The sequence below is a fragment of the Pantoea sp. X-Soil-OKNW-713 genome, assembly GCF_059730685.1.
Genome location: NZ_AP035995.1, coordinates 2,864,697 through 2,922,367, shown reverse-complemented (window position 1 = coordinate 2,922,367; position 57,671 = coordinate 2,864,697). Strand labels below are relative to the sequence as shown.

The following is a 57,671-nucleotide window of genomic DNA, read 5'->3' as shown; positions in this document are numbered from 1 at the left end:
CACCACCACGCGTTTGATCCCCATATTACCCAGCACCATTGGGATCATCATCAGCCCCGCGTGGAACGGGCTGAAGCCGAGGCCCACCTGCAAGAAAATCGGCGTCATAAACGGCAGCATGCCGCTGCCGATGCGACCGGTAAAACTGCCGAGCAAACCGATGGAGTAGATGCGGTTATCAAATAATTTCAGGCTAAACAGGGCATCGTCGTTGTTACGACCGTGCATCAAATAAAACAGCAGGGAAAAGACGCCAACCAGGATTAGCAGACCGAGCAGCAGCGCAGAGCCATCGGTGCTTCGCTGTCCATCAAGCGCCAGCGTCAGGGTCGCCATGCCTACGGCCAGTAAACCGAAGCCGAGAAAGTCGAAGCGTCGGGTTTGCATGGTGTAGTTGGGCATGATCGCGAGGGTGGCAATGGCACCAATGATGCCGACCGGGATGTTGATCAGGAAGATCCAGTGCCAACTGGCGTACTGCACCAGAATACCGCCCAGCGCCGGACCGAGCAGGGGACCGACCTGGCCGGGTAGGGTAACAAAAGTCATCGCCGACATATATTGCTCGCGCGGGACGATTTTCATCACCGTTAAGCGCCCGACAGGTACCATCATCGCGCCGCCGACCCCCTGAATAACACGCGCCAGCACCAGTTGATCCAGCGTGCCGGAGAAGGCGCAGAACACTGAACCAATGCTGAATAATACGATGGCGGTGAAGAAGATATTCCGCACACCAAAACGGTCAGCCAGCCAGCCACTTAGCGGTAGGGTGACGGCCACCGTCAGCACATAGGAGACAATCACCGAATGCATATGCAGTGGACTGACGCTGAGGTCGCGCGCCATCGACGGAATGGCGGTGTTGACGATGGTGGTATCCAGCGACTGCATAAAAAAGCCAAAAGCGACAATCCACAATTGCCAGCGCACCGTCGCGTTCTGAGTGGTCATGGTCTCTTCATCCCGTTAATTCTCCTGAATATTGATCAGCGCCGGGCGCTTCCTGCGTCGCAGCTTATCCATCATCAGATACACCACCGGTGTGGTGTAGAGCGTCAGCAGCTGGCTCATGACCAGGCCTCCAGCGATGGTGATGCCGAGCGGTTGCCGCAGTTCTGCGCCATCGCCGCTGGTCAGTACCAACGGCAGTGCGCCAAACAGCGCGGCCAGCGTGGTCATCAGAATCGGGCGAAAACGCAGCTGGCACGCCTGAAATATCGCCTCACGCGCCGTCAGGTTGCCGTTTCGTTCCGCCTCCAGCGCAAAGTCGACCATCATAATCGCGTTCTTTTTCACGATGCCAATCAGCAGCAAAATGCCGATCAGCGCAATCAGGCTGAACGGGGTGTTAAACAGCTCCAGCGCCAGCAGCGCACCGACTCCGGCGGAGGGCAGGGTAGAGAGAATAGTCAGCGGATGGACATAGCTCTCATACAAAATCCCCAACACGATATACACCGCCGCAATTGCCGCCAGAATCAGGTACAGCTGGCTGGATTGCGACTGCTGGAACACCTGCGCCGTACCGGCAAAGCTGCCACGCACGCTGCTGGGAACACCCAGTGCCGTCATGGTGCGGTCAATCGCATCGGACGCCTGCGACAAGGATACGCCTTCCGGCAGGTTAAAAGAGATAGTCGAAGCGGCAGATAAGCCCTGATGGTTAACGGACAACGGCGCATTGGCCGGTTGCCAGCGGGCAAACCAACTCAGCGGGATAGCTTTTCCGTCGCTGTTGATGACAAACATTTGCTCCAGGGCGCTGATATCCTGGGTGTAACGTGGTTCCACTTCCATCACCACTTTGTACTGGTTCAGTGGTTGATAGATGGTCGAAATCTGCCGCTGACCAAAGGCGTTATTCAGTAAGGCGTTAGCGGCGGAAACGTCAATCCCCAGCCGCGCCATGCTCTCGCGATCGTAAGTCAGCGCCATCTCGCTGCCGTTATCCTGTTGATCAGAGTTGACGTCGGCCAGCTCCGGCAGGGCGGCAAACGCTTTACGGATCTGCGGCTCCCAGGTGCGCAAATCCGCCAGGTTATCGGACAGCAGGCTGTACTGGTAACTGGCGTTTGACTCGCGTCCACCAATACGGATGTCCTGCACCGCATTGAGATACAGATTAGCGCCCGGCTCCTTTGCCAATTTGGTACGCAGGCGGGCAATCACCTGCTGGGCGGTTTCACTCCGTTCGGAAAGCGGCTTAAGGGAGATAAACATCGAGCCGCTGTTGGTGCGCGAGCCACCGGTGAAACCGGTGACATTATCCACCGCCGGGTCGGCCTTGATGATGTTCATAAAGTCCTGCAATTTCCCCCGCATCGCCTGAAAGGAGATGCTCTGGTCGGCAGAGATAAAGCCGGTCAGTCGTCCGGTATCCTGCTCTGGCATAAAGGTTTTGGGAATCGAGATAAACAGCCAGATGGTCAGCCCGACGGTGGCCAGCAGCACCAGCAAGACCCAGCGCGCATGATCCAGCACCCAACCGAGTGAGCGACCATAGCCATGCTGTACCGCCATCAGCACGCGTCCGGCACCGCGCAGACGCGGCTGTGCGCGGGGAGCATGTGGTTTCAGCAGGTATGCGCACATCATTGGCGTCAGGGTGATGGAGATAAACAGCGAGATCAGGATCGCCACCGAGAGGGTTATCGCGAATTCAGAGAAGAAGCGGCCAATGATACCGCCGAGCATCAGCAGCGGCAGAAATACCGCAATCAGGGACAGGCTCATCGACAGCACGGTAAAACCGACTTCACGTACCCCCTGCAACGCCGCCGGTAAGGGTTTCATCCCGGCTTCGACATGGCGCGCGATATTCTCCAGCACCACGATGGCATCATCCACCACAAAACCGGTGGCGATGGTCAGCGCCATCAACGACAGGTTATTCAGACTGAAGCCGCACAGATACATGGCGGCAAAGGTCCCAATCAACGACACCGGCACTGCGGCAGCGGGGATTAACGTGGCGCGTCCGTCACGCAGGAAGAAAAACACCACCAGAATCACCAGGGCGACGGCGATGATCAGCGACTGCTCCACCTCCTGCAAGGAGGCGCGGATGGTGGGCGAACGATCCTGCGCCACTTGCAGGTCGATGGATGCCGGAATGACATCATGCAGCTCCGGCAGTTCGGCACGAATACGGTCCACGGTGTCGATGACGTTCGCTTCCGGGGATTTGCGGATCACCAGCAGCACCGCCGGTTTGCCATTGGTCATCCCGGCGTTACGCACATCCTGCACCGAATCCTGCACGTTCGCCACATCACGCAGCTGTACTGCCGCGCCGTTGTTGTAATGCACCACCAGCGGCTGATAATCGCTGGCGGTTTGCAGTTCATCGTTGGTACGCAATTGCCAGCGTTGCTGATGGTCATCAATCGCGCCTTGTGGACGGCGCTGGTTGGCGTTAGCAATCGCTGTGCGCACCGCATCCAGTGACACGCCCTGATTGAACAACGCCTGCGGATTCAACTCGACACGCACCGCTGGCAGCGAGCTTCCGCCCACCGTTACATCGCCAACGCCTTCAATCTGCGACAGTTTCTGCGCCAGTTGCGTTGAGGCGTAATCATACAGCTGACCGGGATTATAAATCTCCGAGGTCAGCGTCAGAATCATAATCGGCGCGTCGGAAGGGTTGGCCTTACGGTAAGTCGGACGGCTTGGCATCCCGGTGGGCAACAGGCTCTGCGCGGCGTTGATCGCCGCCTGCACATCGCGCGCGGCACCGTTGATGTCGCGGTCAAAATCAAACACCAGGATAATACGCGTGCTGCCCAGCGAGCTGGTGGAGGTCATCTCGCTGACGCCAGCGATCCGCCCGAGCGAACGTTCCAGCGGCGTCGCAACCGAAGAGGCCATGGTTTCCGGCGCGGCACCCGGCAGCGATGCGGAAATCACGATCACCGGAAAATCAACCTGCGGTAGCGGCGCGACCGGCAGCAGACGGAAGCCGAGAATCCCCGCCAGCGCAATCGCCAGCGTCAGTAGCGTGGTGGCGACGGGGCGGTGGATGAACAGGGCAAAGAACTTCACGGCTGCGTCTCCGGGCGGCGGAAGCGGCGACGCGTGATCTGTGCCAGGCGGTCAAACAACAGGTAGATGACCGGAGTGGTGAACAGCGTCAGGATCTGGCTGAGGATCAGGCCGCCAGCCATAGCAATTCCCAGCGGCCGACGTAACTCCGCCCCCGCGCCGGTACTCAGCATCAATGGCAGCGCACCCAGCAGAGCGGCCAATGTGGTCATCAGGATCGGACGGAAACGCAGCAGACAGGCCTGATAAATCGCCTCTCGCGGGGACATGCCCTGTTCCCGTTCCGCGGCCAGCGCAAAGTCGATCATCATGATGGCGTTTTTCTTCACGATACCGATCAACAAGATGATGCCGATGATCGAAACAATATCCAGTTCGTTGCCGCTGATCATCAGCGCCAGCAGCGCCCCCACCCCGGCGGTAGGCAGCGTTGAAAGGATGGTCACCGGATGGATAAAGCTTTCGTACAGCACCCCCAGCACGATATACATCGCCACCACCGCCGCGATGATCAGCCACACCGTACTGGTGAGCGCCGCTTCAAATGCCAGCGTGCTGCCCTGGAACTGGGTCATCATCTCGGCAGGCATGCCGACCTGATCTTCAGCTGCGCTGACCGCTTTGACGGCGTCGCCAAGTGAATAGCCGTCGGCCACGTTAAAGGAGAACGTTGCTGAGGGAAACTGGTCGAGATGGTTGATACTCAACGCCGCATGACGTTCTTCCACTCTGGCAATGGCACTCAGCGGCACACTGCCGCCATCGGTGCTGGTCAGACGAATGCCGTCCAGACTGGCGAGGCCGGGTGTGGCCTCATTGTTCTGTCCTAACACCACGCGATATTGATTGGCCTGGGTGTAAATGGTTGAGATCAGACGCTGACCGAAGGCGTTGTACAGTGCGTTATCGACATCCGCCATAGTGATACCCAGACGGCTGGCGCTGTCGCGGTCGACACGGATAAAGGCTTCTAACCCTTGATCCTGCCAGTCGTTGCTGACATCGCGCAGTTCGGGCAGGGTGTTGAGCAGGTTTTGCAGCGCCGGCACCCAGGTACTCAGCGAATCAAGCGAGCCGGATTGCAGCGTGAACTGATACGGGGTGCGGCTGGCCTGAGTATCGATGGTGAGATCCTGGACCGGTTGCAGCCACAACGACACGCCCGGCACGCTGGCGATCGCATCCTGCAACCGTTTCTGCACTGCCGGGATACGATCATCGCGCTCGGCTAACGGTTTGAGGTTGATTTGCAGCCGTGCGCTGTTCAGGGCGGCATTAGTGCCGTCCACCCCGACAAATGAAGTCAGACTCTGCACCGCCGGATCTTTCATGATGATCGAGGCGACATCGCGGGTGCGTTGCGCCATGTTGGCATAGGAGACGGACTGTGGCGCCTGCAAGGTGCCCTGAATGATGCCGTTATCCTGTTGCGGAAAGAATCCTTTGGGGATAACGATCCATAGCAAAACGGTAAGTAGCAGGGTGCCCAGCGCGACTGACAACGTCAGCCACGGATGTTTCAGCACCCGCGTCAGCCAGCGGCCATAACCGGCGACTACTCGATCAAACATCGCTTCACTGGCGCGTGAAAAACGGTTCTGTTTGCGTAAGGATTCGGCACTGAGCATGCGTGCGCACATCATCGGCGTCAGCGTCAGCGATACCACGGCGGAGATCAGGATCGCCACCGCCAGGGTGACGGCAAATTCACGGAACAAACGGCCAATCACATCTCCCATAAACAGCAGCGGGATCAGCACCGCAATCAGGGAGAAGGTGAGGGAGATAATGGTGAAGCCGATTTCACCGGCACCTTTCAGCGCCGCGGTAAGCGGTTTTTCCCCTTTCTCCAGATAGCGGGAGATGTTCTCAATCACTACGATGGCGTCATCGACCACAAAGCCCGTGGCGATGGTCAGCGCCATTAACGTCAGGTTGTTGATCGAGAAACCGAGAAAATACATCGCGGCGAAGGTGCCGACCAGTGACAGGGGAACGGCTACCGCCGGAATAATGGTGGCCGGGACATTGCGTAAAAACAGATAGATGATCATCACCACCAGGCCAATTGCCAGCATCAGCTCGTGCTGGGTATCGGCCACTGAGGCACGGATATTGGTGGTGCGATCGGTGAGCATTTTCACTTCAACCGACTTCGGCAGCGCAGCGGTCAGGGATGGCAGCAGCGCCCGAATGTTATCTGCCGTGGCGATAATGTTAGCGCCTGGCTGGCGTTGTACGTTGAGCACGATGGCGGCCTGACGGTTCGCCCAGGCACCGAGCCAGCTATTTTCCGCGCCCTGTTCGATGGTGGCAACATCGCCCAAACGCACCGGTGCACCGTTGTTGTAGCTGATGATCAACTGACGATAATCCTCGGCAGAAGTCATCTGATCGTTGGCAGACAGGGTGATTGAACGGGTGGGGCCGTCGAGGCTTCCTTTCGCCGAATTGACGTTAGCGTTGCTGATGGCGGTACGCACGGTTTCGCTGGTCAGCCCCAATGCTGCCAGCGCCTGCGCGTTCATCTGCACGCGCACGGCGGGACGCTGCCCGCCGGAGAGCGTCACCAGGCCGACACCGCTGACCTGAGAAATCTTCTGCGCCACACGGGTTTCCACCATATCCTGCACCTGGGTGAGCGGCATGCTGGTGGTCGTGACGGCAAGGGTCATGATCGGCGGATCGGCCGGGTTAACTTTACTGTAGACCGGTGGATTGGGCAGATCGCTCGGCAAAAGATTGGTTGCGGAATTGATTGCCGCCTGCACTTCCTGCTCGGCAACATCGAGCGACAGCGTGAGCTGGAATTGCAGCGTTATCACCGATGCGCCACCGGAACTTTGCGAAGCCATCTGCTTCAGCCCCGACATCTGACCAAACTGGCGCTCCAGCGGTGCGGTGATTGACGAGGTCACCACATCCGGGCTGGCGCCGGGGTAAAGGGTAACGACCTGAATGGTCGGGTAATCCACCTCCGGCAGCGCGGAAACCGGCAGGAAGCGATAACCGAGGATACCGGCCAGCAAAATAGCGATCATCAGCAGGGTGGTTGCCACCGGGCGCAGAATAAACAGGCGTGACGGTCCACCGCTGGTGTCGGGAGGCATAACCTGCATTATTGACGTTCTCCGCGTGCTGGCTGCGCAGCGCGAGTGCTGTGGGTGGCGGTGCTCTGCGGCGCGACAATCTCAACGGTTGCGCCTTCGGTCAGACGATCCAGACCGTCGGTCACCACACGTTCACCCGCTTCCAGCCCGGTGCTGATCACCACTTTCTGGCTATCCTGCAAACCGGCGGTAACGCGTTTTTTGCTCACCTTGTTCTCGCTATTCACCACCCAGACAAAATGGCCGTCGTTGCTCATTTGCAACGCAGCGGCAGGGATAACCACCGCATCCTGCAGGGTATCGACTTTCAGGCGTGCATTGACGAACTGGTTGGGAAATAACGCGTCGTCTTCATTGCTGAAACGCGCTTTTAATTTGATGGTACCGGTGGTGACATCAATCTGATTATCAATACTCAGCAGCGAACCTGTGGCAAGCAGGCTGGTGTTGCTCCGATCCCAGGCATCCACCACCAGCGGCTGGCCGCTTTTCTGTGCCTTGAGGATTTGACTGATATTGTTCTCGGCCACGCTGAATACCACATCAATCGGATGCGTTTGCGTGATCACCACCAGACCGGTGGTGTCGCCAGAGGTAATGTAGTTGCCAACATCGACCTGCTTCAGGCCGACGCGCCCGGAGATGGGGGCGGTAATCCGACTGTAGGTCAGGTTCAGTTGCGCGCTGGCGACGTTGCCTTCATCGGCTTTGATGGTGCCGAGGGTTTCACTCACCAACGAGCGTTGGGTATCCAGTTCCTGCTGTGAAACCAGCGCGGTTTTTGCCAGCTTTTCATAACGGGCCAAATCGCGTTTGGCGTTGGCAAGCGTGGCCTGATCTTTAGCCAGTTGTCCTTGTGCCTGGGTGAGCGCCACCTGATAAGGGCGCGGGTCGATCTCGGCCAGCAACGCGCCAGCGTTAACCTGTTGCCCTTCTGTGAAATGCAGCGCCATTAACTGACCATCGACCCGGCTGCGCACCGTGACGGTGTTGGCAGCGGTGACGGTGCCGAGGCCAGTCAGATACTGTGGCACGCTTTGTAAGGTGGCGGTGGCGGCCTGAACCGGGGCCAGTGGTCGACGATTAGCGCCATTCGCACCACCCGCGCCGCGTCCATGATGGCGTTGTCCTTCGGCCTGTGGCTGTTTGTTGGGTTCAGCCGGATGTTGCCACCAGAAATAACCGCCCGCCAGTACAGCGACGATCGCCAGAGTAATCAGGCTTTTTTTCAACAATGGACGTCGGGTGTTCATGAAGTTATGTGCTCTCCAGCGAATTCGTTTTCCCAAAATGCGCCGCCCAACCTGCCGGAGCGCAAACGAAAGAATTGTAGTCGCCAGGCATGGGCGAAAATTGAAGGAAATAAGAATATCGTCCTGTGCACGCTAAGTATTCATATTCTGTACGAATTTTATCAGGATTTTTTCATAAGCCGGTTTTGCCCTTTGCTAAGCTGGAGAGCTGAGCCGTCTCGTTTCAATTAAGGAGAAATAAAATGAGTCAACAATCAACTCGCCAGCTTGGCGACACGGGTATAGCAGTGCCGGTTCTTACTTTTGGTGGGAATGTGTTTGGCTGGACCGTGGATGAGAAAACGTCCTTTTCCTTGCTGGATGCATTGGTGGAGAAGGGATTGTGGTTTATTGACACCGCCGATGTTTATTCGCGCTGGGCGCCTGGCAATCAGGGCGGTGAATCGGAAACCATTATTGGTAAATGGCTGAAAAAACCGGCAAACGCGACAGCATCGTGCTGGCGACCAAAGTGGGTATGGAATTGTCGCCGGATAAAACCGGCCTGAAACCGCAATATATTCGCCAGGCGGTGGAAGACTCACTGCGCCGTTTGCAAACCGATTATATCGACCTGTATCAGGCGCACCGCGATGATCAGGATACGCCGCTGGCTGACACGCTGGCCGCGTTCGATTCATTAATCAAAGAAGGGAAGGTCCGGGCGATAGGTGCATCCAACTACAGCGCCGAACGGTTGCAGGAAGCGCTGGATATCAGCGAGCAGCAGGGGCTGGCACGTTATGAAACGTTACAACCGGAGTACAACCTGTATGATCGCCAGGGCTATGAAAGCGGTCTGGAGCAAGTTGCAGTGGAACATGGCCTGGGCGTGATTAACTACTATTCACTGGCCAGTGGCTTCCTCAGCGGCAAATATCGTACCGCAGCAGATGCCAGCAAAAGTGCGCGTGGACAGGGCGTGGTCGCAAAATATCTTAATCCGCGTGGCTTGCGCATTCTTGATGCGCTGGACACCGTGGCCGATTCCCATGATGCGTCACCCACTCAGGTAGCCCTGGCATGGCAGATTGCTCGCCCGAGCATCACCGCGCCAATTGTCAGCGCGACCTCGTTAGCGCAGATTGATGATTTGGTGCAGGCAACGCAACTCAGGTTAGGTAAACAAGAGATTGAAGAACTGTCGCGCGCCAGTGCCAGTTAATTATCCTTTCATCGCGGTGCGATTTATCGCGCCGCAACAATGGGTTGCTGAAATTAACCGGAACGTAATTTTTTCCAGTCAAAAAATGCCATTCTCGTCAAAAGATATTCATTCATAGATCGCTGTCACAATTGCATTAATTAACTGTCACCTCAGGGAACTCTGAGCACATATTTGCAAAAATCACCCCACCCTCAGCACTATTCTCTGCTCGATCTTTCCAGTAACTCACAAAAGAATAATCATTATGAACAGAAAAGAAGCAGTGCAACGCATCCCGAGCCGTCTGGCCGCGGGAACGATTATGTTCGCTCTGCTGAGCGCATCTGCCGTGGCAGCAGATGCATTCAGCTACGATTCTCCCTATATGTTTGGTGACTGGGGCGGTTACCGAACGCAGCTTGAGAACGATGGCGTCAAATTTGACGTTAACTACACCATGGAAAGCGCCTCTAACCTTGGTGGTGGTTATGACAAAAACACCTCGATGCGCTACAGCGATCAGTGGGCGTTTGGTGTCAATCTCGATCTGGAAAAACTGCTGAACTGGCAGGATGCCGAATTCCAGATGACCATTACCGACCGTAATGGCCAGAACATCTCTGATCAGGTGGGCGATCCGCGTACTGGCACGCTCTCTTCCGTTCAGGAAGTCTACGGTCGCGGTCAGACCTGGCGTTTAACCCAATTCTGGTTACGCCAGGGACTATTTAATGACGTGGTCGATATCAAAGCGGGTCGTGTCACCGTGGGTGAAGACTTCGATAACTTCGACAGCAAATTCCAGAACCTGGCGTTCGGCAGTGGCCAGGCCGGTAACTGGCGTGGCGACCGTTGGTACAACTGGCCGGTTTCACAATGGGGCGGTCGTATCAAAGTTAACATTACGCCGGAAGTGTTCTTCCAGGTGGGCTTCTATAACGACAACCCGAAAAACTACGATACCGGCAATGGCTTCCGCCTTGATATGAACAATTCACTCGGCAACATGGTGCCGGTGGAACTGGGCTGGAAACCGACCTTTGGCCCGAACAAACTGCCGGGTAACTACCGTATCGGTTACTACTATTCGTCAGTTGATGGCGATGTGTATGGCAGCTGGCGTAATGGCGCTTACCAGGATCAGGCGCATGCCTATGGTGGTTATGTCCTGTTGCAACAACAGCTGACGGCGCAGGGCGGCGATGCCAGCCGTGGTCTGGGCGTCACGGTTCAGGCGGTGATGAACGATCACAAAACCTCAAAAACCGACAACTATCAATCCATCAGCTTTACCTGGAAAGGACCGTTTGATGCGCGTCCTGCCGACGAAATTGGTATTGGTGCAGCACGTATCCACGTAAACAGCTCCTATACCACGGCATTACGTCAGCAAAATGCGGCGAATGGTGAAACGGACTACAACAGCCCGACCTATCTGCCGATTCAGGATGGCTCTGAATATAACTATGAAATCTATTACAACGCTCAGTTGACCAAATGGCTGCAACTGCGTCCAAACCTGCAATATGTTGTAGCGCCGGGGGCAGTGAGCGAAGTGAAAGATGCGTTTATCGGCGGTATCGCGGCGAATATCAATTTCTGATTAATCACTTACCAAAGAGGCGTCCTGTGGGACGCCTCCAATTCTGCGCGATAAATCGCGCCGCGACAGAAATTATGTTCGGTTAACCGAACATAATCTCGGCCCAACGGGCCAGGCCCGCGGTGACTGAGCCAAAATCATCGCCACTGGCAATGGGCGTATCCGGTAATGCCTGCTGTAACGCTGCACGCAGCACCGGTGAACGGGCGCTGCCGCCGGTCAGATAGATCACCTCCGGCTTGGTCTCACAGGTCGCCAGTGCCAGATGCACCTGTTCCAGAATGCGTTCCAGCGGTTGATTGATCGCCTCTTCCAACTGTGCCGCGCTGGTTTCCGTCTGCAACTGCGCAGCAATAAATGCCAGCGAAGCGGAGGTAACCGGTTGATCGGAAAGCGCGATCTTGCTATCTTCCGCCGCCCGCACCAGCCGATAGCTCAGTTTCTGTTGCCATACCTTCAGCAGGTATGCGACCTGCTCAGGATCCTGGGCATCACGTACCAGGTCGCGCAGTAGCTTGCCGCAGGCGGCAGAGTAAAACTCGCTTTGTGCCGGAACATCGTTGATCGCCACCGCGTTCCACCACGGCAGGGCGGGGAGGGCGATGCCTTTCTGCGTGCTGCCGCCAAGACCGAGCAGCGGCATCAGGGTTTTGAACGCCAGCATAATATCCAGATCGTTTCCGCCCACGCGGCAACCGCTGTGCCCCAGCAAACTGGCGCGACGATCGGCTTTATTGCGCCATTCCGGCCCCATTAACAGCATCGAGCAGTCGGTAGTACCGCCGCCGATATCGACTACCAGCACCCGTGTCTCTTTGGTCAGTGTGGCTTCGAAATCCAAACCTGCGGCCACCGGTTCAAACTGAAATTCCACATCGCGGAAACCGGCGCGTTTAGCCGCACGCAGTAGAATCCCCTGCGCCTGCTCATTCGCTTCATCTCCGCCCAAACCCTGGAAGTTAATCGGACGACCAATCACCGCCTGATCAATCGGCTGGTCGAGCTGGCTTTCACCCTGCTGGCGGATATGCAGCATCATGGCGCAGACCAAATCCTCAAACAGCGCGATCTGCTGCGGTTTCAGGCCGTTGGCCCCGAGAAAGGATTTGGGCGATTTAACAAACCACACATCTTCCGGCTCAACCATATAGTTTTGCAACGCAGTAAGACCAAACTGGACGCTGCTGGCGGTCACATCGATGTCTTCTTCGCGGTTAAAACGCAACGCGCGTTGCAGCAACGCCTGACCTTCGCTGTCGGGAGTCGGCACCTGATGGTGCCGGTAAAGCCATTCGCTGATAGCTTCGCGGGTGGGCGCGCAAATCATGGAGGGAAGCAGGCGCTGGCCATTTTCCAGCGTCAGCAGCCGTGGTGTGCCCGCATCGCTGACTGCGATGGAACAGTTGGCGGTGCCATAATCGAATCCGATAAACATTATTGTCCCCCATGCCGGAAAAAAGGGGGCGACTTTAGCGCAGCTCGCGCGGGCAGGCAAGGCAGATTACATCTGTATTTCCTGATAAACATGATATTGCCCGCGTCCGGCGTGTTTGGCGCTGTAGCAGGCAACGTCGGCCTGGGACATCACCAGATTGCTGATGCAATTATGCTCGTCAATCTGCGTCATACCGGCGCTGGCACCGACCTGATAGATACTGTCCAGCCACATAAAACGATACTGATTGATCGCCGTCACCAGCCGTTGTACCACCTCGCGCACGTCATCGACCTCGCAGTCCGGCAACAGCAAGCCAAATTCGTCACCGCCGAGGCGGGCGAGGAAATCACTGCTGCGGATATGGTGTTGCATCAGCTCACTAAGCTCGCGCAACAGCGCATCTCCGGCAGCATGGCCCGCGGTATCATTCACCGCTTTAAATTTGTCGAGGTCGATAAATACCAGCACATGCCGATGCTGGTTGACCGCCGCATCACTCAGCAAACGTTTCAACTGTCTTTCAAAATTGAGGCGATTGGGTAAACGCGTCAGCATATCGTGAGAGGCGCTATAACTCAGACGCTTCATCATCTTGCGTGATTCGCTGACGTCCTGAATGACCATCACTGCCCCAATACTCTCGCCAGTCAGCGTCTTCAGTGGGGTGATGCTGTAATGGACTTCGAATACGCCCCCGTCGGCGGTGTGCAACACCAGCTCTTCTTCCAGGTCTGGCGTGGTTTTTTCTGCCGGAGGCTGGCACAACAGCAGATTGTGGATCCGCGCTCCGGCAGGGCCATGCGTGATGTTGAGCAACTCGGAGATTGCCATCCCTGCTGCGGCATCCTGCGTCCAGCCGGTCATCTTTTCTGCCACCGGATTCATAAAGGTGACCTGCATTTCATCGTTGGTGCTGATCACCGCTTCACCGATCGAATCCAGGGTAATCGCCATGCGTTCTTTTTCCTGGAATAAGGCATCGTTCAGTGCGCGCAGGTGGGTAATATCCTGGCTGATACCGAGCATACGTTCGATCTGCCCATCCTGGCTGAGGATACGGTTAGCTTCGGTACGCACATAACGAATCCCCTCCGATAATCCGATGCGGTATTCCATATGAAACGCACTGCGGCGTTCAATCGCCTGCTGCACCGTCAGCGCGACATATTCCTGTTCTGTTGGGTGCACCCGTTGTAACCACAGGTCATAGGTAGGGACTTCATGCGGTGCCAGCGCAAACAACTCATACATGCGTTTGTCCCACATCAGCTCACCGGTCACCAGGTTCCATTCCCACACGCCAATGCCGCCTGCTTCATTGGCGAGGGTAATGCGTTCCATCAGGCGTCGATTCACTTGCTCACTCTGCTTAAGCTCAGAGATATCAACGATTTGTGAAATGAAATACAGCGGTTGTTGTTGGGCATCCCGCACCACTGAGACGGTCAGGCGCGCCCATACCGTTTCGCCATCTTTGCGGAAATAACGCTTTTCCAGGGTGTAAGTCATGATTTCACCCTCCAGCAGCCGCCTGAGTTGCTGTAAATCGTTGTTCAGATCGTCAGGGTGGGTGATTTGCTGAAAAGTGAGCTTACGCAACTCTTCCGCCGGAAAGCCCAGAGTTCGGCACAGCGATTGGTTGACCTGCAACCAATTGCCCTGCGGGGAAACCAGCGCCATGCCAATCGCGGAATACTCCATAGCATTACGGAAGCGGGTTTCGCTCTCAGCGATATGATTTTTTTCACGCTGGAATGCATCCATCACCAGCGCCATAACGTGGCTGGGGATGAGCACCAACAGGAAGGGCAGCCAGGTTCCAGCCTGACCCAGCATACGGTCATCGTGACCGAGATTGACCAGGTTGAATGCCAGCAGCAGCGAGATAAAACTGGAGTTGAGCAGGAACAGTAAAAAGGCTTCGAACTTGGGTAAGCGTATCGCGCACCAAAACAGGATCACCACAATAAAGGTGAAGGGCCACGGCAGATAACGCAGACTGAGGTAGCTGGCAAGCAGGGTAATGGCCAGGGTGAGGACCGTTTCTATACTGCGATGGCGCGCAACCGGATTTTCCTGCTTTCCTAACGGCCACAGCAGCAACACCGGGCCCAGCGCCAGCATACCAATGACTTCGGAAATCACCCAGGTGGAGAAAAACGGCAGCGAGGCGGTGCCACTGACGCTTAACAACCACAGTGCCAGCAAGCCGCCGACAAAAGGCGCGATAATACCGGCAGTGACCACATAACGGCCCCAGTCCAACAGTGAGTCGAGAGGGGCGCGCCGATCGAGCAGCGCACGCAGCATGATACCGCCCATCAGCGCCTGTAACATGTTAAGCAGGGCAAATTTAAGGTTGCTGACCGCCGGGCCAATCACCAGGAGATTGGCTAACGCAGTGCCTGCGATGCAGCCAAACAGTAGCAGCGGCACGCGGTGCGCCGGGGCGCGGAACACCACAATGGTCATTAATGCGGTGGAGAACCACAACGGAGAAATACGCCCGCTGACAATGATCAGTTCCAGACAGAATAACGTCAGCACAAACGCAACTACCCCGAGGTAGAGGGCGTTGAGCCAATGTTTCTTTGAGCCATCTTGCGAGGTTAAAATTTCGAGGGTCATGCACGAATCCAGCAGCGCGCATTCGCAACACGACGAAAAATGCGCCAGTCATTCTCTAACTGGCATGCTAGCACATCTGGAAAAGATGTCTGCCGCGAATTCACTTTTCTACCTTATTCAATGCATTGAATCGCCCTTTATTAACAAGGGGCTGACTGATCACTGACGAAAAAGATCCGCACGAGTGTAAGGTTTTTCCAGCCCGGCGAGGTCAGCGGAGAAGCGTTCAAGGAATTGCTGGGTGGTCGCAACCCGCCCGTGGCTCATCAATAACAGTGGTACCAGAAATGCGACACCCATCTGCGGCAGACTAAAACCTTTAAGTGCGGTGTCGCGCTGGCTGAGCAGAAACGCACTGCTGAGGGTAAAGCCCAGCATCAGGCCGGCAAGCACTTCACTGAGCGAATGCGCATGGATCACCAGACGCGAGAAGCCGACCATCATCGGAATCAGGTAGCCGACACCAATGGTGCACAGCCGCCAGAAACCAGACCAGCGACCCGACACCAGCCACATCATCACCGGCCAGAGCGTCGCTGACATGGCACTGTGGCCACTGAATCCGGTGAAGTTAAATCTGGCGCTGCCGATGCCAAAGCCGAGAAACATGATTTTCGAGATGCTGACCAGCAAACCCGCGAGGCCAAATGCCAGCAACCAGTACCAGACGGTACGATGGTTGTCGCTTTTCCACGGCAACACCAGTGCGATGATCACCGCGGTAGGGATCAGCAACATACTGTCACCGAAATACGTCAGGGTTTTCCAGCTCATACTTCTCCTTGCGGGCTTACAATCGAACAGGCGCAACGCTGCATACCGCGTCGGCATGAAGAACAGTGTATCGATTATGCGCCCCGCTGCAAAAGGGGATAATCTGAAAAGGTGTCGGCTGCATTTCTCTGGCATCAAACCGGTGAAATCCCTATAATTGCCGCCAACCAAACCCTCTCATTATCGGCCCGTCGAAGCATGTGCTTCAACAGGCTCCAGTTATCAGGTCTTAAAAAAGTATGACTGACAAGTCTCATCAGTGCGTGATCGTTGGCATTGCAGGTGCATCCGCATCCGGAAAAAGTCTTATTGCCAGCACGCTCTACCGTGAAATCCGTGACCAGGTCGGTGACGAGCATATCGGGGTGATCCCGGAAGATGCCTACTACAAAGATCAAAGTCATCTCACAATGGAAGAGAGGGTAAAAACCAATTATGACCATCCCAGCGCGATGGATCATGACTTGTTACTGCAACATTTGCAGGCGCTGAAGGCAGGCCAGAACATTGATCTGCCGGTTTACAGTTATGTCGAGCACACCCGTACCTCTGAATCTATCCATCTGAAGCCGAAAAAAGTGATCATTCTGGAAGGGATTCTGTTGCTGACTGATGCACGCTTGCGTCAGGAGATGAATTTCTCCATCTTTGTCGACACCCCGCTGGATATCTGTCTGATGCGTCGTATGAAACGCGATGTTAATGAACGTGGTCGTTCGATGGATTCGGTGATGAGCCAGTATCAGAAGACCGTGCGCCCGATGTTCCTGCAATTTATCGAGCCTTCCAAGCAGTACGCCGACATTATTGTGCCGCGCGGCGGGAAAAACCGTATTGCCATTGATATCCTCAAGGCAAAAATTAACCAGTTCTTCGAATAAACCGCGTCCGGATGGACGTGTGCGGCTCAGGTTGTCACCAAATGGCAGCCCTTCGCTACACTTAAATCATGGAGTTACAGCGATGAGATTATGCGATCGCGATATAGAAACCTGGCTGGACAGCGGTAAGCTGGCGATCACACCGCGCCCACCGGTTGAACGTATTAATGGGGCCACCGTAGATGTGCGCCTGGGCAATCAGTTCCGCACGTTTAGCGGTCACACTGCACCTTTTATCGATTTAAGTGGTCCGAAGCATGAGGTGAGTGCTGCGCTGGACCGCGTGATGAGCGATGAAATCGTGCTGCCGGAAGGGGAAGCCTTCTTTCTGCATCCGGGGGAACTGGCGCTGGCGGTGACGCTGGAGTCGGTGACGATACCCGATGATCTCGTCGGCTGGCTGGATGGTCGTTCATCACTGGCGCGTCTGGGATTGATGGTGCATGTTACTGCGCACCGTATTGATCCCGGCTGGCAGGGACGGATCGTGCTGGAGTTTTACAACTCGGGTAAGCTGCCACTGGCGTTGCGTCCCGGCATGTTGATTGGGGCATTAAGCTTTGAGCCGCTCTCTGGTCCGGCAGCGCGTCCTTACAATCGTCGTGAAGATGCGAAATATCGCGGTCAGCAGGGTGCTGATGCCAGCCGTATCGACAAAGATTGATCGTCAAACTTTGAGGAAGTAATGAGAAGATTGATAACCACGCTGGCCATCCTGTTAGTGGTGGTCGTCGCGGGAATGACCGCTCTGGTGTTGCTGGTAAACCCCAACGACTTTCGTACCTATATGGTACATCAGGTGGAACAACGAAGTGGTTATCGGCTTCAGGTTAACGGCGATTTACGTTGGCATGTATGGCCGCAGCTCAGTATTCTCGCGGGGCGTATGAGCCTGACAGCGCCGGGTGCCAGCCAGCCGCTGGTTACCGCCGAGAATATGCGTCTGGACGTGAATCTCTGGCCATTACTTTCTCATCAACTCAGCGTCAGCCAGGTGATGCTGAAGAATGCCATCATTCGTGTCATACCCGACAGCGATGCGCAAAAACCCACGGGCTCACCTGTGGGGCCGCGTGACACCGAGCCGACCACCAGCAGCAATGGCTGGTCTTTCGATATTGGTAAGCTACGACTTGCTGATAGCCTGCTTATCTGGCAGCAGCAGGGTGGCGACGAATATAACTTCCGCGATTTCAATCTCAGCCTGAATCAGGATGCCAGCAAACAAGCCAGCATCGATCTCAGCACCCGTATTTCACGCAATCAGCGTAATTTCACTGTCAGCCTGAAAGGGCAGTTCGATGCGGCTCAATACCCCCATCGTCTCAGTGGGCGCATTGATGCGCTGGATTACACCCTTGATGGCGCGAATCTTCCGACGCAGGGGATTAAAGGGACGTTAAGCGGTGAGGGTGAGTGGAACAGTGACCGGCAGCAGTTTGCCTTAAATAAATTGCAGCTGAGCGCCAACGACAGTTCTCTTGATGGCAGTGCTGAAGGGAGCCTGATGCTGCCGCAGCGGCTTGATCTTAAATTGCATGCGACGGCACTTAACCTCGATAACCTGATGGTCAGTGCGCCGGCAACTGATAGCAGTGCCGCGCAGCATGCCACTGTGATACGCACGCCAGTGATTGCGGAACCACGCGAACGTGACAATAGCGATTCTCCGCTGAATATGATGGATCTGGCGCTCAATCTGACGGCAGATCAGGCGGTATGGCGTGGCCTGACGCTCAATCAGTTGCAACTGACGGCGAGCAACCAGGAAGGGTTGATGACGCTGAGTCAGTTACAGGGCAAGTTGGGTGACGGGCAATTTTCTATTCCGGGCACTGTCGATATTCGTCATCCAATCACCACGGTGACACTGCAACCCGAATTGCAGCAGGTGGCAATTGCGCCATTGCTGAAGGCGTTTGCCTTGCCGGAAGTGCTTCAGGGGACGGTATCTCTGCAAGGGGATTTGAGCGGCAGTGGTCTGAGCATTGATGATGCTAAACAGAAGTGGCAGGGTAGTGCAGAGCTGACGGCGACCAACCTGCAACTCGCGCAGCTTAATCTGCAACAGATGGTGAGCCGTGCCGTGGCGCGCGTCAGCAATCGCGTCAGCAATGATGAAGGTGAAGATCAGAGCATCCAGCAACTGAGTGGCCGCATCAGCCTGAATAAAGGTGTTGTCACGCTGCCTGATTTACAGGGCGGCAGCAATCATCTGGCGGTACAGAGCCAGGGGAATATCAATCTGCTTACCCGTCAGTTGGATGTGACCATCAATATGATGTTGCGTGGCTGGAAAGGGGACGAGAAGCTGGCTGCGGTCATGAATGAGCAGACCATCCCCCTGCGGATGTACGGGCCGTGGGATAATTTGCAGTACTCGCTGCCGGTAGATCAGGTATTGCGCCAGCAGTTGCAGAGCGAAGCGAAAAGCCGACTGGAACAGTGGCTGGATCGTCAGCAATCATCACAGAAGAAACCCTGATTGACCAACGTAACGGCGCGATTTATCGCGCTGTTACGAAAGTGGATCGCCTATTCTGTCCAGCGGCACAATCTCTACCTTCTGGACGCGATGATTTTCCACCCGCAATGTCCGCAATAAATAATCCCCCACCTGCAACTCCTCACCTTCCTGCGGCACATGCTGGAGGCTATCCATCAGCAAACCGGCCAGTGTGTGATAATTGCGCTTTTCATCCAGCGGCAGCCGGACATAGGTCGCCAGATCTTCCAGCGGCATATGTCCGTTGGCAATCCACCCGCCTTGCGGGCCGGGTTGGATGTCGTAGCGGGGATCAATCTCTTCCCCTTCATTAGGGAGATTGCCGGCAATGGTTTCCATCACATCACTCAGGGTAACCACACCTTCCACCGAGCCAAACTCATCGACTACAAAGGCAAAATGCGTGCGTGCCTGACGAAATTGCTCCAGTGCCTGTAGCAGCGTGACGCGCTCGGGAAAAACCAACGGTTGGCGAATGAGTGAACGTAAATCCAGTGATTTTGCGTGCAGCGACTGATGCATTAAATCAATCACATGGACGACACCGAGCGGTTCATTGCCCTTTTCGGTAATCAAAATGCGCGTGTGTTGATTACGGTCGAGCTTGGCCATGATTTCCGCTGGATCTTCACTCAGATCAATATGCTCAATATCGTGACGTGAGGTCATGATGCTGCTGATTTGACGCTGTCCCAACCCCAGTACGCGCGCGATCATCCGTCGCTCTTGTCGGTTAAACAGCGCGCCTTCTTCATCACTTAGCAATGAGGCGGTATCGGCGTCCAGCTCTGCTCGCTGTGCTTCTCCGCGCAAAATACGTAATACGGCTTCGGCGGTACGCTGGCGCAAGGGACGGCCTGCGGAGAGAAAACGACGACGGTTGAACATCGCCAGCTGGTTAAACATTTCAATCAGAATCGAGAAACCGATAGCGGCATACAGGTAACCTTTCGGGATGATAAAACCGAGTCCTTCAGCGACAAGGCTGAAGCCAATCATCAGCAGAAAACTGAGGCAGAGAATCACGATGGTGGGGTGGCTATTGACGAAGCGCGTTAAGGGTTTGCTGGCCATTAACATCAGCAAGATAGCAATGGTCACCGCCGTCATCATTACCGGCAATTCATTGACCATCCCCACGGCGGTAATCACCGCATCCAACGAGAAAATGGCATCCAGCACCACGATTTGCGCGACTACCGGCCAGAATTTAGCGCCATTTTTGGTTTGACCGTTATCCTCGTCACTGCCTTCAAGACGGTCATTCAGTTCGGTGGTGGCTTTATAGAGGAGAAATACCCCTCCGGCAAACAGCAGCAAATCGCGGGCGCTGAAGCTGTGTTGCCACAGGGTAAACAGCGGCTGGGTCAGCGTGACCAGCCAGGAAAGCGAAGCCAGCAGCACCAGGCGCAATAGCAACGCCAGCAGCAGACCAATCACGCGTGCGCGATCGCGCACCACCGGGGGTAGTTTTTCCACCAGAATGGCAATGAAAACCAGGTTATCAATGCCCAGAACCAGCTCAAGAACGATTAGCGTGACTAATCCTGCCCAGAGCGAGGGATCAGCGATCCACTCCAACATGCTTTCATCACCTGAATGTCTGAGAATGAGCTTAGTCTTATCATAGTTAATCCTGTGAGGGGAACAAATACCCCGACCTTGCCGATTTCCGTAGTGCAGCCGCGTAATAAGGAATAATCCGAGAGGGGTTTTTTGACAGATAAGTTGAATGTATGGATAAACACCGCATACCTGAATTTGTTGTGGTTAATTGTTTTCGGGGCGTGACTGCGTTCGTTTTTAATGCGAATTGCTCAGAAGTTGAATATCGAACTTTTCTGATTTTTACGTGGGAATGGCCTGAAAGGGATGGCATCAATACTAATGACTGGTAGTCTTTTTCCTAAAAGAGAGCAGGGAACACGGGGTCTACTTGTAAACAAGCCAGTAATAACTAGTATAGCAACGTGTTAGTAAATGTCTGCGCTTATGTAGTTAATAGCGTCTTGTTTAGCTTCTTAATGTTGAGAATTGTGATCGTGTCCCGGTTAAGGCCAGTTATTGTCATGGCAAACCGGTAACCACGGACGGGAAATTAGGGCAAGTAAAGCGGTATTGGCAGCGACAGCCAAGGGCGGTAGCGTGTCCGAAGTACTTTTTTAACTGGGAATCTGGTCTGCAAGAGTGTTGAAGGAATTCAGACTAATCTGTTGGTATTTATCACAATTTTCTTTCGTTCTCGGTAAGGGAATTGACATGAACGCCAGAGATTTTCCCCGCAGATTGCCTGTTCTATGACAGTTTCAATATCGCTCGTTTATTACACAGGCCAGAGGCGTTAAGGATTAGGGAAATAAAATAAAGAGTTAATTATGCGCGATAACGAATTTACCTATAAAAGTCTTCTCACTAAAATTTTACTGGCGTGCTCGGATTTAATTTGTTTCAACGCGGCGTTGTTTATTGCTCTGGCACTCATTAATTCGCTCACGAATTCCCCACTGGCAGATATTTCTGAAAAAGACCTCAATTTAAAAATCGCCACGCACATCTGTTTGTCGATTATTTGTGTTGGCTGGTTCTGGGTGCGGCTGCGTCATTTCACCTATCGCAAACCTTTTTGGTTCGAGTTGAAAGAGATCTTTCGTACCATTCTTATTTTCTCAGTTATCGATTTGTCCATTACCGCACTGTCGCAATGGCAAATGTCGCGTTTCGTCTGGGTGCTGACCTGGCTGCTGGCATTAATGTTAATCCCGCTGGGGCGCGCCATTGCAAAACGTGTGCTGAACCGGTTTGGGCTGTGGAAAAAGCAGACCATCATCATTGGCAGCAGCAAAAATGCCGTGGAAGCCTGGCAGGCGCTGCAAAGCGAAGAGGTGATGGGATTCGATGTGATTGCCTTTTTCGATGTTGATGGCAGTTGCCCGCAAGCCAGCATCGAAGGTGTGCCGGTGCTACGCAGTGAACACGAACTTTGGCAACTTACTAACAATGAAACGCAGTTTATTGTCGCCGTTGAATTTGAGCAGAGTCAGTACCGCGATAATTGGTTGAAGACGTTGGCGATGCACAACTGCCGTTCGGTGTCAGTGATCCCGACCCTGCGTGGTGTACCGCTCTACGGCACCGATATGGCGTATATCTTCAGCCACGAAGTGATGATTTTGCGCGTTAATAACAACCTGGCAAAACGCACCTCACGCTGCCTGAAGCGCGCGTTCGATATCGTCGGTGCACTCAGCATTATCATCGCGCTGTCCCCAGCCCTGCTGGTGTTAGGGTTCCTTGTCGGACGTGACGGTGGCAATCCAATTTATGGTCATGAACGTGTCGGTATGAATGGCCGAAAATTCAAATGCCTGAAGTTCCGCTCCATGGTGATCAACTCCAAAGAGGTGCTGGAAGAGGTGCTCCGTACCGATCCGGTGGCCCGAGCCGAGTGGGACAAGGACTTCAAGCTGAAAAATGACCCGCGCATCACAAAGGTTGGTCACTTTATTCGTAAAACCAGCCTGGATGAGCTGCCGCAGCTGTGGAACGTGGTCCGTGGCGATATGAGCCTCGTGGGACCGCGTCCGGTTATCGAAGATGAACTCTGCCGTTATGCCGGTGATGTCGATTATTACCTGATGGCGAAACCAGGCATGACGGGATTGTGGCAGGTCAGCGGTCGTAACGACGTTGACTATGAAACGCGTGTCTATTTCGATTCGTGGTACGTCAAAAACTGGTCGCTATGGAATGACATCGCGATTCTGTTTAAGACCGTTGGCGTAGTGCTCAAGCGCGATGGCGCCTATTGATAGACGCGAGGGCAGGGTGAGAACAGAAAGCATAGGGAGCAAATGATAATGACCCACAGTTTCGGTGTTTAACCCGTCAGTCTTTGTTTTGTAAGACGCTTACACAGCGGCGTTTTCGCCTCTATCAATCATTAACTGATAGCGAAGATCCAGATGATTACAATGAAAATTAAAATGATACCGTTACTGGTATCCGCCACTATTCTATCCGGGTGCACGATCGAACCAGGTCAGCGCCTTTCCACTAGCGGAAAAGATGTCATTGAACAACAGGATAGCAATTTTGACATCGACAAATACGTTAACGTCTTTCCTTTAACGCCGCGTCTGGTTGAGCAGATGCGCCCGAAACCGCTGGTTGCGCAAGCCAACCCAATGTTGCAGAACGAAATTCAGAACTACGAATATCGTGTTGGCATTGGCGACGTGCTTAACGTAACGGTCTGGGATCACCCGGAATTAACCACCCCGGCAGGTCAGTATCGTAGTGCCAGCGACACCGGTAACTGGGTGCAGGCAGACGGTACTATCTTCTATCCGTATATCGGTAAAGTGCGCGTCGCAGGTCGAACGGTGACCGAAATCCGTGCGGAAATCGCACGTCGTCTGGCGCAGTACATCGAAAGCCCACAGGTGGATGTGAATGTCGCGGCTTTCCGCTCACAAAAAACCTACATCAGTGGTTCAGTGACCACCTCCGGCCAGCAGGCGATCACCAACGTACCCCTTACCGTGCTGGATGCCGTCAACGCCGCCGGTGGCCTGACCGCCGATGCCGACTGGCGCAATGTGGTACTGACGCACAATGGCCGCGAGCAGCGTATTTCGTTGCAGGCATTGATGCAAAACGGTGACCTTAGCCAGAACCATCTGCTGTATCCGGGCGATATTCTCTACGTGCCACGTAACGATGATCTGAAGATTTTCGTGATGGGCGAAGTGAAGCAGCAGACCACGCTGAAGATGGACCGCAGCGGTATGACGCTAGCCGAAGCACTGGGCAATGCGCAGGGTATGGATCAGACCACAGCCGATGCCACCGGCGTATTTGTTATTCGTCCTATTCGTGGCAGCAACCGCACCAAGATTGCCAACATCTATCAGTTGAATACCAAAGATGCGGCGTCGATGGTGATGGGCACCGAATTCCAACTGGAGCCGTATGACATTGTTTATGTCACCTCCACTCCGCTCACCCGCTGGAACCGTGTGATTTCCGCGCTGTTACCGACCATTGTGGGTATTGATGATGCAAGCTCCGCAGCACTGCGTTTCCGCAATTGGTCAGACTAAGGTTTAACCATGATTACGTCCGTGTTAGTCGTCTGTGTCGGCAACATTTGCCGCTCCCCTACCGGGGAGCGTCTGTTCAAACGCGCTTTACCTGAAACCCGGGTAGCGTCTGCCGGGTTGGGTGCCTTGCGTGGCTCCCCGGCAGACCAGACCGCCAGTGATGTGGCCGCCAGACATGGCCTCTCGCTGGCGGGGCATCATGCTCAACAGTTAACGGCTGATATGTGCCGTGACTATGACCTGATCCTGGTGATGGAAAAGCGTCATGTTGAACAGGTAAATCGCATCGATCCAGCCGCGCGCGGGAAAACCATGCTGCTTGGGCACTGGCTCAACCAACAGGAAATAGCGGACCCGTACAAAAAAAGCCGTGAGGCCTTTGAAGAGGTTTACGGGTTACTGGAAAACGCTACCCAGAAATGGGTCAACGTACTAAGCCGATAGTTGGGATTATCCATGAATATAAAAAACAAGGTTATGACAGCGCCGAAAGAGGATTCGAATGGATGGGATCTGGCGCATCTTGTGGGACAGCTCATTGACCATCGCTGGATCATTGTCGCTGTTACCGCCTTCTTCATGCTAGCGGGCACCCTTTACACACTGTTCGCGACACCGATCTACAGCGCCGATGCCATGGTGCAGGTCGAGCAAAAAAATACCAACTCGGTATTGAATGACTTACAGGACATTATTCCTTCAACCCCGGCTTCAGATACCGAAATTCAGATTCTTGAATCTCGCATGGTGTTGGGTAAGACGGTAAATGACCTCGGTCTGGATACCGTGGTGCAACAAAACTATTTCCCGATTATTGGTAAAGGTTTGTCGCGCCTGATGGGCAACAAACCCGCGCAAATCGCCATTACCCGTCTGGAAATCCCGCGCTCAATTGAGAAACGTACCGTACAACTGGAAGTGACCGGTCCGCAGACCTACACCGTCACCAGCGACGGCGATGAGTTGTTCAAAGGCCGCGTGGGCCAGCTGGAGCAGCACGGCGAAGTGACCATGTTGGTAAGCGGTATTGAGGCTGATACCGGCACCAGCTTTGATGTCACCAAGCTGAGCGATCTGCAGGCGATCAAAGCGGTGCTGGCTAACCTGACCGTGGCTGATAAAGGGAAAGATACCGGCGTACTGGGTCTGGAATACCAGGACGAAGACCAGGATCAGGCCAGTCGTGTCCTGAACCAGATTGTGAACAACTATCTGTTGCAGAACGTTGATCGCAAATCGGAGCAGGCGGCGAAGAGCCTCGACTTCCTGAAAAATCAGCTGCCCGAAGTACGTGAAAGTCTGAATGTGGCAGAAGACAAGTTGAACGCTTACCGCCGTGAAAACGAATCGGTGGATATGTCTCTGGAAGCGAAATCAGCGTTGGACTCGTCTGTCAGCGTCCAGAGCCAGCTTAACGAGCTGACCTTCCGTGAAGCGGAAGTGTCACAGCTGTATACCAAAGATCACCCGACGTACCGCGCGCTGCTGGAAAAACGCAAAACGCTGGAAAATGAGCAGGCCAATCTGAACAAGAAAATTGCCCAGATGCCGCAAACCCAGCAGGAGATTCTGCGTCTGACCCGTGATGTGCAGGCAGGGCAGGAAATCTACATGCAGTTACTGAACCGTCAGCAAGAGCTGGGTATCAGTAAAGCCAGTACCGTTGGCGATGTGCGTATTATCGACCAGGCAGAGACGGCCGCGTCACCTGTGGCACCGAAGAAACTGCTGATTATCGCCGCCAGCCTGATTGTTGGTCTGATGTTGTCAGTCGGTCTGGTGCTGCTGAAAGCGCTGTTCCACCACGGTATCGAGAACCCGGAACAGCTGGAAGAGCTGGGCATGAATGTCTACGCCAGTGTTCCCTTGTCGGACTGGCAGCGTAAGAAGGACACCGAAGCGCTGGCGCGTCGTGGTCACAAGGAGAAAAGCGACCCGCACAATACGTTGCTGGCGCTGGGTAACCCGACTGACCTCTCCATCGAAGCGATTCGTAGCCTGCGTACCAGCCTGCATTTCGCCATGATGGAAGCGAAGAACAACATCCTGATGATCACCGGTGCCAGCCCGGGTATTGGTAAAACCTTTATCTGTGCCAACCTGGCGACGCTGGTGTCAAAAGCCGGTCAGCGCGTGTTGTTCATCGATGGTGATATGCGTCGTGGTTATACCCACGAACTGCTCGGTGCGGAGAATAAGGTTGGCCTGTCTAATGTGCTGTCGGGTAAGACTGAATTCTCGCCAGCCATGATTCAGAAAGGTGTTTATGGGTTTGATTTCCTGCCGCGTGGTCAGGTGCCACCGAACCCGTCAGAGTTACTGATGCACCGTCGCATGGGTGAGCTGCTGGAGTGGGCCGGTAAGAACTATGACCTGGTGTTGATCGATACACCGCCGATTCTGGCCGTCACCGATGCCTCCATTATCGGTAAGCTGGCGGGAACCTCACTGATGGTGGCGCGCTTCGAGACCAACACCACCAAGGAACTGGATGTCAGCTACCGTCGTTTCGCACAGAACGGTATCGAAATTAAAGGCGTCATCCTCAACGCCGTGGTACGTAAAGCGTCGAATGCCTACGGTTATGGCTACGACTACTACAACTACGAATACGGCAAAGAAACGAAAAGCTAATTAAAACGCAAAGTTCCGGGGCGGTTTATCCGCCCCATTTTTATGTAGCGGCGCGATTTATCGCGCGCCCTGGTTTTTAAATGCGCGATGAATTGATGCCGTTCATTTTTTTCATGCCGTCTGGCATGACGTTACACACAGCACACGCTTAAGTAATTCCGTAATGGTACGTATCTGCAAATGAAGAATGGAACTAACGCTATGATTTTTAGGAATAAAGCCAATTCCTCTCTTCAGCCCGCAGAGGTTACCGTTAACCCTGGAACAGCTGTTTAAGAGGTGCTGGCAATGCAGGACATCCGTTTCTCAATTGTAATTCCCGCCTATAACGCGTCGAAGTCGATTGTGACCACGCTGGATTGCGTCAATGCGCAAAGCTATCGCAATTTTGAGGTCATCATCGTGGATGACAAATCGGCCGATGCGACTGAACTGGCGCAGGTGGTACGTAGCGATCGTTATCAGGACCTGGATATCCGGCTGGAACTGTCGGACGTCAAACTGAACGGTGCGGGTGCGCGTAATAAGGGCATTGAACTTGCCACGGGTGATTTTATCAGCTTCCTTGATGCGGATGACGAGTGGCATCCGGACAAGCTATTGGAAGTCAGCCGCACCATCGCCAGCCTTGAGGCGCAGGGCAAATCCCGCTATGTCATCTTTAGCCAGGTAAACATCCATCAGGATGGCAGCTTCCTGAAAGTCATGCCGATGCAGCCGCCGGGCAAAAAAGAGACGGTGGCTGAATATCTGTTTGGTTGCTATGGCTTTATTCAGACCAGTACCATCGTGCTGAGACGTGGTGATGCTGAAAAGATCAAGTTTGATGCCCGTTATATCCGCCATCAGGATTACGACTTTTGCATCCGCGCCGATCGCATGGGCTATGCCTTTGTGATGATCGATAAGCCGCTGGCGACCTACCATCTGGTGACCAAATTCGGTTCGAAACATAAAGGGGAGTCGGTGAAATACTCCTTCTTCTGGCTCGACACCATGAAACCCTACCTGACTGCGCGTGATATCCACACCTACAAAGCGTTCAAGTTGCCACTGCGCTACAAAATGGATGGCAATTCATTGCAGGCGAGCCTCAGTTTTGCACGCTACTTCTTCCTGACCAACAAGGACAACCAGGCCTACTTTCTCAGCCGCCTGATGGATAAGGTGAAAGCCCGGTTTTTCGGCAGCAGAGCCGTTTCTTGATTGCGTATTTATTGGCTCCGATCTCTGGAGCATTTTTTGGTTCCTGTCATCTCCTCTCACGGGTATTCAGATGAAAAATCATGTTGGCACCATTGGCATTGTCATGCCGATGTATAACGCACGTCAGACCATTTTGCGTGCCGTGCAGTCGGTAATGAATCAAAGCTATAGCGACTGGCACATCTACCTCATCAACGATAAGTCGACCGATGACTCACTGGCGCTGGTGCGTGAGCACTGCCAGGATGCGCGCATCACAGTGTTGGATAATGAGATGAACCTCGGGGCCGCAGAAACCCGTAATGTCGGGTTGCGCGCTGCGCAGGAAGAGATCATTGCGTTTCTCGACAGTGATGATGAGTGGCACCCGGAAAAACTGGCGGAGCAGGCCGCCGCGCTGGCGGCAGGTGACGATTTCGTCATTACCCATTATCACTACAAAACCCAAAGCGCTGATCACGATATCAACTACAGCAAACCCTATCTGCAACAGGAAAACTTCGTGAAGAAGCAGTATCGCGTCTGCTTCTCATCCGTCTGTTTCCGCCGCCCCCCGCAGGGCATCTTCTTCCAGCGTAAAGGCCATGAAGATTTCCTGTTCCTCTACGAACTGTTTCTCCGCTACAGGCAAGCCAGGGTGATTCAGAAAACGCTGGTGAACTATTACGAACTGGGCGATTCGCTGTCTCGTAATAAAAACAAAGCAGCGAAATGGCATCTTGAATTATTAAGAATTATCTATAAAAACAATCCCTTAAAAATTTATTACTATTACGGCTGGTATATGGTGAATGGTGTGCTTTTTACCCTGAAGCATCGTTAATAGCTGGCATCATTTACGTTTGAGGTGGAAAGCGTTTCATGAAAAAGATTGTTCTGGTGATTAAGGATGCCTATTCGTACGCGGGGACGGAAAACATCTGCAACTTTATGTCCGAGTGTCTCGGCGAGCAGCATGATGTCACCGTGTATTCGCTGGAGGGCAGTGGTAAGCCGTTCTATCCATTCACCCATGCGAAAGAGATCGTCAGTTTCGCCGGGCATAAAAACCCGATTAAAAGCGCGGTGGCGCGTATCCAGCAGGAGGGATTCGACAGCGTTTTCCTGATCAGCATGGGGCGTCTCAGCGTGATGTTTGCGTTCTGGAATCTGATGTCGATGAAGAAAAAACGCTTCAAGGCCTATGCCTGTGAACACATCGCCATCAACTCATTCAGTAAACCGATCAAACTGCTGAAATGGCTGCTGTTGCGCTTCTATGACCAGGTGATTGTGTTGACCGACAAAGATCATCAGGTGTTCAGCCGCTGGAACATTCCCAGCCAGCAGATCCCGAATCCGGTGGTGTACAAATCATTCCAGCGTAATGCACGCAGTCGCCAGGCGCTGGCCATTGGTCGTCTTGAACACCAGAAAGGCTTCGATTTGCTGCTGGATATCTGGGCCGATTTCAGCAAAAACCACCCGGAGTGGAAGCTGGTGATTGCTGGCGACGGTGAATTGCGCCAGTCGTTACAGGAGCAGGCGACACAGTTGGGTCTTAACGATAGCGTCAATTTTGTCGGCCGCGTCAGCAACATCAACGATTACTACCGTGACAGTGATATGGCGTTGATGACCTCGCGCTATGAAGGGCTGCCGCTGGTGCTGCTGGAAGCCAAATCCTGGTCGTTACCGGTGGTGGCGTATGACTGCCCGACCGGACCGCAGGAGATCATCAATCAGGGCGAAGATGGTTTCCTGGTGCCGATGGACGATAAAGCCACCTTCCTGGCACGCATGGATCAGCTCGCCAGCAACGATGCCCTGTTCTACGCCATGAGCGAAAAAACCAAAGACACTGCGCTGAAGTTTGACGGTAAACAGATCAAACAAAGCTGGCTGGCGCTTGTTTAGCAAGCCGTAACGATTGTCGTGCCTCGGGGATACTTTCACCGCCCATTGACCACGGAATTTGACGCATGAAAAGAAGAGAAGTCTTGCAAACCGCAGCCTCCTCCATTGTTGCCGCACTCTCGGTGAGTGCGTTTTCCAGCTACGCAGCAAAAAGTGGCCAGCCGGCGCTGAAAACGGTGGATCCCTCCAGCGTACCGCAGGGGGATGTACCGATTCTCACCCCGGAAAATGTTTACACCATGCCACCACAGTTCTGGCAGAACTTCGAGGGCAAATTGTGGATTGGTAAAGCAGGCAGCGATGCCAGTAAAGCCGGGAATCAAATCCCGGTTTATCTGCGCGATGCCAGCGGAAAAGTGTCCCAAATTAGTCAGCCGATTGCGTTGAATAAGGGCAACTTTGCGCAATTTATTCACGATAATGCCGCATTGATTGCCGATCCTGCGCATTCAATGGCGGTGGAGGACAGCAATGGCAACACGTTGTTCTCCATTGATGACGTTAGCCGCCCGAACCAAAGCAATTTCAGCCAGCGTCTGGCGCAGCCGAACGGTTATCAGCTGATTGGCGAGATCCCGTCGGTGGAGGAGTTGCGCAAAACCCGCCCACTGTTTGCCGGTGCCAAAATCAAGCTGAAAAGCTGGCATGAAGGGCTGGAAGTGGGTGGCGGTGAGTTTGTTGGTGCGTTTGGCGCGGGTAAAGACGATAGCGGCGTGATATTTGCCGGTGAGGGTTTTACCTGGCGTCGTGTGGTGGACGATTTTAATCGCCTGACGCTGTTTGATTTCGGCGCGATTGCCGACGGCAAAACCGATACTGCGCCCGCCATCAAAGCGATGTATCAATGGTCACAGGATGCGAATCAACCGATATGCGTGCAGTTCCCGGCGGGCACGTTCTTTGTTTCTGGCTGCGATTTTGGCGACCAGCAGCAGCGTTTCTTCCGCATCTCTGGTGCGATGGTCAACTTTGGCTACTTCCCGGCCACCACGCTGGTATCTGACGGACGTTCCGACTTCCTGTTCCAGGTGAATGCGCGCTGGACCGAAATCTCTAACCTGATTTTTAACGGCAACACTGACAAGCGCCCGAACAAGCAGGGACTGTTCCGCAACACCTGTCCGGGGGGGCAGTTCTTCCGTGGTGCCTGTCTGCGCTTTAACCAGGTGGGTGGTGTCTCGCTGAGTCTGCTCGATACGCTGGATTGCAAAATTGACCAGTGGTATGCCAACGCCTGTACCGGCGATGTGATCAAAGCCAGCTGGTCCGGGCAGAAAGCCGGTAACTGGGATCACAGCACTGCCATTGAGCTTTCCAACTTTAATGCTCAGCACTGTAAAGGTGGCATGGTGTTAAATCTGCCGCGTTGCAGCCAGTCGATTATTCACAACGGCTGGATCGAGCACACCGAACATCCGGGGGATATTTCCAACGGGCAATGGATCATTGATGCGTTGAGTCTTGAGGATTGTAAGAACCCGCTGATCGCCCATAACTCGCGGCTGAATATGCGTCAGACCAATTTGCAGGCCGGAAGCTGGATCGACAACTCGCTCGAAGGCGAACGCTGGCTGAATATCTGGGAGATGGGTTCCACGCGGGTTGAGTCTTACGGCGTCGCCATCGACGGCAGCCTGAAATACAACTACATCACCTCACGCTTTCGACTGACCAACAACACTAATCAGGAAACCTGGTTTGAGCTGGGCAACTTCTACTCGCCGACGGTGGGCGACAGTTGGGAAATTGAAGTCTTTGGTCAGTCGCAGTTTAGCAATGGCACCGACAATCAGCCGTTGATGAACCCAATCGACGGTAAAGGGACCGGCGGCAGGGCGGTGATCCATCTGCAACGCAAAACCAATAAGGCTGAAGCCAGTTGGTCGGCTGAAGGCAGTTCGCCCGTGGTTGAGGTGCGCTTTGAACCACGCACCGATACCGACACCAAAGTGTTCGTCAAACTGGCGGGCTGGACGCCGACCACCGCCGTGCTGATCAAAAGCACCGGCAAGGATCGCTTCCTCGCCGGTCGTTGCGCCAGGGTGGATGCCAGCATGACGCAGGGCAAACCGTCCAGCGGCAGCAAACCGGCTCCGCAGCGTTTCAGTGTGCATAACGGTAAAGCCGGAATTGGCGGCAATGAACAGGGCGATTTATTGATGGCGTCACGCCCGCTCAAACCCGAGCAGGTCGATACGCGCGAGCCAAAGGGGTATGTCTCCGTGGTGATTAATGGGGAGCCGTGCGCACTGCCGTATTTCGCTATCAAGTCATGATGATTAAACCGGCCGCACCGGGACGCGGCCGACATGCCAGCAGCAGGTCTTTTCCGGGCGTTTCGCCTCTATTGCAGTCTTTTTTACAGAGTTCACTTTGCCAGTTCAGGAAATGGCGGTTTGTAGAATTACAAAAATTTATCTGGAGTTTTTATGAAGATTTTATTGGTGGGTAACCATACCTGTGGAAATCGTGGGGATGGCGCGATTTTACGTGGACTGATCGATTCGCTTCAGTCTGCGCGTAGTGATCTGGATATTGACGTTATCAGTCGTTATCCAACCAGCTCCGGATATTTGTTGCAGCATGAGATTCAGCAGGATTCCCTGTTTCTGCACAACAGCAAATCAGCAAAAGGGTTGGTGGGCAGCGTCAAGCGTAAAGTCGCAAACCGACTGATGCCGGAGATTATGATGGCGCACCTCGGCAAAGGTGGGCTGTATAAATCTTTCTCCGTGCCGCCGCATCTGGCTGAATTCACCAAAAGTCTTGCCTCTTATGACGCCGTTATTCAGGTTGGCGGTTCTTTCTTTGTCGATCTGTATGGGGTGACGCAGTTCGATCATGCGCTGTGTGCGCTGATGGCAAAAAAACCGCTCCATATGATCGGCCATTCGGTCGGGCCGTTTGAAAATCCGCGTGTGAATGCGTTGGCGAACTTCGTATTTGACCGTGTCGATAGCCTTGTGCTGCGTGAAGAGGTGAGCCTCGATCGCCTGAAGCAAGATGGCGTGACCACCAGCAGGGTGAAAAAGGGCGTCGATACCGCCTTTCTGGTTAAGGCCCGCGCAGTGGCGAACCCAAGTCATAACCTGTTGCACTGGAAAGAGATTATCAGCGCGCGCAAAACGATAGCCATCACCGTGCGTGAGTTGGCACCGTTCGACAAACGTCTTGGCGTGACGCAGAAAGAGTATGAAGCCGCGTTTGGTCGGGTGATTAACGCGATGATCGCCGAGGGTTATCAGGTGGTGGCTTTCTCGACCTGTACCGGCATCGACAGTTATGCCAAAGATGACCGCATGGTGGCGCTACAGTTGCGCGATCGCGTTGATCATCCTGAGCATTATCATGTGATTATGGACGAATTTAACGACCTCGAACTCGGCATATTATTAAGTCATTGCCATCTGACGATCGGCACTCGCCTGCATTCCGCCATTATCTCGATGAATTTCGGTACCCCTGCCGTCGCCATCAATTATGAGCACAAGTCGCTGGGTGTGATGAACCAGCTTGGCCTGCCGCAAATGGCGACCGATGTGAAAAGCCTGATGGATGGCTCACTCATCGATAAGGTACATACCGTACTGGCGGATTACGACAACGTGAAACAGAAAGTTGACGCAGCAGTGGCACAGGAACGTGAGATTGGTAACCGAATCACTGAAGAAATTCTTAACGTCTTAGGGTGAAGTGATGAAGCTGACCTTTTTCACCATGCGTTTCCCGGTTGCCTCTGAGACGTTTGTCCTCAATCAGGTGACGCATTTTATTGATGCCGGTTATGACGTGGAGGTGATCTCCGTGTTTCCGGGCGACATGATTAACCGTCATGCCGCGTTCGATGATTACAATCTGGCGGCGAAAACACATTATCTGTTGCCGGAGGAGAAAGTATCGAATCTCGATAAGCTTACGCAGCGTATCGGATTGATGCTGCCGAAAATTGCCAAGCCCTCGCTGATCAAATCCCTCAATGTGCGCCGCTATGGCGCACAGTCCAGCAAACTGCTGCTGCCGGCGATTGTCGCCAATACCAAAGAACCCTTTGTCGCCGATGTCTTCCTGGTGCATTTCGGCTATGCCGGGGCGCTGGCGAATAAATTGCGTGAACTTGGCGTACTGAAAGGCAAGCAGGCTACGGTGTTCCACGGTGCCGACATCTCACGTCGTCATATCCTCGAGGAACACAAGCTGGATTACGTCAATCTGTTCCGCCAGAGCGAACTGATGCTACCTATCAGCCATCTGTGGGAGAACAAGCTAATTGAGATGGGCTGCCCGGCGGAGAAAATTCATGTTACGCGCATGGGCATCGAGCCAGAAAAGTTTAATTTCCGCCCGCGTGCCGCTTTTCATTCGCCGTTGCGCATTGTCTCCGTGGCACGTCTGACCGAGAAAAAAGGGCTGGATGTGGCGGTGAAAGCCAGTGAAATCCTGCGTGATCAGGGCGGTCAGTTCCAGTTCACCATTATCGGTAACGGTGAGCAGGACGGCATGATGCGTGAGCATATTGCGCGCGCAGGCCTGGAAGATTGCGTCAGCATGCCGGGCTTTAAACCACAGGACGAGATCCGCCAGGCGCTGAACGAAGCAGACATCTTTTTGCTGCCGTCTAAAACGGCGGCAGATGGCGATATGGAGGGAATTCCGGTGGCGCTGATGGAGGCGATGGCGGTAGGTTTGCCGGTTGTCTCCACCTTCCATAGTGGTATCCCAGAGCTGATACAGAACAACGTAAGCGGCTGGCTGGTTTCTGAGAACAATCCCGATGAGCTGGCACAAACGTTATTACGCCTGTCGCGCGGGGATGTGGACGTTGCACCGGTAATTGCCGCTGCGCGCCATAAAGTGGAAACCGAGTTTAATCAACATATCGCCTATGGCGAGCTGGCCAAGATTCTGGAGCGCATAGTGTGAGCGGATTAAAGTCGCAAGCTATTTGGTTACTCGGCAGCACCGGTTTTGCTGCGGTGTTGCAGGTGTTACAACTCAGCGTCCTGGCGCGTAAGCTGGAGGCGCATGAGCTGGGATTACTGGCGATCATTAACGCCATTCTGGCGGTTGCCTCGGTGTTGCAGGACATGGGCATGAGCAGTTACCTTGTGCACCGTCAGGACATTACACGCCGTGAGCAGAGCACCATCTACTGGGTTAACGTCTCGCTCAGTTTATGTACCGGTTTGATTATGTTGATAATTGCCTGGCCGGTTTCCTGGTTCTACCATCTGCCGGAGTTGACCGGGCTGATTATGCTCACCAGCCTGAACTTCCTCGTGTTGGGGCATCTGTCGCAATATCAGGCGCATTTTGTCAAAACCAAACGCATGGTGACGCTGGCGAAGATTGAGATGGTCACCAAGTTGTTTGCCTTCCTGTGTACCGTGGCGATGTTGTATTTCACCACGCTGACGGTGGCCGCGGCGATCCTCGGTCTGTTCATCGCCGCCTTCACGCGTATTCTCTGCATGATTTACTTCGGTGAAAAATCCTGGCGGCCAACCTGGGAATTCGACCGGGCAACCTTCATTGCGGCGGTGCGCTACGGTATCTATCAACTGGGATCGCAAACCATCAACCAACTGCGTACTCAGGCAGATGCGCTGATTGTGGGTAAGGTGATGGGGGCCGATATGCTGGGGATTTACTCGCTGGCTAAAGAGCTGATTCTGCAACCGCTGAAGCTGGTTTCACCGGTAATCAACCGTCTGGCGTTGCCGCGCTTTGCCGAGAAGCAGCACGATCCTGAGCAGTTGAAAAAACTGTTCCTGAAAGGCACCTTCGTCATCATGCTGTTCAGCAGTGTGATGTACCTGGCGATTGGCATTCTGTCACCGGTGATTGTCCGGGTGTTGTACGGCTCTTCCCATGAGCAGGTTTACCATCTGATCCCGCTGATGTTGCTGTTCGGCATGCTGCGTCCGATGGGCGGCCTGACCGGCGCAATTTCTCAGGCCAATGGACGGACCAACGTCGAGTTCTACTGGAATATCGTTGCCAGCCTGGTGGTGGTGGCCGTGTTGGCGACCACCTTGATCTGGCCGAACGTCATCTATGTGGCGCTGACGTTATCGATTTCTCAGGTGTTGATCTCGGCTTTTGCCCATCCGTTCTTCATCAAGCCGGTGATTGGCATCCGCTTTATGCCTTATGCCCGTCAGTGGGTCTCCGTCTCGGTGGTATTTGTCGGCCTGATGTTGCTGGTTAACCATTTCAACCTGTTCGTGATGCCGGAATGGTTTGCGGGCTGGCTGTAATCTGGCGGCGCGATTTTTCGCGCCGCGACCTCACGATCTGTCTGAAAATGACTGGTCTTATTAAATCTGACTTTCTCTGATCCCTTCTGCTGTTTTACAGTGGTTTAGCGATTTAATTTTCCTGCCAACTGGCGCATCGGTGGGTGCCGAAAAAAGCGATTTTTTATGCTGTGACAGAGAGTTAGTGCCGGTTTTTCAGATAAAGATTATACTTGCTGTTCCGGCCGATCCTGCATAATCGACCCCACGTATTCACTTCATGAAATGGAATAAATATGACCAAGCTTAAAGCTGTAATCCCGGTTGCGGGTCTCGGTATGCATATGCTCCCTGCGACGAAAGCCATTCCGAAAGAGATGCTGCCTGTCGTCGACAAACCGATGATCCAATATATCGTTGATGAGTGCGTGGCTGCAGGCATCAAGGAGATTGTGCTGGTCACTCATGCTTCCAAAAATGCAGTGGAAAACCACTTCGACACCACTTATGAGCTCGAAGCGTTACTTGAAGCGCGTGTTAAACGTCAGCTGCTGAGCGAAGTGCAATCGATTTGTCCTCCGGGCGTAACCATCATGAACGTGCGTCAGGCAAACCCGCTGGGGTTAGGCCACTCGGTTCTGTGCGCTCGCCCGATGATTGGCGACAATCCGTTTGTAGTGGTATTGCCGGATGTTCTGCTGGACGACTCCACTGCCGATCACCTGCGCTACAACCTTGCCGCAATGGTGGCACGCTTTGAGGAAACCGGTCGCAGCCAGGTACTGGCAAAACATATGCCGGGTGCCGATCTTTCTGAATACTCCGTGATCACCACTGAACAGCCGCTGGATAATCCGGGTGACGTCAGCACTATCACCAATTTTGTCGAGAAGCCGGAAGAGGCTAACACACTGGATTCTGACCTCGCAGCGGTAGGACGCTATGTCCTCTCTGCCGATATCTGGACTGAACTGGAGCGCACCGAACCAGGTGCCTGGGGACGTATCCAGCTGACTGACGCCATTGCCGCCCTCGGCAAGAAAAAACCGGTAGATGCGACGCTGCTCACTGGCACCAGCTTCGACTGTGGCCGTAAACTAGGCTACATGCAGGCATTCGTCTCTTACGGCCTGCGTAACAACAGCCAGGGCCGTGACTTCCGCGCTGCTATTCAGAAAATCCTGGCGAAATAACCCTTTTCATCATGTGCCGCGCGGTTGCGCGGCTTAAAGGAGTACGCATGGCTATTTTGGTAACGGGTGGGGCGGGGTACATTGGCTCTCACACGGTGCTGGCGCTGTTGCAGCGCGGTGACGACGTTGTAGTCCTTGATAACCTTTGCAATGCCTCGCGCGAAGCGATTAACCGCGTAGAACAGCTGGCGGGCAAAAAGGCGGTGTTTGTTGAAGGCGATATTCGCGATCGTGCGTGCTTGCGCGATCTGTTCGCCGCCAATGAAATTACGGCTGTCATCCACTTTGCTGCGTTAAAGGCGGTGGGGGAGTCGACCCGTATGCCGCTGGAATACTATGAGAATAACGTGGCAGGCACCGTCGTGTTGCTGGAAGAGATGCGCAGCGCGGGTGTATGGAACTTTATCTTCAGCTCTTCAGCGACGGTCTATGGCGCTGATGCACCGGTTCCTTATGTGGAAACCACCCCGATTGGCGGCACCACCAGCCCCTATGGCACATCAAAGCTGATGATTGAACTGGTGATGCGCGACTTCGCCAAAGCGGATAACCGCTTCAATGCGATTGCGCTGCGTTATTTCAATCCGGTAGGTGCGCACGAATCGGGTGAGATTGGTGAAGATCCAACCGGCATTCCGAATAATTTGTTACCGTACATTGCTCAGGTCGCCATCGGTCGTCTCGACAAACTGGGCGTGTTTGGCGATGACTACGATACGCCTGACGGCACCTGCCTGCGTGATTACATCCATGTTGTGGATTTGGCCGAAGGCCATCTGAAAGCGCTCGACCATCTGCCAAAAGTGACCGGGTATAAAGCCTATAATCTCGGCGGCGGAAAAGGTTTCTCGGTGCTGGAGATGATCAACGCGTTTGAAAAGGCTTCCGGTAAGCAGATTCCGTTTGAGTTTAAGCCGCGTCGCGACGGCGATCTGCCTGCATTCTGGGCGGATGCTTCGCTGGCGAATAGCGAGCTGGACTGGCGTGTGACTCGGGGTATCGATGAGATGATGCGCGATACCTGGAACTGGCAGTCAAAGAACCCGAATGGGTTTAAGTAATTTTCATCTGTTGGCGGGCTGCCTGGCCCGCCCACTTCCCATTTTCCCCGCCGTGTCTTCATCCCTCTTTCATCAAAATCTGATTGAGTTGGTTTTGTGACTCAGTAACCATCTTGCTCCCTGTGCGACGGTCAATATTTACACTAACTACCCGTTGAAAACTGCAATTCATTCGTCATTGATCTGCGTGGGTGGTAGAATTCATAACGGTTTAATGGTAATCCTCCTTTATTAATTTCATTGATAAATGAGAGATTATTCAGAAAGATAGCTTTGAATAAGTTTGAAGCGCCGTCTCGACATTTTGACTCTGTCTCAGCTACGTGGGAGCTGTAAACCCAGGGGCGGTAGCGTGCCTGTTGCACAGGCATTTTCCATTTCAATTGGTGTTAGTCTTACTGAGTAAGTCGGGATAAACGAGACATTATGAAAATCTTAATTACAGGTGGTGCAGGGTTTATCGGTTCAGCTGTGGTCCGCCACATTATCGACAATACGAATGATGAAGTGATTAACGTTGATAAATTAACCTATGCCGGCAATCTCGAATCTCTTGATGCAGTCAGCCAGAGCGAGCGCTATAACTTTAGAAAAGTTGATATATGTGATGGCGTTGCGCTACAGGCGGTATTTAACGAATTTGCACCGGATGCAGTGATGCATCTGGCGGCCGAGAGTCATGTCGACCGCTCAATTACCGGACCGGCGGAATTCGTCCAGACCAATGTCGTCGGGACATATGCGTTACTGGAAGCCAGCCGTCAATACTGGTCTGCTTTACCTGCCGAAAAGAAAGCCGCCTTCCGCTTCCATCATATTTCGACTGACGAAGTTTATGGCGACCTGCCGCACCCGGATGAAATGGCGGGTGAACTGCCGCTCTTCACCGAAACCACCCCTTATGCACCAAGCAGCCCATACTCATCGACCAAAGCCGCCAGCGATCATTTAGTGCGTGCCTGGGGCCGTACTTATGGTTTGCCGGTAGTCGTCACCAACTGCTCAAACAACTATGGTCCTTATCATTTCCCGGAAAAATTGATTCCCCTGATTATCAGCAATGCGCTGGAAGGCAAACCGTTGCCGATTTATGGCAAGGGTGACCAGATTCGCGACTGGCTGTATGTTGAAGACCACGCCCGCGCGCTCTATACCGTAGTGACCAAAGCGGCGACAGGCACTACCTACAACATCGGTGGACATAACGAAAAGAAAAATCTCGATGTGGTATTGAAGGTGTGTGAGCTGCTTGATGAGTTGCGTCCAAAAGATACGGCCTATGCGGAACAGATTGTCTATGTTCAGGATCGTCCGGGCCATGATCGCCGTTACGCGATCGATGCCGATAAGATCAAGAAAGAGCTGGGATGGTCGCCTCAGGAAACTTTTGAGAGTGGTTTGAGAAAAACGGTTGAGTGGTATCTGAACAATCAAACCTGGGTAGAGCATGTCAAAAGCGGTTCTTACCAGAACTGGTTAAAAGAAAACTATGAGAATCGCAAATAATGAATATTTTGCTATTTGGTAGAAATGGCCAGGTTGGCTGGGAACTGCAACGTGCGTTATCGCCCCTGGGTAATGTCATGGTACTTGACCGTCATTCTGTTGATTATTGCGGCGATTTTGAGAATCCAACAGGTATTGCAGAAAGTATTCTGAAAATTAAGCCTGATGTGATTGTCAATGCGACAGCCTATACCGCTGTAGATAAAGCAGAGAGTGAAGTTGAAAAAGCGCGTCTGGTTAATGCGACCAGCGTGAAAGCAATGGCAGAAGCGGCTAATAAAATTGATGCCTTAGTGGTTCACTACTCAACCGATTATGTCTTTGATGGTGGTGGCACGACCCCCTGGAAGGAAACGGATAGCACCGCACCTTTGAATGCATATGGATTGACCAAGCGCGAAGGTGAAGAGGCGATTATTGCTGCTGCTGCCAAATATCTTATCTTCCGCACCAGCTGGGTATATGCAGCGAAAGGCAACAACTTCGCGAAAACCATGATTCGGCTCGCTCAGGAGAGAGAAGCATTATCTGTTATTGATGATCAATATGGTGCCCCAACGGGTGCTGAGTTAATTGCGGATTGCACAGCTCATGCCATTCGACTCACGTTAACAGATCCTGAAAAGTCGGGAATTTATAACCTTATAGCTTCGGGTATCACAACCTGGCACGCCTATGCTGAAACAGTGATTGACTATGTAAAGCAAAAAGGTCTGCCGTTAAAAGTTGAAGTCGTGAACAAGGTTGAAACCTCAGCCTTCCCGACCCCCGCTAAACGACCATTAAACTCAAGACTCAACACTGAAAAGTTCACCTCCGCCTTTAAGCTTAATCTGCCGGATTGGAAACTTGGTGTTAAACGTATGCTTGATGAGCTCTACAATTGAGACGAGTGAAGTCAGATAACAAATGAAGGGTAAACGTTGTGAAAAGTAAAAAAGGAATAATTCTTGCTGGTGGATCAGGAACACGCCTTTATCCTGTGACAATGGCTGTAAGTAAACAGCTGCTGCCAATTTATGATAAGCCGATGATCTATTATCCGCTAAGTACTCTGATGCTAGCGGGTATTCGCGATATTTTAATTATCAGTACTCCGCAAGATACTCCTCGTTTCCAAAGTCTTCTTGGCGATGGTTCCCAATGGGGTCTGAACCTGCAATACAAAGTTCAGGAAAGCCCGGATGGCCTTGCTCAAGCCTTTATCCTTGGCGAGGATTTTGTGGGTGAAGATAATTGCGCATTGATTCTGGGCGACAATATTTTTTATGGACATGACCTTTATAAGCAGCTTGAAGAAGCTTCGAATAAAGAGAAAGGCGCGACCGTATTTGCTTACCATGTTCATGATCCAGAGCGTTACGGTGTTGTTGAGTTTGATAAAAGTGGCAAGGCAATCTCATTAGTTGAGAAGCCTAAAGAGCCAAAAAGCAATTATGCTGTAACCGGTCTGTATTTCTATGACAATAGTGTTGTTGAAATGGCCAAAAATCTCAAACCATCACCGCGTGGTGAACTGGAGATTACGGATATCAACAATCTCTATCTTGAAAAAGGTGAACTTCAGGTTTCAATCATGGGACGCGGGCATGCCTGGCTGGATACCGGGACGCATCAAAGCTTGATTGAAGCCAATAACTTCATCCAGACCATTGAAACTCGTCAGGGATTGAAGGTCGCTTGCCCGGAAGAGATTGCCTATCGTATGGGTTTCATTGGTGCTGAGAAATTAAAAGAATTAGCTCAGCCCATGATGAAAAATGATTATGGCAAATATCTGATGGCATTATATGAAGGGAAGCTCTAATGAAAATTATTGAGACTGAAATCCCAGATGTAAAGATCATCGAGCCAGCGGTCTTTGGTGATGAGCGCGGTTTTTTTATGGAAACCTGGCAACAGAAGAAATTTGAAGAGTTAGTCTGTCCACGCACGTTCGTTCAGGATAACCATTCTAAATCTTCAAAGGGTATTCTGCGCGGTTTGCATTATCAGACTGTCAATACGCAGGGAAAACTGGTGCGCGTCGTAGCCGGTGAGGTTTTTGATGTGGCAGTTGATATGCGCAAATCATCACCAACGTTTGGCAAATGGGTTGGCGTTTATCTCTCGGCCGAAAATAAACGCCAGCTGTGGGTGCCGGAAGGTTTTGCTCACGGTTTCTATGTCACTTCAGACAGTGCTGAATTTGTTTATAAATGCACGGATTATTACAATCCGCAGCACGAGCACTCTTTGCTGTGGAATGACAGTGAATTAAATATCAACTGGCCCAACAATTCAGACAATCCACCCTCTCTGTCTGCCAAAGACGCGATGGGGACGCCTTTCTCTGAAGCTGTAAAATTTGATTAATCCGATAAATTAAGGGTGAGAATTTTCTCATCCTTTTCTGTGTATAGCTAATGACGATGAGCGATAAAGGAAATATAAGTATCTTAATGGGTACTTATAATGGCGAGAAATTTTTAGAGAGCCAATTGCAATCTATTGCTTCTCAGACCTATAAAAACTGGACGTTAATTGTTTCAGATGATGGTTCAACAGACCGTACATGTGATATAGTTGAAGCCTTTTCTCAGCAATGTACTGATAATAAAGTTATATTATTGAAAGGACCGGCTCAAGGATTTGCCGCTAATTTTCTATACTTACTTAGAAATTCCAATATCATTTCAGATTATTATGCTTTTTGTGATCAGGATGATATTTGGTGTGATGATAAACTTGAAGTTGCTATAGGAAAATTATCTTCTCATCCACAAACACAAAATGAACCGCAACTCTATGGTTCACGTACTACTCTGATAAATTCAGAGGGTGATGTGATAGGTATGTCACCATGTTTCGAAAAAACTTTTAAATTTCAGAACGCACTTCTGCAAAGTTATGCTGGTGGCAACACGATGGTTTTCAATCGTGCTCTTAAAGAAGTTTTTGAAGATTTCCCTCCTGATTTAACTATCGTATCCCATGACTGGATTCTTTATATCATTTGTAGCGCACTGAATGGTGTGGTGATCTATGATAAAGAACCCAGGATCCTTTACCGCCAACATGATCAGAATTTGGTAGGGAGTAATATCGGTTTCTTATCAAAAGTAACACGTTTTCGCCGACTCTTCGCTGGGGAATTTAAAGCATGGAGTGCAATTAATTGTCTCGCTCTTGATTTAATTAAGGAGAGGATGCCCGGTGATAATAAGATAAGTTATACTCATTACCTTAATTTAAATGATGACTTTTTAAAACGCATAAGAAGTTTTTTTCAGGGAAGTTTTTATCGACAAAGCTTTCTGGAAACATGTGCTTTTTTTGTGATGAATTTATTTAGGAAGTTGGTCTAACCATCGATGGTGTAAATATGAAAAGAATTGTTTTGATGACGATCAGGTTTTTTCTGAAAATCGTTATTTATATGTACTATGGCGTTTTGTCTATACGCGATGATATCAAAACAAAAAAATATACAGATGTTAAAGTAAAAAAGGAGTTTATCGGAGGCAAGGTAATGCTCCTGGCTTTGTATGAAAAGCATGCTCTCAGGAGCGATACGCTTGAGTTACTCAAAGAAGCCAGACGTAACAATATTTTTATCATCGGTGTAAATACATTAAGACTGGAAGAAGATAATTATCCACGGGACTTAATTGATGTTTATATTGAACGTGATAATTACGGACGCGATTTCGGCAGCTATAAAGCTGGCATGAAATACTTTTTTGAGTCTAACTTTCAGGAGAAGTGTGAAAGACTGTTGATCATCAACGACAGCGTATTTTTCTCTAAAAATACACTTCCAGAATTTGTACGTAACCTATTTGAAACTAATATCGAAGTTCTCGGTGCCACTGAAAACAGTCAACACTCTCATCACTTGGGATCATTTTGTATTTCGATTGCTGGAAAAATTACCCGAAACAAAAGATTCAAAGATTTTTGGTATGACTACAAATCCTCGAATGTCCGTCCGCTAGTGATCAAAAGAGGTGAGTTTGGTCTGAGTAAATTACTCAAATCACTGGTAAGTTCAGAGCAACATTTCAAATCATTGTTTAACGTCTCTTTTATGGAAAGAAAACTCAGTACGGATGAGGAGTTCTATAAAAGTTATTACTATTATCGCCGCGAAGGTGAGCGTTCCTGGGCGAACAAATCCATTACGCAACTACTGGCCAATGATGAGATCATTTCGTCTTATTATTATCAGTACCTGCTTGAACATGGAAAACCTGAAGAAGCCACGATTGTCAGAAGTGAAGCGGCGAAAGCCTCAAAAAGCAAAAATCGTGAGTCGCAGGCTGAAAAGAATCAAGTCGACTATCTGGATGTAGTTAACTTCTTCGAGAGCTACCATAACGAGAAACCTTTGTTAAATGATCATTTTAAGCAAAGGCTGATTTCTCTCTACCTTGATGAATTTACGCTTGGTTCCCAGATTCATATCAACTGCCTTGCATTGCATAAATGTGGTTTACCGATCATAAAACTTGATCTCATGTTCAGGTGCGTTTGCAGCATGAATGATATTATCAAGCTCAGAGATCAACTTGATGAGTCACAAAGAGAAGAATTTATGACGCTGATACTGGCGCGCCTGTGCGGTGATAAATTCCTCGTAGGATTGAACCGTCTCGCATATCAGTTTGGAATTTTGTAATGTCAAATAAAGTTAAGTCGGTAGGGTGGGATGATTTCACATCCGCCATCAAAAACTTTCATATAGTCAAAGTGATGGGCGGGCAAGATATCCGCATGAGATACAAGCGGTCGAAGATGGGGCCTTTTTGGATCACCATCAGTATGGCCGTTATGATTACCACCATGGGCTTGGTGTTCGGTAATCTTTTCAAGACCAATGTTAAAGAGTTTCTGCCTTATCTTACGTTGGGACTGATCACCTGGAGCTTTATTCTCAGCTCAGTATCGGAAGGCTGTGATGCACTGATCTCTTCCGAAGGGATTATTAAACAGTTGCCTGTGCCATTGCATGTTCATGTCATGCGAGTGATTTGGAAAAATTTCATTATTTTCTTGCATAATATTGTGATTTTCCCTTTGGTGCTGTTGGCTGTGCAAAAAGGGATCAGCTGGACAATGTTTCTTGCCATCCCCGGCTTCCTATTACTCATGCTTAACCTGACATGGCTTTTGATGGTCCTGTCGATGATTTGTGCTCGTTTTCGCGATATGACACAAATCGTATTGAGCATCATGCAGGTGATTTTTTATCTCACACCAGTAATCTGGATGCCGAAATTACTATCGCATAGCGCAGCATTGATGTTGCTGAATCTTAATCCGCTTTATCACCTGATTGATCTTGTCCGCAGCCCCCTGTTGGGAACTGTGCCAATGATGAGTAGCTATATCATTGCAGCTGTTATGGCGGTAGTGGGCCTGGCATTCTCGATTTTCATGACTAGCAAGTATAAATACCGAGTTCCTTATTGGGTGTAGGAAAAATGGCACTAATCAAATTTGAAAATGTTGGTATTGATTTTCCTATATTCAATGCCCAAGCAAGATCGATTAAAAAGAACTTTATCAACTTTGCCACCGGTGGCAAAGTGGGTCAGCATGATGGCAAGGTTGTAATCTCTGCACTTAATAATCTTAACTTTGAAATCAACGATGGTGAAAAAGTTGGATTAATCGGACACAATGGTGCAGGTAAAACCACACTATTGCGGATGTTCAGCAAGGTTTACCACCCAACAAGCGGTTCGGCAATTATTGAAGGTGATATCGGTTCTCTGATCTCAATTTCCCTGGGTATTAATGCAGAATTTACGGGTAGAGAGAATATTTATATCCGAGGTGCATTACTGGGTCTGAAGAAAAAAGAGATTGATGCCAAAATTGAAGAGATTATTGATTTTACCGATCTCGGCGATTTTATTGATATGCCTGTTCGCACATATTCTTCGGGGATGCAAATGCGATTAGGTTTCAGTGTCAGTACAATATTTTCACCTGAGATTCTATTAATGGATGAATGGTTATCGGTCGGAGACGAAGGCTTCAAAGAAAAAGCTGAAGCTCGATTAACCAAGATCATTAATGCTACAAAGATTTTGATCCTGGCTAGCCACAGCAATGATTTATTGCGCAAAACGTGCACACGCATTTTGTGGCTTGAGCACGGTACGGTAAAAATGGATGGCAAACCTGAAGATATTCTTCCGCTGTACTTCAAATCGAATATTAAGACAGGTGATTTGCTAACCAATACATAATTAGCCATGCATTTTATGGCGTTATGTTATCGCACCATTCACTACCTCATCGGGTATCAGATGAGTTAACATATTTGCCACTTTGCTCACAAACCTGGCTTTGTGATGGTAACTTCAGACAGGAGTAGATGATGTCCAAGCAACAAATCGGCGTTGTAGGTATGGCAGTGATGGGGCGTAATCTGGCCCTCAATATTGAGAGCCGCGGCTACACTGTATCTATCTTCAACCGTTCTCGTGAAAAGACTGATGAAGTCGTCGCTGAGAACCCGGGCAAGAAACTCGCGCCTTATTACACCATCGAAGAGTTCGTTGAATCACTGGAAAAACCTCGCCGCATCCTGCTGATGGTACAGGCTGGTGAAGCGACAGATAAGACCATCGCTTCTCTGACTCCTCACCTGGACAAGGGCGACATTCTTATCGATGGCGGTAACACCTTCTATAAAGACACCATCCGTCGTAATAAAGAACTGTCTGATCAGGGCTTTAACTTCATCGGCACCGGTGTTTCAGGTGGTGAAGAGGGCGCATTGAAAGGCCCATCAATCATGCCTGGCGGCCAGAAAGAAGCGTACGAACTGGTTGCACCAATCCTGGATAAAATTGCTGCGCGTGCCGAAGATGGTGAAGCTTGCGTGACTTACATTGGTCCGGATGGCGCTGGTCATTACGTTAAAATGGTGCACAACGGCATTGAATACGGTGATATGCAGCTGATTGCAGAAGCCTATGCACTGCTGAAAGGCGCACTGGGCTTGACCAACGAAGAGTTAGCAAAAACTTTCACCGACTGGAACAATGGTGAACTGAGCAGCTACCTGATCGACATCACCAAAGATATCTTCACCAAGAAAGATGAAGACGGTAAATACCTGGTTGATGTGATTCTGGACGAAGCCGCGAACAAAGGTACTGGTAAGTGGACCAGCCAAAGCTCGCTCGACCTGGGCGAACCGCTGTCACTGATCACTGAGTCCGTGTTTGCGCGTTACCTCTCTTCTCTGAAAACGCAGCGTGTTGCCGCGTCTAAAGTACTGAGCGGCCCGCAGGCGAAAGCCTTCACCGGTGATAAAGCGGAATTCGTTGAGAAAGTCCGTCGCGCCCTGTACCTGGGTAAAATCGTCTCTTATGCGCAGGGCTTCTCTCAGCTGCGTGCTGCTTCTGAGCAGTACAACTGGGATCTGCATTATGGTGAGATTGCGAAGATCTTCCGTGCGGGTTGTATCATCCGTGCTCAGTTCTTGCAGAAAATCACTGATGCTTATGCAGAAAACGCGAACATCGCTAACCTGCTGTTGGCACCATACTTCAAAAATATCGCTGATGAATATCAGCAGGCGCTGCGTGATGTCGTTGCTTACGCTGTACAGAACGGTATCCCAACTCCGACCTTCTCAGCGGCTATCGCATACTACGACAGCTACCGCTCAGAAGTGCTGCCGGCTAACCTGATTCAGGCTCAGCGTGACTACTTCGGTGCGCATACTTATAAGCGTACCGATAAAGACGGTGTGTTCCACACCGAGTGGCTGGACTGATAATAATAAGGCTTCCTACGGGAAGCCTTTTTTTACCCCACCAATAAATCGCCCTCACGTCCGGCATTTTCCCCGGCCAGCCGCACCATCAACATCCCTGCGGTCGCAAATTTCATCAGATTGCGTGCGTACAAGATGCCGCCATATTCAGCCAGCAGTGGTGTCACCTGATCGGTAATGGGATCAATTATCTCCGCTACAACCTCACCGGCTGCAATCATCTCCCCAATCTTACGACGATTAAGTATCAAGCCCGAATGGGGTGCAAAGATATACTCACAGCCCGCCAGCTCTGTCGCAGGATTAATCAGGGCAGGGGACTCACCTACCTCACCCGCAATATAGCCACCTTCAATCAACGCATTAATAATCGCATCTGCATCTTTCTCTGCCTGCTCAGGTGAAACATCAGCCACACCTCGTAGTTCGAGCGTCACGGGCAGTAATCCACGCGGCATTGGATACTCGTCACCATAACGTTTCGCCAGTGTCAGCCACGGTTCGCAACAGGCTTCATCAAAGGGTTCTCCACCGGACACTTGCGCCAGCAACTGAACTTCACTGCCCAACCAGCGAGCCAGTGGCTCTATATCCGGCCACGCATGAGGGGTGGTGTAAAGATGAGGGACCGCATCCCAGTCGCAATGCAGGTCAATCATTAAATCGGCCTGACTGGCCATCCGCATCAGTGTGAAACGTTGTGCGTCCAGCTCGGTTTTGGCGATGGTGTCACGGTAGTGGCGGTCAATAGCATCCCGAATCAGCCGCTTGTTTTCGTACTCACTTTGTGTCAGTGAACCGGCCAGCTCCGCAACTAATGTCTCACCCAATGCCGGAAAGCGACGGTTAAAGTCCTGCCCGGAGAGGGTATGAAACCGCCCCAGATGAGTACCATGCCAGTGCTGCCCCAAAGCCAGCGGATTGGCTACCGGCACCAACGTAAATGAAGCTTTTAGCTGCCCGGTGGACTCCAGCTCCAGCAATTTTTGTTTCAGATACCAGGCCACCGCCATGCCCGGCAATTCATCACCATGTAAAGCAGCCTGAATATAGACACGTTTGTGTGTGTCGCCGCCGCTGAAGTGAAAACTATAGATTTCACGCTGCGTACCCAGCGAAGCGCTTAAAAGAGGGTGATGTTGTTGTTGCATGGCGTTAATGATGTCCTGTTTGCTGCCGCGCGCGAGCTACACGCAGACATTGGTGTTTCGAATGGCAATTATTATAGTGCGACTGAAAAGAAGGGCGGCTAATGCCGCCCCAGATTTACTGCTGAATGGAGATATCTGTCGCGAAGTATTTTTTCTGGATCTTGTCGAAGGTGCCGTTCTTTTTGATTTCAGCAAAGGCATCATCCAGTGCAGTTTTCAGCTCGGTATCACCTTTGCGCAGACCAATCGCCGTTCCCGGACCGATAATCGGGTCTTGGACCGTCGGTCCTGCCAGTTCAAAATCTTTGCCTTGTGGCTGCTTCAGGAAGCCGATAGCGGCTTGCGCAGCATCGGTAAACACCGCATCAAGACGGCCAGAAACCAGATCGCTCTCTACCTGAGCCTGGTCGCCATAAGGGACAACGTTAACACCATAAGGTTGCCATTTCGCACGCGCATAGCGTTCCTGTACCGTGCCTTGCTCAACACCGACAGTTTTGCCTTTCAGCGATTCAGCAGTGGGTAACAGGCCGGAACCTTTACGTGCGATCAGCTGAGTTTTGGTGTCGTAAAGCGGCACGGTGAAATCGATCTGCTTCAGACGTTCTTCAGTCACGCCCATATCAGAAAGGATCGCATCAAATTTGCGTGCTTTCAGGGCCGGGATCATGCCGTCAAACTGACTTTCCACCCACACGCATTTGGTTTTCATCTGTTCGCAAAGCGCATTGCCCAGATCGATGTCAAAACCGACCAATTTACCCTGCGGCGTTTTGGATTCAAAAGGAGGGTAGGTGGGATCAACGGCGAAACGAACCTGGTCAATTTTTGCCTGTGCGCCGAACGCGCAGCTTGCCAGCACAGCCATTGTCAGCGTCTGACGCAGACGGGCGGTAAAACGTGAACTTGCCATAAAGCGGTCTTCTTTTATCGTGATGTGGAATCACGCAGAGTACCGTCCAGAGAAAGTTATAGCAATTACTGGATTATTTTCATCACGTTACCATTGTGTATCGCTTTGTAATCCTCGGTATTCAACACCACTGACTTCTCCAACACCCCGGCATTAAACGCAATTTCGTCATAGCGTTCAAACAGTAAGGGATCTACCACCAGCATTAAGTCGGCATGAAAACTGAAGGGCGGAATAGCGCCAAACACACAACCGGTGAGCACATCAACTTCTGCCGGGCTGGCGAGTGAAGCGCGACGCCCCCCCACGGCTTCCGCGACTTTGCTTAAATCTGCCTGCTGATCGGCAGGTAGCACCGCCAGCACATGTTGCTTGATACCGTTGCCCTTGACATGACACACCAGCGCTTTTGCCCCCTGACCAACTTCGGTGCCACGAATAGCGGCCACCGCTTCACACTTACCTGTTGCTTCATGCGACATCAGACGATAACGCGCCTGATGTTGATCAAGCAGGGTAAGCAGTTTTTCATGGGTGGTCATGGTGGTCTCCGGATTGCGCGAGTTGCGTTAACAGTGTCTGCATCATATGTGGCTGGCGTGGTAAAACGCCTGTCTTCAACCCTAATGGCTTTAATGCACGGTTCAACGTGGTGAGTGTGATGCTCTCTTTATCGAGTTCAATGTCAGAAAGTGTGCGTCTGCTGATACCTGCCAGTGTGGCGTAGCGCTCCTGCGAGAAGCCCAGAACTTTTTTGCGTAGTTGCATCAGCAATTCTCCCTGAGTTAACTGTTCTTTCATAAATTGTTGCAACAGCTCAAGAAGCATCGCTTCACGTTCAAATGGCGAGAGCTTCTTTGTCATAGTTTCCATCCCGCGATACGTTGATCGAGAAAGTTAAAACCCATCCCAGGCATTTCCAGAATAGAAGAGGGAACACCGCGTGCTGCCAGACGAGATTTTAAGCCGAGTAGACTCTCTGCCAATTTTTTCAACGCATTGAGCAGTTCAGATTGGGGGACAAATTCGTCCAGTCGTGTTGCTATCAAATGCCACTGGAACAGCCCACCTTCTTCATAGGGAGCCCCCCATTGCGTAGTGCGAATGATACCTTCCGGATCGGCTTTCATTGGGGCAAAGTCGTAAATTGGCGCCAGCCACATACCCTCTGGTTTTTTCAGTACGGCACTATTACGGCCATGATTATCAGAATTGCCGAAGGCGATATTAAGCATATCGCGTTTCACCCATTCAATAACCAGCTGCTTACGCCCGGTATCCGTCAGACTTAGCTTTTCAACCAGTGCATTGATGACATCGAAGTGGTTAAGGTAACTACCTGGTGGCTTTTTCATAATGGAATAGACGGATTCCAAACCATATAGCACTTTGCTCTCGCCAACAAAATCTACATCAAAACGAGGCAGCCACAATGATGGATAGCGTTCACCTTCACATAACAACATATTGTCGGTACTTATCGTATCGATGCCGAGAGCATGTAATTCATGATAGAAATGGTACTCAGCACGCAAAATGTCGCAATCTATCGCACTGCGCGCGCCGCGTGGATATTTCACCAGATAATGTGCATCCTGGTTCTGCATATCATCCTGCCAGGTATCAATCCACACCTCACAGTTATTATTACGTCTCAATAGCAGTTTTGGTGCCTCGCCACCGGCTCCCGTAGCCCCGCCGCTGGCTGCGCCCATTTGTTGGGCGTATTCCAGAAAATCGGTATCACGTTCAACGGCCCATTCCGCAGGAAAGCGCCTGGTCTTCAGCTGACTTTCCGCAGGCAGGCGTGGTAAGGACTCTTTAACCCGCAGATTGCCGACAGGCGCGATAGTACCCGCTTGCAATAAAGCATAATCCTGCTCAGCAGGCGATTTGGTTTGTAAGCCAAGCAGTGCAACCCAATAGCGTCGGCTGGCACCAGCAGGCATGATATCGTCGAGAAAGCTAAACCAGGGTTGGGAAAAATGGCTGCCAATAAGCATCACGGAATAGTTGATACTGCAACTGGCATGGTCATCACGATCAAGATATTGACTGGCATAGTCGAACTCGTATGCGAGCAACGCTGCGCTTTGACGTCCTTTACGTGACTCTTTCACGTCCAGTAGTGCGGCATCTTGCCAGCGTCCATCGACATGCAATTGAAGGGTTAACATGCTGCGCCTTGGTTGAGCAGTACATTGCTCAATTTTAGCCAACTTTGTTATTTATGAGAAGTATACTGCTCAAAATTATCCAGACTCGTCGATTTTGAGCAGTATAGTGCACAATCGCTTACTTATGACGCGCACGCAGATTGTTGATAATGGTGCTCAGATCAAGCTCCTGATCCTGCAACAACACCAACAGATGGTAGATTAAATCGGACGCTTCATTGGTCAGCTCGTGACGATCATTGACCGTTGCAGCCAGCGCGGTTTCTACGCCTTCTTCACCTACCTTCTGTGCAATGCGCTTGGTACCGCTGGCGTACAGCTTCGCGGTATAGGAGCTGGCCGGGTCAGCATGTTTGCGCTCTGCCAGCAGTTGCTCCAGTTGATACAGGAAAGTCCAGTCCGGTGCTGCCGGAGAGAAACAGCTGGAAGTACCGAGATGACAGGTAGGGCCTATCGGGTTTGCCAGCACCAGCAGCGTATCGTTGTCGCAATCTGGTGTAATGCTGACCACTTGCAGGAAATGACCCGAGGTTTCGCCTTTGGTCCACAGACGATTTTTGGTGCGCGAGAAGAAGGTGACGTTGCCCTCCGCGAGGGTTTTCTGCAACGCTTCCTCGTTCATATACCCGTGCATCAGCACTTCGCCAGAGACGCTGTGCTGGACGATAACGGGCATCATGCCCGCGGTTTTGACCCAATCCAGACGGGTCAGTTGTTCTGCAGTTAACACGCGCGAATCTCCACACCGTTGTCAATCAGGAAGCTTTTCAGCTCACCGATATTAATAATCTGTTTGTGAAACACCGAAGCTGCCAGCGCGCCATCAACATTGGCTTGCTCAAACGCTTCGAGAAAGTGTGCCATGGTGCCCGCACCACCGGAAGCAATCAACGGCACCTTGCACACATCACGTACTTTCTTCAGTTGTACCAGGTCGTAACCATTGCGCACCCCGTCCTGGTTCATCATGTTGAGCACGATCTCGCCGGCGCCCAGCTTCTGCACTTCCTGCACCCAATCCAGCGTCTCCCATTGGGTAACGCGGGTGCGGGACTCATCACCGGTATACTGGTTAACGTGATATTTACCCGTTGCTTCGTCAAACCAGGTATCGATACCCACCACAATACATTGCACGCCAAAGCGATCGGCCAGGCGGGTAATCAGTGACGGGTCAGCCAGCGCGGGCGAGTTGATAGAAATCTTATCGGCACCGAACTCCAGAATGCGCGCGGCATCCGCTTCGCTCTTGATGCCACCTGCCACACAGAATGGAATATCAATCACTTCCGCTACCCGCGATACCCAGCTCTTATCCACCACACGGCCATCAGACGAGGCGGTGATATCGTAGAACACCAGTTCATCGGCCCCTTCCTGTGCATAACGCTGCGCCAGCGGAACGATGTCGCCAATGATTTCGTGATTGCGGAACTGAACCCCTTTCACCACCTGTCCGTCGCGAACGTCGAGACAGGGAATTATCCGTTTTGCCAGCATGCAATGGCCTCCGAAACCGTAAATTTATCTTCCAGCAGTGCGCGACCGACAATCACGCCCTGCGCACCGCTGCCGCGCAGGGCGGCGATATCGTCCAGCGAACCAATGCCGCCGGATGACTGAAACGCGATATCCGGGAACGCATCAGACACTTCCTGATACAGGGCGACATTGGAACCGCTCAGCGTGCCATCACGCGAAATATCGGTGCACAGCACATGCTTCAGACCAACCGGCTGATACCAGCCAATGACCTCTTCCAGCGTTACGCCTGCTGCTTCCTGCCAGCCGCTGATCGCCACTTCTTTGCGATTGTCGGCGTCGATACGCACATCCAGCGCCAGCACGATGGCATCTGCGCCAAACTCCCGGAACCAGCTTTTCACCTCTTCCGGTTGTTTCACGGCAGTGGAACCCACCACCACGCGACTGGCACCTGCCGCCAGCAGCGCCGCGACATCTTCACGATTGCGGATACCGCCACCGACTTGCACCGGAACGCTGACGCCGCGCAGCAGGGTTTGCAGTAACGGGATCTGACGTTTGGCCGGATCTTTGGCACCGGTCAAATCCACCAGATGCAGCACCTGCGCCCCCTGGCGTTCGTAGTCCTGCAAACGTGGCAGCGGATCGCTACCGTAGTCACGCTGCTGGCCATAATCGCCCTGATGCAGACGCACCACTTTGCCGTCGATTAAATCTAAAGCGGGAATAATCATTACATCTCCAGGAAATTTTTCAGCAGCTGCGCACCCGCTTTACCGGAACGCTCCGGGTGGAACTGCACGCCGAAGAAGTTATCTTTTTGCAAGGCGGCAGTGAACGGCAAGCCGTACTCGCACTGAGCAATGGTATTGGCGTTGACCGGCATGGCGTAGCTGTGCACGAAGTAGAAATAGCTACCGTCGTCGATACCGCGAAACAGGTGGTTTCCGGCCTGCGAGGTGATCTGATTCCAGCCCATATGCGGCAGAGGTAAACCTTTGGTATCCATCAGCGTTACCGGCTCATCAAGGATGCCGAGCGTGGTGACGCCGCCATTCTCATCACTGCCGCGTCCCAGCAGCTGCATACCGAGGCAAATCCCCAGTACTGGCTGCGTACAGGCTTTTACCAGCTCGATCAGATCGCGTTCCTGTAACTGGTTCATGGCCGCCTGAGCCGTGCCGACACCCGGCAGAAACAGTTTATCTGCGCGCAGCACCACATCAGGATCACGGCTCACTTCCGGGGTATATCCGAGGCGCTCAACCGCCCACTTTACCGACGACAGGTTGGCGCAGCCGGTGTCGAGAATCACCACGTTCATCACAGCACTCCTTTCGAGCTCGGCAGGGTGTTACCGTCCACGCGGATCGCCTGGCGCAGAGTGCGGCCAAAGGCTTTAAACAGGCTTTCCACGCGATGGTGATCGTTGCGGCCTTTGGTTTTCAGGTGCAGGGTGCTCATCATGGCGTAGGAGAGGGAGCTGAAGAAATGCTCGACCATCTCAGTGCTGAGGTCGCCCACGCGCTGATAGCTGAACTCCGCTTTGTATTCGAGGTGCGGGCGACCGGAGATATCCAACGCACAACGCGCCAGACATTCGTCCATCGGCAACACGAAGCCGAAACGGCCAATACCACGTTTATCCCCCAGCGCTTTCAGCAGGGCTTCGCCCAGCGCCAGGCCGGTATCTTCTACCGTGTGGTGGTCGTCGATATACAGGTCGCCTTTCACATCAATATTCATGCGTAAGCCACCGTGTACCGCAATCTGGTCCAGCATGTGGTCAAAGAAGCCGACGCCGGTGTTGATCTTGCTGCCGCCTTCACGGTCGAGCCACACTTCAACTTTAATCTGCGTCTCTTTGGTGTTGCGGTTAACCAGCGCATAGCGATCGCGCTTGGTCAGACGTTGCTGGATAGCGTTCCAGTCTTCACCTTCTGCACCGTAACGCAGGCCTTGAATACCCATATTTTGCGCCAGCTGGATATCGGTGTGACGATCGCCGATCACATAGCTGTTCGCCACATCCAGCGCGCCTTCTGCCAGCCAGGCTTCAACCATTTTGGTTTTTGGCTTACGGCAATCGCAGTTGTCTTCCGGCTTATGCGGGCAGATCAGAATGTCACTGAAACGAATACCCTGCGACGTCAGGATCTGCATCATCAGGTTGTGCGGCCCATCAAAATCGGCCTGCGGGAAGCTATCGGTACCCAGACCATCCTGATTGGTGATCATCACCAGCTGGTAACCGGCGCTTTGCAGCGCCAGCAGGGCAGGGATCACGTTTGGCTCGAAGGCCAGCTTGTCCATGCGATCCACCTGAAAATCCACCGGGGGTTCAGAGATGATGGTGCCGTCGCGGTCGATAAAAAGGGTCTTCTGACTCATGCTTGCTCCACAGGTAAGGCTTGCAGCGCGGCGATTAAGCGCTCGCACTCTTCACGGGTGCCGATTGAGATGCGCAGGCATCCCGCCAGGCCGGGGTTTTTATTCTGGTCACGCAGGATAATGCCTTCATCCCACAGGGTTTTAAACACTTTCGGAGAATCGGTGAAACGCGCCAGAATATAGTTTGTCTCGCTTGGGAATACCGCTTCCACACAAGCGATCTGCGGCAACTGTTCCAGCAGCCAGCTACGGTTGGCATTCAGTTGCAGCGCGTGTTCGCGCATCAGCGCCAGCCCCTGATCGCTCAGCGCCTGAGCCGCCACATCCGCTACCGGGGTGGCGAGCGGGTAAGGTGCAATCACTTTCAGCAGCAGGTCGATCACTGGCTTGTTCGCCAGCGTAAAGCCGCAGCGCAGGCCAGCCAGCGCAAAGGCTTTCGACAGGGTACGCAGAATCACCAGATGCGGATAATCTTTCAACCAGCCAGCCAGCGTCGCTTGCGGGCAAAATTCGATATAGGCTTCATCCGCCACCACCAGCGCTTTTCCGGCGGTCATATCCAGCAGGGCGCGGATATCGTCCGGGTTGATCAGGTTGCCGGTCGGGTTGTTCGGACTGCACATATACACCACTTTCACCCCGTCGAGCTGGTCAGCAATGGCCGGCAGATTCAATTGCCAGTCGTCCAGTGCTGGCACGGTGCGGTATTCGATACCGATGGTTTCAGCGCTGACGCTGTACATGCCATACGTCGGCGGGCAGAACAGAATCGCGTCTTTGCCCGGTTCACAGAAAGCACGCATCACCAGTTCAATACCTTCATCCGCGCCACGGCTCACCAGTACCTGCTCCGGGCTGACGCCGGCATAACCGGCATAACGCTCGATCACCAACTTCGGCTGGCATTCCGGGTAACGGTTCAGCGTCTGCTGCGACAACTCAAACGGCACCGGCAGCGGGAATTCGTTGGCGTTCAGCCACACATCACCGTTACCCCCCAGGCGACGGGCTGATTGATACGGCGTCAGCGCGCGCACATTGGCGCGGGCCAAATCTTCAACATTCAGGCTCATGCTTGCTCCTTCAGGGCCGCAACACGCAGGGTAACGGCGTTTTTGTGGGCTTCCAGCTGCTCAGCGGCGGCCAGGGTTTCGATGGTGGCCGCGAGGTTAAGGAAACCCTGTGGCGTCAGTTCCTGCACGGTCATACGCTTCTGAAAATCCGCCAGACCGAGGCTCGAGCAGGTGGCGGTGTAGCCATAGGTCGGCAGTACATGGTTAGTGCCGGAGGCATAATCACCGGCTGATTCAGGCGACCAGTCACCCAGGAACACCGAACCGGCGCTGGTGATGCTATCGACCAGGTCACGCGGAGTACGCGTCTGAATAATCAGGTGCTCAGGGCCGTATTGGTTCGAGATGGCGACGCACTGCGCCAGATCTTGCGCCACAATCAGGCGGCTGCTGGCTAACGCCTGACGCGCGGTAGCGGCACGCGGCAACTGCGTCAGTTGC

General features: G+C 52.4%; 46 protein-coding genes and 1 pseudogene (2 of these 47 cut by a window edge). 27 read left to right on the top strand and 20 right to left on the bottom strand.

What is annotated here, in order from left to right; genetic code table 11:
• The 4 genes in view from mdtD to AC6I8R_RS13710 are tightly spaced (at most 15 nt apart) and all read right to left on the bottom strand, a layout consistent with a single transcriptional unit that may run on beyond the window.
• Nucleotides 1-954, bottom strand: partial view of a multidrug transporter subunit MdtD gene (gene mdtD, locus AC6I8R_RS13725; protein ID WP_021185993.1) — the 5' portion only. The gene continues 456 nt to the left of window position 1, outside the view; only the first 954 of its 1,410 coding nucleotides appear in the window; its start codon is at nt 952-954; the stop codon falls past the left edge of the window.
• Between the two features lie 15 nt (nt 955-969).
• On the bottom strand, nt 970-4,047 hold the full coding sequence (mdtC, locus tag AC6I8R_RS13720) for a multidrug efflux RND transporter permease subunit MdtC (protein ID WP_497832470.1): 3,078 nt from the start codon (nt 4,045-4,047) through the stop codon (nt 970-972).
• The gene (locus AC6I8R_RS13715) at nt 4,044-7,166 is read right to left on the bottom strand and encodes an MdtB/MuxB family multidrug efflux RND transporter permease subunit (RefSeq protein WP_208723975.1); all 3,123 of its coding nucleotides are present in this window, start codon (nt 7,164-7,166) and stop codon (nt 4,044-4,046) included. The genes mdtC and AC6I8R_RS13715 overlap by 4 nt, the downstream gene beginning before the upstream one ends.
• Nucleotides 7,166-8,410, bottom strand: a complete 1,245-nt coding sequence (locus AC6I8R_RS13710; RefSeq protein ID WP_497832469.1) for an MdtA/MuxA family multidrug efflux RND transporter periplasmic adaptor subunit — start codon at nt 8,408-8,410, stop codon at nt 7,166-7,168. Before AC6I8R_RS13710 ends, AC6I8R_RS13715 begins: the two co-directional genes overlap by 1 nt.
• Nucleotides 8,411-8,652: 242 nt before the next feature.
• On the opposite strand from AC6I8R_RS13710, the pseudogene AC6I8R_RS13705 reads away from it, so the two are divergent.
• Nucleotides 8,653-9,614, top strand: a pseudogene (locus AC6I8R_RS13705) (aldo/keto reductase).
• A gap of 247 nt (nt 9,615-9,861) precedes the next feature.
• A complete protein-coding gene (locus AC6I8R_RS13700; RefSeq protein WP_497832468.1) occupies nt 9,862-11,199 on the top strand; it encodes a carbohydrate porin in 1,338 nt (445 codons plus the stop codon).
• An 82-nt stretch (nt 11,200-11,281) separates the two neighbouring features.
• Here the strand turns inward: AC6I8R_RS13700 and yegD are convergent, their stop codons facing one another.
• The 3 genes from yegD to AC6I8R_RS13685 all read right to left on the bottom strand — a co-directional run bounded on the left by yegD (nt 11,282) and on the right by AC6I8R_RS13685 (nt 16,039).
• A complete protein-coding gene (gene yegD, locus AC6I8R_RS13695) occupies nt 11,282-12,634 on the bottom strand; it encodes a molecular chaperone (protein ID WP_497832467.1) in 1,353 nt (450 codons plus the stop codon).
• A gap of 66 nt (nt 12,635-12,700) precedes the next feature.
• On the bottom strand, nt 12,701-15,265 hold the full coding sequence (locus tag AC6I8R_RS13690; RefSeq protein ID WP_497832466.1) for a diguanylate cyclase: 2,565 nt from the start codon (nt 15,263-15,265) through the stop codon (nt 12,701-12,703).
• Between the two features lie 159 nt (nt 15,266-15,424).
• Entirely contained in the window at nt 15,425-16,039 is a 615-nt protein-coding gene (locus AC6I8R_RS13685) for a phosphatase PAP2 family protein (RefSeq protein ID WP_208723981.1), read from the bottom strand.
• Between the two features lie 239 nt (nt 16,040-16,278).
• On the opposite strand from AC6I8R_RS13685, the gene udk reads away from it, so the two are divergent.
• The 3 genes from udk to asmA all read left to right on the top strand — a co-directional run bounded on the left by udk (nt 16,279) and on the right by asmA (nt 19,405).
• Entirely contained in the window at nt 16,279-16,920 is a 642-nt protein-coding gene (gene udk / locus AC6I8R_RS13680) for a uridine kinase (protein ID WP_021185984.1), read from the top strand.
• Between the two features lie 82 nt (nt 16,921-17,002).
• The gene (dcd, locus tag AC6I8R_RS13675) at nt 17,003-17,584 is read left to right on the top strand and encodes a dCTP deaminase (protein ID WP_021185983.1); all 582 of its coding nucleotides are present in this window, start codon (nt 17,003-17,005) and stop codon (nt 17,582-17,584) included.
• A gap of 21 nt (nt 17,585-17,605) precedes the next feature.
• Entirely contained in the window at nt 17,606-19,405 is a 1,800-nt protein-coding gene (asmA, locus tag AC6I8R_RS13670) for an outer membrane assembly protein AsmA (protein WP_497832465.1), read from the top strand.
• A 33-nt stretch (nt 19,406-19,438) separates the two neighbouring features.
• On the opposite strand, the gene AC6I8R_RS13665 is transcribed toward asmA, so the two are convergent.
• A complete protein-coding gene (locus tag AC6I8R_RS13665) occupies nt 19,439-21,010 on the bottom strand; it encodes a TerC family protein (RefSeq protein WP_415174014.1) in 1,572 nt (523 codons plus the stop codon).
• A gap of 791 nt (nt 21,011-21,801) precedes the next feature.
• Between AC6I8R_RS13665 and wbaP the strand changes: the two genes are divergently transcribed.
• The 22 genes from wbaP to gnd all read left to right on the top strand — a co-directional run bounded on the left by wbaP (nt 21,802) and on the right by gnd (nt 48,040).
• Entirely contained in the window at nt 21,802-23,235 is a 1,434-nt protein-coding gene (gene wbaP, locus AC6I8R_RS13660; RefSeq protein ID WP_021185980.1) for an undecaprenyl-phosphate galactose phosphotransferase WbaP, read from the top strand.
• A gap of 153 nt (nt 23,236-23,388) precedes the next feature.
• Nucleotides 23,389-24,528 (top strand): polysaccharide export protein, encoded by a 1,140-nt coding sequence (locus tag AC6I8R_RS13655; RefSeq protein WP_036627640.1) that lies wholly within the window; start codon nt 23,389-23,391, stop codon nt 24,526-24,528.
• A 9-nt stretch (nt 24,529-24,537) separates the two neighbouring features.
• Nucleotides 24,538-24,972, top strand: coding sequence for an arsenate reductase/protein-tyrosine-phosphatase family protein (locus AC6I8R_RS13650; RefSeq protein WP_021185978.1), 435 nt, complete (start codon nt 24,538-24,540; stop codon nt 24,970-24,972).
• A gap of 12 nt (nt 24,973-24,984) precedes the next feature.
• Nucleotides 24,985-27,162, top strand: coding sequence for a tyrosine-protein kinase Wzc (wzc, locus tag AC6I8R_RS13645; RefSeq protein ID WP_415174013.1), 2,178 nt, complete (start codon nt 24,985-24,987; stop codon nt 27,160-27,162).
• A gap of 288 nt (nt 27,163-27,450) precedes the next feature.
• Nucleotides 27,451-28,368: a glycosyltransferase family 2 protein gene (locus AC6I8R_RS13640; protein ID WP_415174012.1), complete on the top strand. Its 918-nt coding sequence runs from the start codon at nt 27,451-27,453 to the stop codon at nt 28,366-28,368.
• Nucleotides 28,369-28,438: 70 nt separating this feature from the next.
• Nucleotides 28,439-29,191 carry a glycosyltransferase family 2 protein gene (locus AC6I8R_RS13635; RefSeq protein ID WP_021185975.1) on the top strand — a complete coding sequence of 251 codons (753 nt, stop codon included), beginning with the start codon at nt 28,439-28,441 and terminating at the stop codon, nt 29,189-29,191.
• A 38-nt stretch (nt 29,192-29,229) separates the two neighbouring features.
• Nucleotides 29,230-30,264: a glycosyltransferase family 4 protein gene (locus AC6I8R_RS13630; RefSeq protein ID WP_497832464.1), complete on the top strand. Its 1,035-nt coding sequence runs from the start codon at nt 29,230-29,232 to the stop codon at nt 30,262-30,264.
• 65 nt (nt 30,265-30,329) lie between these two features.
• Entirely contained in the window at nt 30,330-32,540 is a 2,211-nt protein-coding gene (locus AC6I8R_RS13625; protein ID WP_497832463.1) for a phage tailspike protein, read from the top strand.
• 153 nt (nt 32,541-32,693) lie between these two features.
• Entirely contained in the window at nt 32,694-33,956 is a 1,263-nt protein-coding gene (gene wcaK / locus AC6I8R_RS13620; RefSeq protein ID WP_415174010.1) for a colanic acid biosynthesis pyruvyl transferase WcaK, read from the top strand.
• 4 nt (nt 33,957-33,960) lie between these two features.
• A complete protein-coding gene (locus AC6I8R_RS13615) occupies nt 33,961-35,184 on the top strand; it encodes a glycosyltransferase (protein ID WP_021185971.1) in 1,224 nt (407 codons plus the stop codon).
• Nucleotides 35,181-36,521, top strand: a complete 1,341-nt coding sequence (locus AC6I8R_RS13610; protein WP_208723988.1) for a lipopolysaccharide biosynthesis protein — start codon at nt 35,181-35,183, stop codon at nt 36,519-36,521. The genes AC6I8R_RS13615 and AC6I8R_RS13610 overlap by 4 nt, the downstream gene beginning before the upstream one ends.
• A gap of 275 nt (nt 36,522-36,796) precedes the next feature.
• Complete coding sequence (galF, locus tag AC6I8R_RS13605) at nt 36,797-37,693, top strand: UTP--glucose-1-phosphate uridylyltransferase GalF (RefSeq protein ID WP_021185969.1); 897 nt, start codon at nt 36,797-36,799, stop codon at nt 37,691-37,693.
• A 47-nt stretch (nt 37,694-37,740) separates the two neighbouring features.
• Entirely contained in the window at nt 37,741-38,754 is a 1,014-nt protein-coding gene (galE, locus tag AC6I8R_RS13600) for a UDP-glucose 4-epimerase GalE (protein WP_415174009.1), read from the top strand.
• A 426-nt stretch (nt 38,755-39,180) separates the two neighbouring features.
• Nucleotides 39,181-40,260: a dTDP-glucose 4,6-dehydratase gene (gene rfbB / locus AC6I8R_RS13595; protein ID WP_021185967.1), complete on the top strand. Its 1,080-nt coding sequence runs from the start codon at nt 39,181-39,183 to the stop codon at nt 40,258-40,260.
• Nucleotides 40,260-41,147, top strand: coding sequence for a dTDP-4-dehydrorhamnose reductase (gene rfbD / locus AC6I8R_RS13590; protein WP_021185966.1), 888 nt, complete (start codon nt 40,260-40,262; stop codon nt 41,145-41,147). The genes rfbB and rfbD overlap by 1 nt, the downstream gene beginning before the upstream one ends.
• A 38-nt stretch (nt 41,148-41,185) precedes the next feature.
• Entirely contained in the window at nt 41,186-42,067 is an 882-nt protein-coding gene (gene rfbA, locus AC6I8R_RS13585; protein WP_497832462.1) for a glucose-1-phosphate thymidylyltransferase RfbA, read from the top strand.
• A complete protein-coding gene (rfbC, locus tag AC6I8R_RS13580) occupies nt 42,067-42,615 on the top strand; it encodes a dTDP-4-dehydrorhamnose 3,5-epimerase (protein ID WP_021185964.1) in 549 nt (182 codons plus the stop codon). Before rfbA ends, rfbC begins: the two co-directional genes overlap by 1 nt.
• A gap of 56 nt (nt 42,616-42,671) precedes the next feature.
• Nucleotides 42,672-43,607 (top strand): glycosyltransferase family 2 protein, encoded by a 936-nt coding sequence (locus AC6I8R_RS13575; protein WP_497832461.1) that lies wholly within the window; start codon nt 42,672-42,674, stop codon nt 43,605-43,607.
• Nucleotides 43,608-43,624: 17 nt separating this feature from the next.
• A complete protein-coding gene (locus AC6I8R_RS13570) occupies nt 43,625-44,920 on the top strand; it encodes a rhamnan synthesis F family protein (protein WP_497832460.1) in 1,296 nt (431 codons plus the stop codon).
• Nucleotides 44,920-45,720 (top strand): ABC transporter permease, encoded by an 801-nt coding sequence (locus AC6I8R_RS13565; protein ID WP_497832459.1) that lies wholly within the window; start codon nt 44,920-44,922, stop codon nt 45,718-45,720. The genes AC6I8R_RS13570 and AC6I8R_RS13565 overlap by 1 nt, the downstream gene beginning before the upstream one ends.
• Before the next feature lie 5 nt (nt 45,721-45,725).
• Nucleotides 45,726-46,499: an ABC transporter ATP-binding protein gene (locus AC6I8R_RS13560; RefSeq protein ID WP_021185960.1), complete on the top strand. Its 774-nt coding sequence runs from the start codon at nt 45,726-45,728 to the stop codon at nt 46,497-46,499.
• A gap of 131 nt (nt 46,500-46,630) precedes the next feature.
• On the top strand, nt 46,631-48,040 hold the full coding sequence (gnd, locus tag AC6I8R_RS13555) for an NADP-dependent phosphogluconate dehydrogenase (RefSeq protein ID WP_021185959.1): 1,410 nt from the start codon (nt 46,631-46,633) through the stop codon (nt 48,038-48,040).
• A gap of 32 nt (nt 48,041-48,072) precedes the next feature.
• Here the strand turns inward: gnd and AC6I8R_RS13550 are convergent, their stop codons facing one another.
• From AC6I8R_RS13550 to hisD, 12 genes are all read right to left on the bottom strand, one after another.
• Nucleotides 48,073-49,191 carry a succinylglutamate desuccinylase/aspartoacylase family protein gene (locus tag AC6I8R_RS13550; RefSeq protein ID WP_497832458.1) on the bottom strand — a complete coding sequence of 373 codons (1,119 nt, stop codon included), beginning with the start codon at nt 49,189-49,191 and terminating at the stop codon, nt 48,073-48,075.
• Between the two features lie 115 nt (nt 49,192-49,306).
• Nucleotides 49,307-50,104 carry an ABC transporter substrate-binding protein gene (locus AC6I8R_RS13545; RefSeq protein ID WP_021185956.1) on the bottom strand — a complete coding sequence of 266 codons (798 nt, stop codon included), beginning with the start codon at nt 50,102-50,104 and terminating at the stop codon, nt 49,307-49,309.
• A 65-nt stretch (nt 50,105-50,169) separates the two neighbouring features.
• Nucleotides 50,170-50,646, bottom strand: coding sequence for a YbaK/prolyl-tRNA synthetase associated domain-containing protein (locus AC6I8R_RS13540; RefSeq protein WP_021185955.1), 477 nt, complete (start codon nt 50,644-50,646; stop codon nt 50,170-50,172).
• A complete protein-coding gene (locus AC6I8R_RS13535; protein ID WP_021185954.1) occupies nt 50,633-50,968 on the bottom strand; it encodes a helix-turn-helix domain-containing protein in 336 nt (111 codons plus the stop codon). The genes AC6I8R_RS13540 and AC6I8R_RS13535 overlap by 14 nt, the downstream gene beginning before the upstream one ends.
• Entirely contained in the window at nt 50,965-52,281 is a 1,317-nt protein-coding gene (locus AC6I8R_RS13530) for a type II toxin-antitoxin system HipA family toxin (RefSeq protein ID WP_021185953.1), read from the bottom strand. The genes AC6I8R_RS13535 and AC6I8R_RS13530 overlap by 4 nt, the downstream gene beginning before the upstream one ends.
• A 118-nt stretch (nt 52,282-52,399) precedes the next feature.
• Nucleotides 52,400-53,011 (bottom strand): bifunctional phosphoribosyl-AMP cyclohydrolase/phosphoribosyl-ATP diphosphatase HisIE, encoded by a 612-nt coding sequence (gene hisIE / locus AC6I8R_RS13525; protein WP_021185952.1) that lies wholly within the window; start codon nt 53,009-53,011, stop codon nt 52,400-52,402.
• On the bottom strand, nt 53,005-53,781 hold the full coding sequence (gene hisF, locus AC6I8R_RS13520; protein ID WP_021185951.1) for an imidazole glycerol phosphate synthase subunit HisF: 777 nt from the start codon (nt 53,779-53,781) through the stop codon (nt 53,005-53,007). The genes hisIE and hisF overlap by 7 nt, the downstream gene beginning before the upstream one ends.
• Nucleotides 53,763-54,500, bottom strand: a complete 738-nt coding sequence (gene hisA, locus AC6I8R_RS13515; protein WP_208724006.1) for a 1-(5-phosphoribosyl)-5-[(5-phosphoribosylamino)methylideneamino]imidazole-4-carboxamide isomerase — start codon at nt 54,498-54,500, stop codon at nt 53,763-53,765. The genes hisF and hisA overlap by 19 nt, the downstream gene beginning before the upstream one ends.
• Nucleotides 54,500-55,090: an imidazole glycerol phosphate synthase subunit HisH gene (hisH, locus tag AC6I8R_RS13510; RefSeq protein WP_208724007.1), complete on the bottom strand. Its 591-nt coding sequence runs from the start codon at nt 55,088-55,090 to the stop codon at nt 54,500-54,502. Before hisH ends, hisA begins: the two co-directional genes overlap by 1 nt.
• Nucleotides 55,090-56,157 (bottom strand): bifunctional histidinol-phosphatase/imidazoleglycerol-phosphate dehydratase HisB, encoded by a 1,068-nt coding sequence (hisB, locus tag AC6I8R_RS13505; protein WP_021185948.1) that lies wholly within the window; start codon nt 56,155-56,157, stop codon nt 55,090-55,092. The genes hisH and hisB overlap by 1 nt, the downstream gene beginning before the upstream one ends.
• Nucleotides 56,154-57,230 (bottom strand): histidinol-phosphate transaminase, encoded by a 1,077-nt coding sequence (hisC, locus tag AC6I8R_RS13500; RefSeq protein ID WP_415173997.1) that lies wholly within the window; start codon nt 57,228-57,230, stop codon nt 56,154-56,156. Before hisC ends, hisB begins: the two co-directional genes overlap by 4 nt.
• Nucleotides 57,227-57,671: the 3' end of a histidinol dehydrogenase gene (hisD, locus tag AC6I8R_RS13495; RefSeq protein WP_415173996.1), read on the bottom strand. 863 nt of this gene lie beyond the right edge of the window; the window shows 445 of its 1,308 coding nt (coding positions 864-1,308); its start codon lies beyond the right edge, outside the window — the gene reads right to left on this strand; its stop codon occupies nt 57,227-57,229. Before hisD ends, hisC begins: the two co-directional genes overlap by 4 nt.

Bases quoted from the DNA above. Each gene is read 5' to 3' on its own strand.
- AC6I8R_RS13535 (WP_021185954.1), bottom strand. From the start codon at position 50,968: ATGACAAAGAAGCTCTCGCCATTTGAACGTGAAGCGATGCTTCTTGAG.
- AC6I8R_RS13575 (WP_497832461.1), top strand. From the start codon at position 42,672: ATGAGCGATAAAGGAAATATAAGTATCTTAATGGGTACTTATAATGGC.
- hisA (WP_208724006.1), bottom strand. From the start codon at position 54,500: ATGATTATTCCCGCTTTAGATTTAATCGACGGCAAAGTGGTGCGTCTG.
- AC6I8R_RS13625 (WP_497832463.1), top strand. From the start codon at position 30,330: ATGAAAAGAAGAGAAGTCTTGCAAACCGCAGCCTCCTCCATTGTTGCC.
- AC6I8R_RS13665 (WP_415174014.1), bottom strand. From the start codon at position 21,010: ATGTTGGAGTGGATCGCTGATCCCTCGCTCTGGGCAGGATTAGTCACG.
- galF (WP_021185969.1), top strand. From the start codon at position 36,797: ATGACCAAGCTTAAAGCTGTAATCCCGGTTGCGGGTCTCGGTATGCAT.
- AC6I8R_RS13650 (WP_021185978.1), top strand. From the start codon at position 24,538: ATGATTACGTCCGTGTTAGTCGTCTGTGTCGGCAACATTTGCCGCTCC.
- hisC (WP_415173997.1), bottom strand. From the start codon at position 57,230: ATGAGCCTGAATGTTGAAGATTTGGCCCGCGCCAATGTGCGCGCGCTG.
- wbaP (WP_021185980.1), top strand. From the start codon at position 21,802: ATGCGCGATAACGAATTTACCTATAAAAGTCTTCTCACTAAAATTTTA.
- udk (WP_021185984.1), top strand. From the start codon at position 16,279: ATGACTGACAAGTCTCATCAGTGCGTGATCGTTGGCATTGCAGGTGCA.
- rfbB (WP_021185967.1), top strand. From the start codon at position 39,181: ATGAAAATCTTAATTACAGGTGGTGCAGGGTTTATCGGTTCAGCTGTG.
- AC6I8R_RS13710 (WP_497832469.1), bottom strand. From the start codon at position 8,410: ATGAACACCCGACGTCCATTGTTGAAAAAAAGCCTGATTACTCTGGCG.
- AC6I8R_RS13655 (WP_036627640.1), top strand. From the start codon at position 23,389: ATGATTACAATGAAAATTAAAATGATACCGTTACTGGTATCCGCCACT.
- rfbC (WP_021185964.1), top strand. From the start codon at position 42,067: ATGAAAATTATTGAGACTGAAATCCCAGATGTAAAGATCATCGAGCCA.
- hisH (WP_208724007.1), bottom strand. From the start codon at position 55,090: ATGAACGTGGTGATTCTCGACACCGGCTGCGCCAACCTGTCGTCGGTA.
- AC6I8R_RS13690 (WP_497832466.1), bottom strand. From the start codon at position 15,265: ATGACCCTCGAAATTTTAACCTCGCAAGATGGCTCAAAGAAACATTGG.
- AC6I8R_RS13560 (WP_021185960.1), top strand. From the start codon at position 45,726: ATGGCACTAATCAAATTTGAAAATGTTGGTATTGATTTTCCTATATTC.
- AC6I8R_RS13530 (WP_021185953.1), bottom strand. From the start codon at position 52,281: ATGTTAACCCTTCAATTGCATGTCGATGGACGCTGGCAAGATGCCGCA.
- gnd (WP_021185959.1), top strand. From the start codon at position 46,631: ATGTCCAAGCAACAAATCGGCGTTGTAGGTATGGCAGTGATGGGGCGT.
- AC6I8R_RS13685 (WP_208723981.1), bottom strand. From the start codon at position 16,039: ATGAGCTGGAAAACCCTGACGTATTTCGGTGACAGTATGTTGCTGATC.
- rfbD (WP_021185966.1), top strand. From the start codon at position 40,260: ATGAATATTTTGCTATTTGGTAGAAATGGCCAGGTTGGCTGGGAACTG.
- AC6I8R_RS13630 (WP_497832464.1), top strand. From the start codon at position 29,230: ATGAAAAAGATTGTTCTGGTGATTAAGGATGCCTATTCGTACGCGGGG.
- hisF (WP_021185951.1), bottom strand. From the start codon at position 53,781: ATGCTGGCAAAACGGATAATTCCCTGTCTCGACGTTCGCGACGGACAG.
- asmA (WP_497832465.1), top strand. From the start codon at position 17,606: ATGAGAAGATTGATAACCACGCTGGCCATCCTGTTAGTGGTGGTCGTC.
- wcaK (WP_415174010.1), top strand. From the start codon at position 32,694: ATGAAGATTTTATTGGTGGGTAACCATACCTGTGGAAATCGTGGGGAT.
- AC6I8R_RS13640 (WP_415174012.1), top strand. From the start codon at position 27,451: ATGCAGGACATCCGTTTCTCAATTGTAATTCCCGCCTATAACGCGTCG.
- hisB (WP_021185948.1), bottom strand. From the start codon at position 56,157: ATGAGTCAGAAGACCCTTTTTATCGACCGCGACGGCACCATCATCTCT.
- AC6I8R_RS13550 (WP_497832458.1), bottom strand. From the start codon at position 49,191: ATGCAACAACAACATCACCCTCTTTTAAGCGCTTCGCTGGGTACGCAG.
- AC6I8R_RS13565 (WP_497832459.1), top strand. From the start codon at position 44,920: ATGTCAAATAAAGTTAAGTCGGTAGGGTGGGATGATTTCACATCCGCC.
- dcd (WP_021185983.1), top strand. From the start codon at position 17,003: ATGAGATTATGCGATCGCGATATAGAAACCTGGCTGGACAGCGGTAAG.
- AC6I8R_RS13570 (WP_497832460.1), top strand. From the start codon at position 43,625: ATGAAAAGAATTGTTTTGATGACGATCAGGTTTTTTCTGAAAATCGTT.
- AC6I8R_RS13615 (WP_021185971.1), top strand. From the start codon at position 33,961: ATGAAGCTGACCTTTTTCACCATGCGTTTCCCGGTTGCCTCTGAGACG.
- AC6I8R_RS13635 (WP_021185975.1), top strand. From the start codon at position 28,439: ATGAAAAATCATGTTGGCACCATTGGCATTGTCATGCCGATGTATAAC.
- galE (WP_415174009.1), top strand. From the start codon at position 37,741: ATGGCTATTTTGGTAACGGGTGGGGCGGGGTACATTGGCTCTCACACG.
- wzc (WP_415174013.1), top strand. From the start codon at position 24,985: ATGAATATAAAAAACAAGGTTATGACAGCGCCGAAAGAGGATTCGAAT.
- AC6I8R_RS13700 (WP_497832468.1), top strand. From the start codon at position 9,862: ATGAACAGAAAAGAAGCAGTGCAACGCATCCCGAGCCGTCTGGCCGCG.
- AC6I8R_RS13540 (WP_021185955.1), bottom strand. From the start codon at position 50,646: ATGACCACCCATGAAAAACTGCTTACCCTGCTTGATCAACATCAGGCG.
- AC6I8R_RS13545 (WP_021185956.1), bottom strand. From the start codon at position 50,104: ATGGCAAGTTCACGTTTTACCGCCCGTCTGCGTCAGACGCTGACAATG.
- yegD (WP_497832467.1), bottom strand. From the start codon at position 12,634: ATGTTTATCGGATTCGATTATGGCACCGCCAACTGTTCCATCGCAGTC.
- AC6I8R_RS13715 (WP_208723975.1), bottom strand. From the start codon at position 7,166: ATGCAGGTTATGCCTCCCGACACCAGCGGTGGACCGTCACGCCTGTTT.